Origin of the sequence: Peptoclostridium litorale DSM 5388 (genome assembly GCF_900141635.1) — a bacterium.
Taxonomy (GTDB): Bacteria; Bacillota; Clostridia; order Peptostreptococcales; family Peptostreptococcaceae; genus Peptoclostridium; species Peptoclostridium litorale.
Genome location: NZ_FSRH01000001.1, coordinates 230,686 through 288,356, shown reverse-complemented (window position 1 = coordinate 288,356; position 57,671 = coordinate 230,686). Strand labels below are relative to the sequence as shown.

Genomic DNA, 57,671 nt, shown 5'->3' with positions numbered 1-57,671 from the left:
GCGAACTAGCTAAAAATGCAAACAGTGCAGTTGAAAAGATGACAGCGGTGGGAAGTCTTATACAAAAGCAGTCACAGAGTGTGGATGAAACCGGCGGCAAATACAGGGAAATATCACAGGCCATAGGCTATGCGGCAGAGAGTATTGCCAAAATGAATGCATCAGTGGAGATTATGGATGACAAAAAAATGCACATACTGGGTATAGTAAAGTCATTGTCGCAAATAGCGGAGGAGAATGCGGCAGGAGCCCAGGAGGCATCTGCATCCACTGAAGAACAGTCGGCATCAATACAGGAAATAGCGGATGCAAGTGAAAGCCTGTCGAAGCTTTCGCAGGAGCTTCAGCAGGCTATATCAAAATTTAAAATATAATAGACATTGCAACAGTTATAAAAAAATCAATAATAAGAACATCGAATGGAGTAAAAGCTACATTAAAACTATAAATACCATACAGCCTGCCGCTTGGAAAGTATCCCATAAAACTTTAGAAAGCAAGCAAAATAAATATAGGAGTTGATATATCACCATGTTTTCTCAAACTGCAATAGTTTTGGCAATATTCATAGCAACGTATGTATTCATAATATCTGAAAAGATAGATAGGACAATAATATCCTTTTTTGGGGCTACAATGCTCATACTGCTTGGAATAATGTCGCAGGAGGAAGCTCTCCTCTTTATAGACTTCAATACAATAGGTCTTCTAATAGGAATGATGACAATAGTAAACATACTCAAGACAACGGGGGTATTCCAGTATATAGCCATAAAGACTGCCAAGTTGGCAAAGGGAGATCCGTGGAGGATAATAATGTTTCTCTGTATTGTAACAGCGGTGCTTTCGGCGTTTTTGGACAACGTTACGACAGTGCTTCTAATAGCGCCTGTGACACTTGTAATAACGGAGACTCTTGAGGTGAATCCCCTTCCGTTTCTTGTTCCACAGATAATATCTTCGAATATAGGTGGAACGGGAACCCTTGTGGGAGACCCTCCGAACATAATGATAGGAAGCATATCGGGGCTTGGATTTATGGATTTTATGCTGAATACAGGGCCTATAGCCCTTATAATACTTTTTTTTACGATAATAATATTTAAATTCATATACGGCAAAAAAGTGGAGGTGGACGAGGATTTAAAATCAAAGCTTTTGATGTTCGACGAGAAAAAGGCCATAAAAGAGAAAAGCCTGCTTGTAAAATCTCTTTCAATACTGTTTTTGACACTTGTAGGTTTTTCGATACACGAAACAATCGGGCTTGAATCGGCATCTGTAGCCCTTATAGGTGCGAGTACAATGCTTCTTGTGAGCGGGGCCAACATAGAGATTGTACTGCATGAAATAGAGTGGCCAACGATATTTTTCTTTGCATTTCTTTTCATACTTATAGGAGGATTGGAAAAAGTGGGCATTATAGACATGCTGGCTGAAAAGATAACAGAGACTGCGGAGACTAATTTTTTCCTCACCGCCATACTTATGCTTTGGGGATCTGCCATAATTTCATCATTTCTCGACAATATACCTTTTGTGGCAACAATGATTCCGCTTATAAGTAAAATGGCTGCAATGTCAACGCTTGACGTTACGCCTCTTTGGTGGGCGCTTTCACTCGGGGCATGCCTTGGAGGAAATGGAAGTCTTATAGGAGCTTCTGCGAATGTCATAGTGGCAGGCATACTTGAAAAGAGCAGTTACAAGCTCTCTTTCATAGATTACCTTAAAATAGGTTTTCCTATGATGATAATATCCATAATCATGGCAAGTTTTTATCTTGTGGCAATGTATCTATAAAATTATTAGATGGAATTGTATGCTGCATAAATTCACATTAAATCTGCATGAAAAGTTTCGAGCATGTTGATTCCGCTGAGGTGTAGTATATACGGATTTGAATGTTTAGTATAAATATTAACCATGTGATTTCTTGATTTAATTATGAAGATTTGAAAATTCTCAAAATTAAGAAAAGGCTTTAAATTGTATTGACATGAAAAATATTAAGATGTAAAATACAATCAAGAAATAAAGGAACGATGTTCTATCGAATAGAACGATCTACTTGGAAACAATATGATATTTTGAAACGATGTATGCTGTGTTGGATAGAATATCCATGCACAGTCTCCTATATGGGCAGTGGGAAAACGATTTTCGAAATGGAATTTTGAACAAGGCGGATTGTGACTTCATATTCGAATTCTGACAGTCAATTTGCAGGATATCTGAATATGAGCTTATCAATACAAAAACAACAATCGAAGGAAGGTGTGTCCATTGTTTAAAAATTTTGAAGATATACTGAGTGTTGCAAAGCAAAGAGGACCTTTCAAGGTGAGTGTGGCGGCGGCGCATGATCGTGAAGTCATAGAAGCTGTAAAGATGGCAAGCGACATAGGACTGATAACCCCTGTACTTGTGGGAAAAGAAGATGAGATAAGGGATTATATGAAGGAACTCGGAATGAATGATGTTCAAGTTGTGGATGCAGCTGACGAGGTGGAAGCTGCGAGAAAGGCAACTCTGCTTGTTAAAAATGGAGAGGCGAAAATACTCATGAAGGGTTTTGTAAATACAAGCGTGTTTATGAAGGCTGTCTTAAATAAAGAGGAAGGTCTTAGAAGTGGTCGTCTTTTGAGTCACATGGCGGCATATGAAATACCAGGCCAAAAGAAGATAACATTCTGCAGCGACAGTGGAATAAACGTTGCACCGACGCTTGAGCAGAAAAAGGACATACTTACTAATGCACTGCTTGCGATAAAGTCAATGGGAATTGAAAAGCCTAAAGTTGCAGCTTTGGCGGCAAATGAAATGGTAAACCCTAAAATCTTGGCAACGGCGGATGCAAGAGCTCTTGTGGAAATGCACGAAAGAGGAGAAATTCCAAGCTGCATAATAGAAGGACCTATAGCAATGGACGTTGCGTGCAGCAGTGAGGCAGCAAAGCACAAGGGAATAGACAGCCAGATTGCTGGAGACGTCGACCTGTTTTTCAGCCCTTTCATAGAGGTTGGAAATGTACTTGGCAAGGCATGGCTGCATTACTGCAATGCAACATGGGCGGGAATAGTACTTGGGGCTACAAATCCTATAATGATGGGTTCAAGAAGCGATACAGCTGAAATAAAGCTCAACTCTATTGCGATGGCATGCCTTAGCTGTGGAGAATAACTAGAGCACAACTTTTAAAAATACACTGAATATAGCAGCGCACTTATTGAACGGAACGGTGTTCTGAAAATAGCAATTAGTATTTATATGACTGTTTGGATATAAAAAATATCTTTGGAGGTGCAATGCAATGAAATTTGCTAACAGAATGAATGAGGTAAAGGCATCGGCAATTAGGTCTGTTGGAAAGATAATAGCTCAAAAGAAGGACGTAATATCTTTTGCGGCAGGGCTTCCAGACCCTTCGCTGTTCCCATTTGACGAAATATACGGAGTTACAGACAAGATATTAAAGGAAAATCCAGCCCAGGCGCTTCAGTACGGACCTACTCAGGGGCACGGACCTCTTATAGACAAAATAGTTGAACTGCTTCAAGAAAGAGACAACGTATCAGCAAGGCCGGAGAACATAATAGTTACTACTGGTTCTCAGCAGGGAATATCATTTTGCGCTATGATGATGATAGATCCGGGAGATGTCATAATCACTGAAAACCCAAGCTACCTTGGAGCTATAAATGCATTCAGGCCTTACCAGTGTAGTTTTGTAGGCGTTGACGTTGACGAAAACGGAATGATAATGGAAGAACTTGAAAAGGCGCTTAAGGAAAATCCTAAGGCAAAGATGATATACGTCATACCAAATTTCCAGAATCCTACGGGAAAAACATGGTCTGAGGAAAGATGCAGAAAGCTTGTAGAGCTTGCAAACAAATACAATGTAATGGTAATAGAAGACGATCCATACGGACAGCTTAGATTCAAGGGAGAAAAGGTTCCTACTCTAAAGTCAATGGATACAAAAGGAAAGGTTATATCGCTAGGATCCTTCTCAAAGGTGCTGTGTCCGGGGCTCAGGGTTGCGTGGATATGTGCAGACAAGGAGATAATCGAAAAGGTTGAACTTCTAAAACAGGGAGTTGATCTTCAGTCTAATCAGCTTGCGCAGATGCAGGTCTGCGAATTCCTTGAAAGCTATGACTTTGAAGGGCATATAGAGAAGATAAGAGCTGCATACGGAAGAAAATGCAATCTTATGATAGAAACAATGAAGAGGGAATTCCCTGAGGAAGCTAAATATGTTGAGCCTGAAGGCGGAATGTTTGTATGGGTTGAGCTTCCAGAGCATATAGATGCAAATGAGCTTTTCAATAAGGCAATAGAAAAGAACGTGGCATTTGTTCCAGGAGAGTCATTTTATCCCAACTCAGACTGCAAAAGTTCTTTCAGGCTGAATTTTACAACTACTCCTGAGGACAGGATTGAAGAAGGTGTCAAAATCCTTGCAGGTGTAATAAAAGACTGTCTTAATGATTGCTAGAATTACGGTCTTTTGTAAAATGCAAATATAAAGCAAAGTCTATTTCACGCCCACCTCCGGCTATGGTATAATTGTTTTTAGCAAAAAACAAATGAAAGGGGAACGTTTTTAATCATGAATTCAGACATTATAAACTCAGTCGACAGAGCGCTGGACATACTTATTCTCTTATACCGCGAGCAAAGGGAAATGGGCGTTACTGAAATATCAAAAGAGCTTGGAATATACAAAAGTACCATTTACAGAACACTTCACACACTTGAAAACAAGGGATTCATACAGCAAAATTCTGAAAATGGAAAGTACTGGCTCGGGATAAAGCTCTATGCGATAGGCATGAGCGTAGGTGAAAAAATGCCTCTCAATGAGGTAATACAGCCTTATGCAAAAGCACTTTCAGAAGAGTTTGGGGAGGTAGTGAACGTTTCTATTCTTGACACTACAACCTACAAACATCCAAAGACTATTCTTATAATAAAGGAAGAAAAGCAGGGCCAGATGCTGACTGTAAATCCGAAGCTTGGATCAATTAGTGAGAGTCACTATTCTGCCGTAGGAAAATGCCTTCTTGCATTTTCTGAGGACGAAGTGGTTGAGAAGATGAAGGATGTGGATTTTTCATCGAAAACGGAAAATGCCATAAAAAACTGGGACCAACTTTGCGAGGAACTTGAAATGGTCAGGAAGCAGGGATACGCGCTGGACAATGAAGAAGCGGAAGTCGGACTTACATGCGTAGCCGCTCCGATACTTGATAAGAACAACAGGGCGGCTGCAGCAATAAGTCTTTCAGGACCAACTTCAAGAATAAACATGCCTGGAAAATTCGAAACAATACTTGGAGCGGTTAAAAAGGCGGCAAAGGAGATATCCCTAAAATTGCGTTAAGTCATAAGTGAAGCGTATATTAGTGTAGATGCCGGAAAATCCGACGGGTTTTCTGCATCCAAGCGCAAAATTTCCCGAATCTTCAAAATATTCAAACGAAAAGGAGAAGGATTATGGAAAATGACACCAAAATAAAAATGCCCACTATTATATTCGCTCTTTTTACTGTGCTTCTTATAGTGACGACTCTTATGGGAGGTCTCCTGGCGTTTCATGCGGACATGCACATACTGCTTTTCATATGCATTGTAATAGCGGCAAGTGCATCAAAGCTTTTGGGACATTCATGGGAGTGTATAGAAAAGAGCATGATAAACGGAGTGTCAAGGGCAATGGGAGCATTATTTTTCTTTTTCCTTATAGGAATGGCAATTGGCGCTTGGGTACAAAGCGGTACGGTACCTGCGCTTATATACTATGGGCTTGACATAATGAGCTACAGGTTTTTTCTTCCCGCAGGACTAATAATATGTACGTTGTCATCAATGGCTATAGGAAGCTCGTGGAATACTGCCGGAACAGTGGGAGTGGCGCTTATGGGTGTTGGGGTGGGAATGGGAATACCGGCTCCGTTAGTTGCAGGAATGGTAATATCGGGTTCTTATTTTGGAGACAAGATGTCTCCGCTTTCAGAAACTACAAACCTCAGCCCTGCAATAGCTGGATCAAGTCTATATGAACACATAAGAGCAATGCTTTACACTTCAATTCCGGCATACATGTGCGCGCTTGCAGCATACGGCACAATGGGGCTGAAATATGCACATACAAGCCCCGATATGAAGCACATAGGCCAGATTCAATATGCAATAGGGAGTTCGTTCAATCTGCACGTGATTGTATTTTTACCACTTATTGTAGTTATGGGACTCAGCATAGCAAGATTTCCCGCGATACCAAGCCTTGTGACAGGCATAGTGGTGTCGCTTCCGATATCAATAGTAGTTCAAAAAAGAGGTGTGGTTGAATCACTCGGGGTGCTTAACTATGGTTTTTCTGCCCAAAGTGGAGTAGAGGTTGTAGATATACTTTTAAACAGAGGCGGCATACAGAGCATGATGTGGACGTTTTCACTTGCAATAATGGCGCTTAGCCTTGGAGGGATTCTTGCACAGAGCAATATAATGGATGTGATAATAGAAAAGGTGCTTCAAAAAGTTAAAAATCCTAAATATCTGCCTGGAATGACCATAATGACAGCAGTATTTATAAATGCTACAATGGGAGAGCAGTATATGGGAATAGTCCTTACCGGAGAGCTTTACAAGGAGGCATATCCAAAGGCGAATCTTCAGCCGAGAATGCTCTCAAGGGCGCTTGAAGAGGGAGCTACGCTTACATCAAGTCTTTTTCCGTGGACAACGGGAGGGGCTTTCATGAGCACTGCACTGGGAATTTCAGCGTTTCAGTACGCCCCCTATGCAATAGTCAACTGGCTCAATCCCATATTCGGGATACTATTTCCCGTACTGGGCTACAGCCTTTTGACAATGAACAGTAGTAAGGGAAAGATATCGATTAAAGAATATGCACAGCAAAATCATGCAAAAGCGGATGAAATATTGAAGTGAAATGCCTGATTTGCAATGTAAAAAGCCTGGAATTGTTCTATTTAAAAAGATACAATTCCAGGCTTTTTAATTTTAAGTATTGGAAATGGTCAAACTTGCAGGAATTAGATTAGAATACCTGCAAAGTATTGATAAATATATGAATATATGATATATTTATATGGCTAAGAGGGAGTAGCTGTGGCTTTGAGCCATAAATAGGGTCAACATACTGGAGAAATCCTGGTCCTATTTGCGCCTGAATTTTTCAGATGAAGCGAGACTTTTAGATCAGTGAGCATTTTTGCGCCTGCATGAATGTTTTTTGATCTAAGAATCTCGCTTTTTTTATGCAGCAAGAAAGCCAGATTCAATTATGCAAAAATAAAATACAATAGGGAGGATGCAATGTTTGGAGAATTTATAAAATCGCTGATACTTATAATTATGGCGGAGATGGGAGATAAGACTCAGATTCTAGCAATGGCCTTCGCCACAAAATACAATGTGAAAAAGGTGCTTATGGGGATTTTCATAGGATCATTCTTAAACCACGGGCTTGCCGTTATTTTCGGATCGTATGTTTCAAAATTCATGCCCATAGGCATTGTACAGACTATTGCTGGCATTTTATTCATAGGGTTTGCGCTTTGGACGCTAAGGGCGACGGAGGACGAAGAAGAGGAGGGTGCAAGTGAAAAGTACGGCCCCGTGGCCACTGTTGCAACGGCTTTTTTCATAGGGGAGCTTGGAGACAAGACCCAGCTTGCCGCTATAACCCTGGCCTCTGATGCGGTTTTTCCGATTTTCATTCTAATGGGAACTGTTACGGGAATGGTAATAACGGGAGGTTTTGGAATAATAATAGGAAGTAGGCTTGGGAAAAAGGTTCCAGAAACTACAATAAAGGTGGCTTCTGCATGCATATTCATGATATTTGGTATTGCAAAGCTGTATACTGCGGTTCCAAGGCAATATCTTACGGGAACAAATCTGGCTGCATTTATGGGAGCCTTGGCTATTCTGATATTTTGGGCTTCGAAGCCGCTTATTGCCATGAAGAAGGCAGGAAAGGTGTCGCTTTTCAGGGAAAAGTCCCAGGAGCTTTATAATTACTACCACAACATACATGAAAAGGTTGAAACCATATGCCTTGGCAGTGGGAGATGCGGAAAATGCGAAGGAGACAAATGCATAATAGGGTACACCAAGCTGCTTATAAAGAGCATAGACGACGAAAATGCCGAAAATCTTGTGGCCGATCTGGACGTGTTTGAAAAGAGTCTTGAAAAGGATTTCGACAGAGAAGAGGTGGAAAAGGCGCTTGATTTGACAGTTGATTTTCTGGAGAACAGCCCGCACGAAAAGGGCAATGGAAAAGAGTCCGAAGTTGAATCTGTAAACAGGATAAGAGAGGTTCTTGAAAAGCTTTTGAATAAAAAGAGTCTATAGAAAATACCCCGGGCGCAATACTGTATTGTGCCCGGGGTATTTATTTGTGAGGCTGTGTTTAAGAATAATGTTGATATAATGGAAATTTTAAGGGAATCTCTTTGAGATTCCCTTAATTCGTCTTTTGTTCCTATTGCGTAGTTTAAGAAGAATATATTGTAATTCAGACTGAAGATTATGCTCATCTTTTGAATCTACTACTGTTCAATCAAAACTCTGCATTTTAATCCTGTCATTTCTTCATCTTCTAGCCACATTGTATAAACAGTAAAATCAGCATCAACGATTTTGGCTAAGTTGCACAAATTTTCAATAACATAAATCTTACCTTGTTCACACAACCTGTCAGCTTCTTCATGTTCTAAGTGCTGTCGAATACCAGCACAATCCATTCCGATAAAGTGGATTTGTTTCTCTATCAATGCCTGTATCAGCTCTTTTGATAGTTGAGGGTGATCATTAAAATATTCCTTGGCTCTATAAGCATATTTTTCAATTTGACCTGTTCTGAATATTACAAAATCACCTTTGTTGATTTTGCTTATTTCAATATCATCAGTAAAAACTTCTGCTTTATCACGCACATCAAACAGTATGCCTTTGCTTTTAAAATATTCTAACGGTATATTGCTTTTTTCGTAAGTATCGAGATGTGTTCCAACATGTCCCATCGCTACATGCTGATTGTCCTGTGACTTTGCCCAGGCAATTAAAGGACTGTTATTTGGAACAACAGTTGTTATATCTATTAACATTGCGACCTTCTAATTATCCCATGTCTCCAAGATTAAACTGATTTATTATTTTTTAATTCCATAAGAATCTCAACTGAATTTTGACTGGTGTTTCTATGATAAATAAGCATTAAAGCAAGTCCCAAAATACTCATTGCACAACAGGTAGCAAATCCCATCTCAATAGAATAATCTGCAGCCTTTCCGATTATGACATTTCCCAGTGAAGATATCATTCCACTGCTCATTGAATATATAGAGAGTATTGTAGCCCTACTTGATACTCGTATATGCTTGTTTTTTATATCTGTCTCTATGGGCCCAATAAGCGCTGCACAAAGCGATATGAAAGTAACTGATATGATACTTAGAATCGCATTAGATGTAAAAATCAATATAACACAGCTAATCACCATAGTGGCATTCAATATTATTATGGCCCCTGTATTTCCAAATTTTTTACTCATGTTATCCGATTTTGCAGAAAACAACCTTATCATCTGTACACTTGCCAATATGGCTCCAAAATATCTTGGATCTATGCCACTTTTTAAATATTGGGATTGGTTTAAAAATACCGTTACAGCTTGGAATACTTCCATTACAAGTCCTATAGATATAATGAAAATAATTATGGATGTATCCTTAAATGCTTGCGTAAAGCTTTCACGGAATTTAGGACTCTCCTTTTTGAAGTCCTTAACTTCCTCCAAAAATAAACTTAAAATTGCCGCAAGCGCATACGGAAATATGGTAAATAGCGCCGTAAATTCAAGTGAAATTGGTATTATGAATGAACTACTAATACACGCCATAAAAAATCCAAGTGTTCCAAAAGCACTGTACCTTCCAAACACATTCTGTACTTCATTCTCTTTTATGGAAGAATATATTAGTGCTATATCACAACCTGAAAGTCCTGACATCACAACTGAAAGCAACACCCGTTCAAATAAAAACATCCCAAATGAATGCGACATGTAAAAAACTATTTTCGATACAAAGAATAAAATGTTAGCAAGCACAAGTGTTTTCTTGTATCCAAACCGATCCGAAAACCATCCCCATGGGACCTCCAAAATAATCATAAGCACCCAAGATATAGATTCTATAAAAAATATTTCAGACATAGAAAGACCCCTAGCCTGTCTGAACAGTGTAGCTACGGGACCATAAAAGACAAAACCCTGCAAAAACACAATGACATACATCAAATAGATATTTCTCATCTTATTCAATTTAAAACACCTCCAAAATTTCATAAAAAACACAACTAAATAAGCATAGGTAAATATGCTAAATTCTGTTTGCTTATATATTTTTTATAAATTGTAGGTGTTTTAAATTGGTCTATTCATTGCAGAGCTCCCCTATTAATTTAAATTCTTACTAGTTTCATGATATACGCTTATACGAATATAGTCAACATTGTCTAATTCAAGTATTTTGTCAGCTTGATGTATTTCAAAAATGACTATAGAGAAGGAGATCGTCATATAATAAATTCGCTATATTACGAGTCTATAAGAAAACAATGTATGTATTTTCGCCCTAGATAGTCGGTTTACTGATGTGCCATATATTACTATTGTGACTGTCCTCAATATTATCATAATAACAGGAGACAATTTAAATGCCATCACTTTATATGTATTAAGCATAGATAGGTCTTCTGTACTTGAAATCTGCTATTTTAGTGTCTGAATGGGCCGCACTGGAATGCACAATGAGGTTCTTGCTTTTAACAATGTCCTTTTCGCTCTTGAAAAACTGGAGCCATTTGAACCAATAGAGGTAGTTCACGAGATACTTTGTAGCAACACCTTTAAGCCCTCTAATCTAGTTCTTCAAAGTGCTGTGGAAAGCGTTAATGTGCTGTATATGGTATATGCCTTCTTTATGCTTACCAGACTTGATTCGCTGATGTTCTATGCAAAGGTTTTGTGTGAACTTTATGTAGCTCGGGTGCGAATCGGTGCAAAGTATTGAATTTTCTTCAATACTCTCGTTGAACATACTTTCAAGGTTGGAAGTCTTTACCCTACCCTTGCAAGCAAGTTCTGCAAATATGTTTCCCATTCTATCAATTGCACAAACAACACAAACCAGCTCATTAGAGATACCTCTAACAGTTGACTGTTTTCCACGCTTGCGTGACTTTCTTGGCATTTTAAAGTGGTTGCTTTTCTTATGATTACCCTTGAAGCTTTCTGCAAAGTAGGTTTCATCAACTTCGATGATGCCGCCAACTATGCCTTTTCCCATGAAAAGCCTTATGGCATCGAGAAGCTTATGTCTCCAGTAAAAAGCCGTAGGCAGGCTTATGTCAACATGCTCAACGCATTTTCGCAGAGACAGCCCACTAATCATGCACTTGGCGTAGATTAGCCACTTATTCAGGGAGTTCTTGCTTGAATACATTGGAGACCTTGTAAAGTCAGTAAAAGTTCTTTTGCAGTCAGGATTTTTGCATATGTACCTTTGCCTATATTCGGAAGAGCTTTTTGGTTTGTATTTGCCGTTTCTGGATACTTCGTGATGTCCGCAGTGTGGACAGACCTTTCCCTTTGAGAAGCGGTTCTCCTTGATTTCATCGGCTACGCCGTCGATATGAGTTCTAAAAGTGAGCACCTGTTCAAAAAAATTTATTAATTTCTCTTTATCCGATGGACTTAGTTTTTTGATGTCATCCATTACTGAATCATATGATAGCATAGCAAGAACCTCCTTCTGAAAACGAATATATGTTCTTATTATACCCTCATTTAGCAAAAACTTCAAAAATATTAAATTTCAACATTATTTTTAAACAGAGCCATTTGTGAAATCGACCTTGAAAATAAAATAACAATGTATTTTCTTTTATATATTGAAGTGGTAAAATGAAATGGTGTCAATTTATTAAACTTTCTGATGAATTTTGTATTTTTTTGACGAATAATAAGGACGGGTGACTGAAAGGGAGGCAAAAATTGGAAAATAAGGATATAATTTTCACATGCACTGACCTCTGTGTAGGCTGTAACAAATGCCTGGCCGTGTGTCCCACACACGAAGCAAATAAGGCGGAAGTGGACGAGCTTGGAAACAGCAAGATAAAAATTGAAAATGAAAAATGCATAAAGTGTGGCAGATGCATAGACATATGTGACCACAGCGCAAGGGATTATTATGACGATACGGCCAGATTGTTTGAAGATCTGAAAAAAGGCAAGAAAATAACAGTGATTGCAGCTCCTGCAATACGTGCAAATTTTGAAAATTATAAGAAGGTATTGGGCTTTTTAAAGGCTCTGGGGGTAAACCTGGTGTATGATGTATCGTTTGGCGCGGACATAACGACCTGGGCTCATTTGAAAGTTATAAATGAGGAAAATATACAGTCTGTAATAGCACAGCCATGTCCTGTGATAGTCAATTATATTGAAAAATATAGACCTGCGCTTATTGATTACCTCTCTCCTATACATAGCCCAATGATATGCACCGCGATTTATTTAAAAAAGTACCAAAAGACAACTGATGGTATTGCATTCATATCCCCATGCATTGCAAAGGTTGATGAGATAAGAGATGAAAACACTTCGGGACTTATTCAGTACAATGTTACTTTCAGCAAATTAATCGACTACATTGCAGAAAACAAGATTGACGTTTCAAGCTGCAGAGAGGTCGAATTTGACAATCCACCCTGCAGCATGGGATTTTTGTATTCAAGGCCCGGTGGACTAAAGGAAAACATAAGCCTCAAAATTGATAAGGCTTGGATACGACAGATAGAGGGTATCCACGCATATGAATATATTGATGAATACGCAAAGAGGAGAGAATCTAAGAGACAGACACCTCTCTTGGTTGACGTATTGAACTGTAGTTTTGGCTGCAATCTGGGAACGGGGACTTCTAAAGAGCTTTCGATTGATGATGTGGATTTTAAATTCAACAACATAAAAGACAAAAAGTCAAATGAGAAAAGCAAGTGGAAACTAAGAAGAAAAATAGACGAGCTGTACAAATTTTTCGACAAAAAATTGAGAATAAGTGACTTTAGGAGGGCTTACACGGACAAATCGCACAAGGGCATAAAAGATATCAGTGAGCCTTCAATAAATGACTACGACAATGTATATTCTATGATGCATAAAAATACTGATTTGGACAAGAACGTGAACTGTAATGCATGCGGATACAACAGCTGCAAGCTAATGGCAAGGGCTGTATTTAACGGATTGAATGATCCATCAAATTGCATAAGATATAACAAAGAAGAGTTGAATGTTGAAAAGAAAATGATAAATGACAAAAATGAAGAGCTAAATGGATTGTTAAATGAAATGGAAATTCTCAGCCAGGAAAGACTTGAAAGAATAGATATATTAAAAATGTCAGTTGAGGACATAACAAATACAATAAAAGCGCTATTTGAGGAAAGTGAAAAATCATCCCAAAATGTTGAAAATATTGTCCATGAAATTTCAGACATAAACGAAAGAGCAAGAAGACTAAGAGCCAGTATTGATGGAGCCAAGGAAAAGCTTGATAAATTTGCAACTGCTACAAATGAGATTGTTGAAATAGCAGAGAATACGAACCTTCTCTCGCTAAATGCATCTATAGAAGCTGCACGTGCCGGTGAAAGCGGCAGGGGATTTAACGTGGTAGCCGGGGAAATTAAAAATCTTTCAGAAAATACAAAGAATCTTGCTGTATCCACTAAAAATGATGAAGAAGCTATAATGGTCTATATGCAGCAGGTTATGAATGTTTCAAATGAACTTGAAAAAAGGGTGTCTGTAATAAATGAAAAAATATCAGACATATCAAGTGCAATAGATAAAGTTACATTAAAGGGACAGCACATAAGTGAGGTTGCGGTTGAACTTGTAAGGGATATGGAAGGTTGATTTGGACTATTAACTGGGTGAATAGACGCTTTTTTCTGAAAACATTGTGAAAAGGGCGGAATTACTATATAATAGTCAATAGATGGCAAAAAAACGAATAAATTAAAAGGAGTGAAAGAATGAAAAAGCTTATCGCGGTTTTTGTTTTCACGATGATGATTACGGCACTTAGTATGGTATCATTTGCCGAAGGTCAGTATGAAAACACGAAGGTAAACGAGGCACTTAAGTCTTTCATGTTGAGTAAGAATTCGAAGCTCACTGCGCAGGAAGCCGACAATGTAATGAGATCCATAGAAAACGCAAGCAACGCGTATGGGGTTGAAAAAGATCTAATAACAGCCATGATATGGAAAGAAAGTAATTTCAATTTACTTCTTGCATACAACAGGTGCATAGGGCCAATGCAGATCCACGAAAACACAGGAAAAAGAGGGGGACTTTCAAAAGAAGACCTTTACAATTCTGACAAGAACATACACTTTGGAACTCGCTATCTGGCCAACCACATAAGAAGCTACGGGGACGTGGGAAAGGCATTGAGCGCGTACAACCAGGGCTCCACAAGGGTCAACAGCGGAAGCTACTCGAAAAAATACGAGGAAAGCGTGCTTGCGAGGCAGGCCACGGTAAAGGCGTACATAAACAGCTACATATACAATTCGCAAAACTAGAGACATACCATAAACTGAATATAGTGTAGGATATTTGTCCATATAGAAGCGCCGGGAGTATTCCCGGCGCTTTGCTGTTGCCAGCCTCTCATTCAGGTTTCATTGATCGGTATGCTTTCAAATTCAAATATGCTTGGCACTATAAAGAGGTTCGCCTGTGAGTATATCACACCACGTCTATCCCGCCCTCTTCGAATGTTATCATGTCCCGGTTTATTGCAATTGCGCATTCCATTATGTTGAACATCATTGCGGCTCCCGAGCCTTCGCCAAGCCTAAGCTCCATGTTGAGCATAGGGCTTAATCCGAGATACCTGCTTGCCGCAGCGGCCCCCTTTTCAAAAGATGAATGCGAAGGAACCATGTAGCCCTTTACGAGAGGCTCTATCTCAGACGCGATTATGGCCGCCACCGTGGATATGTATCCGTCTATTATGACTGGAATTCTCTTGGCAGCGCATGCAAGCATTATGCCTGCCATTGCGGCTATATCAAGCCCCCCCACCTTTGAAAGCACATCTAGGGGGTCGTTTCTATCGGGCCTGTTGAGCTCGATGGCCTTTTTTATGGTATAGGCCTTTCCCTTTACCTTTTCAAGAGGGAGATTTGCTCCTATGCCGGTGATTTCATAGGGGTCTATTCCGGCCATTACTGAAAGCACTGCCGTTGACGTAGTGGTGTTTCCTATTCCCATTTCCCCGGTGGCTATTGCGCCTACCCCTTTGCCTATCTGGTCGTTGGCGGTTTCTATTCCTACTTCTATTGCTTTTATCGCCTGAGCCCTTGTCATGGCAGGCATTTTGGCCATGTTGCTTGTCCCATTCATTATGCTTTTGGAGAGGACCTTTGGATTCTTTGTTGGAACGGCCATTCCAACGTCGACCACGACCATTTCGGCTCCAGCCTGCTTTGCTATTGGGCCTACTCCTGTGATTCCATCTGCTATGTTGGATGCCTGGACCGTCGTGACTATCTGCGGCGCGCTTGCTACTCCCTCTTCGCACACCCCGTTGTCTGCAGCCATAACCAAAACGGCCTTCTTGCCCATTCCAGGGTGCATTTTGGATGTTATCCCGCAAAGCTGTACTGAAAGCTCCTCGAGCTTTCCAAGGCTGCCCTGGGGCTTTATGAGACTGTCTATCCTGTTTCTTGCTGCTTCCATAGCAGACTTGTCAAGCGGCCTTATTTCTCCTACAGTTTTTTTCAAAAGCTCCATAATAATCTCCTCCAGTCATTTTATGATGTTCTTGTTTAGCAATGTTTCTATACAAAAAAGCCCACACCAAAATATGGCGTGGACTTTCCATCATCCTCACAGTGGCTTGCCAAAGGGCTGGCTCAAAGTCTTTGGGCAGGTCTCCTGGCTGAAATTCATCGTCCGACGTCCGCCTTCCCTATCAGCTTTTGCTGAAGGTGGCATTATGGCGTGGACTCATTATCACAGTGGCGGGCCCGCTCGGGATTTTAACCCGATTCCCTATTCTCCCTGTTTGGGCACCCAAGACTGTATGTAGTTTTATCATTATGATTTTTATCATTCAATAAGGTCTAATACTTGATCTCTTCATAGCATATTCTTATTGAAAGCACCATTAACGCGGCTGCGAAAAACAATGTTGCAATAAGCGAGAAAGTGTCTATACCGTAGCCCAGAATAATCCTTCGCAGAAGCCTCGTGGTATGTGTCAGAGGAAGAAGCTCTATTATCCACCTGAAAAACCAGGGCATCTCGCTGAGAGAAAAGAATGTTCCGCAAAGGAATGACATGGGGGTTATGACTATGTTTGTGAAGTTGTTCATGTCGTAGTGGGTGTCTATGACCATTGCTGCAAAAAAACCAAGCTCCGCGAATATTATGGAGTTTAAGAATATTACAAGTATAAGCCATCCGCTTATGGGAAAATCCACTCCTGAAATCATGCCCATTATTATTACAAAGATGCCAGAATAAACTCCCCGAAGAGCCCCTGCCAGTATGTGTCCTATTGCAAGGCGCGAAATTCTTGTGGGAGAATATATGAATGTCTCAAAGCTTTTTTCATGAAGCCTTGTAACGCTCACTCTCATTGATATTGCGGAGTAGCTGTTTCTCATTGTAGTCATGGCCAAAAGGCCCGGTATGAGATAAAACATGTAGGGTTGGCCCTCCACGCTCAGGCGACCGCCCAGTCCGAATCCGAATGTGATGAGGTACAGAAGGGGGGTTATAAGCTGAGCCCGGGTTATTTTCCAGAAGCGGTGCTTGAAAAAAGTCCACTCACGCCATAATATAGTCTTTATTTCCATATGTGCACCTTCTTTTGGGTATAGCTGAAAAACACGTCTTCAAGAGAGGTGTCTGTTATATGGTATCCTTTGTCTATGCCAATAGCGATCTCCTTCGCCTGAGAGAGCGTTTCGTGAAAAGAAGACAGGCTGTGTCCATCGGCCTGGTATTCGAGCTTATAGCGGCCAATAGAGTTTATAAGTTCCATTGGAGAGCCGTCCTTGAATATTGTACCCTCGTTTATGAGCATCACATTGTCGCAAAGCCTTTGGGCTTCTTCTATATAGTGGGTTGTAAGCACTATTGTCTTGCCGGATTCGTGCTGGCTTTTTAAAAAGTCCCAAATTTCCTTTCTTGCGCTTGCATCCACTCCAGCAGTGGGCTCGTCCAGGAATATATACTGCGGGTCGTGCATTATAGCCCGCGCTATCATGAGCTTTCGCTTCATTCCCCCGGAAAGGTGTTTTGAGAGCCTTTTTCTGGCATTTTCAAGGTCCAAAAACGACAATAGCTCCTGCGTCCTGCGCCTGATTTCCTCTTTCGGTATATGGTAAAGAAGGCCGCTAAAATAGAGGTTTTCCTCTACAGAGAGCTCCTTGTCGAGGTTCATGTGCTGGCTTACTACGCCTATTTTGCGTTTTACAGATATTGCATCCTTTTGCATTTTCACCCCGTCAAAAACAACTTCTCCGCCGGTAGGCTCCAAAAGCCCTATCATCATACGTATCAGTGTGGTTTTCCCGGCGCCGTTGGGGCCTAAAAGGCCCCAAAATCCGCCGGCAGGTATACTAAAGCTTATTCCATCGACTGCGTTAAAATCGCCAAAGGATTTATAAAGATTATTACATGTTATCATTTAATATCACCTGCAGCGTCTCAAGAGCGGCAAATATCTCGTTTTTTGATACGGATTTTTCAGGAAGGAAATTTCCCGATTCAAGCTGTATGAGGCCGTTTGAGACCACCGATTTTGCGATTCTTGAATTTTTGACGTCTTCTAAATCGCTGATCTCTATGGAATTGTCGTTTTTGAGATTCCCTATGATATAGAGCATCTTGGCAAACTCTTCCCTTGTCACACTACTTTCAGGCTTGAAGAATTCGACATCGTCCTCTATGAATACTTCGAAATAGCCCCTTTGAAGGCAGGTTTCGGCTGCATCGAAATAAGAACTGTCACTGCCTAAGTCTTCAAGACGCCCATAGTAGTGGTCTTTGCCCGAGTCCTTGTAGTATGACGTCGAAGGCACGAATATGGGGCTGTGAGTGTATTTCAGGAGTATTTCAGCAAGCTCGTCCCTCGTGATCTCCTCGCCGTATGCATCCGGATCTATAGCATCGAAAAGGTCTGGGTAGAAAGAACGCATTAGCTCCTTTACACCCTTTGTGAACCTGAAAGTCGGACTAGATATTATCTTCTGGTTGATTTCGACAATCCTTCCGCTTTTCACGGCGCTAATGGAGTCAAATCCCGGACGTATTGATATGGAGTGGGTGTTTCCTCCTCCGCCCATTGCCCCTCTTTGAGTGACATATACGTCTATCTCTTTGCCCTTTTGGAGTATATTTTCAATGCCGTACGCAGCTATGGAACTGCCCTCTGTTATAGGCTCCACGTCGCCAGCTATGTTTATTCCTCCTGCAAGCTGCAAGGCGTATGAAGGCATTGAATCAACAGTTACAGTTGTGTAGTCTCTGTCTGAAGACTCGAAATACACCCCGACCTTATCTTCTATTCCGCTTGTGGTAGAGCCCATTGACTTGAGCTCATTGTGGAATTCATCCAGCTTCTTGGATGCAGTGCCTTCCTTTCCGGTCAAAGTGGCCAGCTTCATTATATAGTCGTCAAACTCGCTGAAACTTTCAGGGTAGAGTGACACTACGTTTATTCCAGACCTCCTGAGAGAATTTACGAAATCAGGACTGTTCCTTTCTATAAAGGGACGTATAAGCACAAGGTCTGGCTTTTGAGATATTATCTTTTCTGGATCGGACCTGTAGTCGAACACCTTCTTGTCAAGAGCGGCAGGAGGATATATGTCGGACGTGCCGACACCTATGATCTCCCTGTCGAGGCCCAGTGAAAACAGGTTTTCAGTGTGGGCTGAGTACAGCGAGATTATCCTGTCTGCAGGCTTTTCAAGTCGCACCCTGTATCCCGAATCGTCCACAATGTCTATTTCGTACTCTTTTGAACCGGCGGGAAGGATGTGGCTTGAGCCCTTTTCAATCCACGGCCTCGCAATGAAAAGGGTAACGAGAATCACTGCAAATATTTTGACCCATGTCTTAAACTTTATTTCCTTTAGCATACAATCACCTTTACCGTTTCTGACTTTTTACTCTGCGCCTTGTTCGCTGCCTGCGTTTTCAATTGCAGCTTCGGCATGCTCCATATATATGTCCCTTATTCCCTGGTTTTCTCCAAGGCCGTGAATATATGTATCCACTTCAAAGCCTTTTTCCTTAAGCATTGTCTTCCAAGAGTCCTCTTCGTCACCGGCCATGTCGTTGTTTGCGTGGTCTCCGGCAACAAGCATGAAAGGCATAAGAGTGACTTTGTTTATGTTGTTTTCCTCAAGACGCTCCACCACATCTTCAAAAGCAGGGTATCCTTCAACTGTTCCTACGAATACGTTATTAAGTCCTGCGTCGTGGAATGAGTATTCAAGAGCTGGATAAACAGCGTTTGCATGGTGGTGTGTTCCGTGTCCCATGAATACCACCGCTTCGCCTTCTGCCATTTCAGGAAGCTGGGCTTTCATGGCCTCTACTGTCTTCGTGTAGTCATCATGTGAAGTTAGTAGCGCCTTACCTATTGATATCTCTTTGAAGTCGTCCTTGAAAGGCTCAATCTGAGCCACAAACTCATCGTATTCAGCACCGTTCATTATAAGAAGGTTTTGTATTACGACTTTGGAATACTTCTGCTTTTTAAGCTCTTTCATAGCCTCTTTTACGTTATAAACCTGTATGTTGTCTCGCTCTTTTAGTATGTCTATTATTGTCTGCGAAGTAAATGCCCTGTATATGTCGTAGCTTGCAAATTTTTCCTTAAACTGCTCTTCAACCTTGTCTATTGTAAGAGCCCTTGTGTCTGCGTAGCTTGTTCCAAAGCTCACCACAAGCATTGCCTGCTTTTCCGAAGAATCGCCTGTACTTGTACTTGAAGCTTCCTCGGAAGAAGATTTAGAGCATCCTCCCATTACCCCCATAAGCATTGCAGCCGCAAGTGTAAAGCATAACATTTTTTTTCTTATTCTTTTCATAATCATAATAATCCTCCCTCTCTTATAAAAAATCCTCTGTCGTTTATTTTGTCCACTTGGATTCCATATACATCCCTTATAGAATCCGGAGTCAAGAGATCGCCTGCAGGCCCAGCGCTGTAGACTTTCCCTCGATCGAGCAGAACCACACAGTCGCTGCACTGCAGGGCCAGGTTTATGTCGTGCATAACGCATACGACAGTGGCGTTTTCGTCTCTGACTTTTTTTCTCAGTTCGCCCAGACAATGTATGCTGTAGAATATGTCCATTGCCGAAAAGGGCTCGTCAAGGAATATGTACTGAGTGTGCTGGGCAAGAGCTTTTGCAAATACGACCCTCTGGAGCTCGCCCCCGCTGAGCTCGTGAAGGTGATTGCCTGCAAAGTCAAGGACACGGGCTTTTTCCATTGCGCCCTGCGCCGCTGTAAAATCTTCGTCTGTGAAATCTTCAAAGCTGCTTTTATAGGGTCTTCTGCCAAGCAGCACGTAGTCCATGCAAAGGTAGGGAAATACATTCCCCTGGTGCTGCCTCACAAAAGTGAACTTTTTGGCCTTTTCAATATCACCAAGTCTGTGGACACTTTCTCCATCTATTGATATGCTGCCGAGTTTAGGAGACAGATGGCCCGATATGAGGTTTAAAAGGGTGGATTTCCCGCAGCCGTTGGGCCCCAGAAGGGATATGAATTGTCCCTTTTGCAGGTTTATATTCAGGTTTTCAAACAAGGCCTTCTTTCCATATGAGAAAGAAAGGTTTTTCACTGAAATCATAGTATGCCTCCCTTGGCCTTTTTGTCCATGAAAAGGTAAATGAAAAAAGGGCCCCCTATGAGAGTGGTTATTACTCCGACAGGTATCTCAACTGCAAACATCAGCCTCGATATATTGTCCGCAAGGCAAAGAAGTGTCCCTCCAAGCATTGCGCTCAGAGGAATCAGGTATCTGTGCTTTGCTGACACTCCAATTCTCAAAATATGGGGGACTACAAGCCCTACAAAGCCTATGACTCCGCTTACGGAAACGCACACTGCCGTCATCAGAGATGCTATAACAAGGTACATTCTCATCCTCTTGTTCGCGTCAACCCCGACGTTTTTAGCCTCTGATACTCCTAAAGTCAGTATGTCCAAATCGTCTGCGAAGCTGTGGGCTATTATGCAGCATATTGAAATTATGGGGAGCGCAATCAGAAACTGCGACCACGACTTTGCAAAAAGGCTGCCCATAATCCAAAACACTATAGCGCCTACGTCTTCACCGGCCATGCTCTTTATGAGGCTTATCCCGGAAGACAAAATCGCACTTACTATTATGCCGGCCAGCACAAGCCCAGACGAGTTCAATATCTGGTTGTGGCCTGCTATTTTTATTATTACAGTCAGTGTAAGGAGTGCAAATATGAATGCCGCCGGCATGACGGGCAAAACAGAGGCGCCAATGACAATGTTGGCATATATCGCCAAAACCGCCCCGAATGCAGCGCCAGTAGATACTCCTATTGTATATGGGTCGGCAAGAGGGTTTCTCAGTATGGACTGGAATATGCTCCCTGAAACGGCGAGTCCCACGCCTACTATCATTCCAGTAAGAATCCGGGGAAGCCTTACGTCCCAAACTATTGACGTATTCTGCGGACTTGCAGAATACATGAGTGAGTCTGCTGAAAAAAGCTTTCCTATTATTATCCCTGTAGTTTCAAACACGGATATCCTGGCATCGCCCATTGAAACCGAAACCAGCACTGTCAAAGCCATTGCGGCCGCTAGGACGGCCATTAGCTTTTTGTATTTGAGGCTCTCCCTTTTATGTATATCCTTAAGGGCTGTCACATCTACGGCTTTTTTAGAATATGAGCCATGGGAAGGTGAAGGCATTTTACAGTCCGCCCTTTTTAATTATCATAGTCGAAAGGTAGGGTAGCTTTGTGTTTTCAAGCTGTTCTATGTCGTCTATGAGCACCTCTTCGCCCGTACCTACCTTTGATATCAGCATGAAGTTTTTTTCAAGCCCGTTGTTTTTGAGCATCTGGACTATCTCATTCGGCTGGTTGCAAGGCTTCATGAGGACCAGATTGTCGCTGTGCGCTATTGACCTTTGTAGCTCTGCATTGTCCTTTTTCCTGACGGGCATTATAGTCAGGTTCTCCTCCCACTCCACAAGAGGGAGCTTCAGCTCGCTTGCAACTGCGCAAAAAGAGGTTATGCCCGGAACTATTTCAACTTCTATGCTTGTCTTGTCGACATGTGGAAGTGTGTACATGAAAGTGCTGTACACTGTAGGGTCTCCAAGAGTTATGAATGCTCCGCGCTTGTCTCCCTGAAGCATATCGCCTATTATGCCGGCGTTGTGCCTCCACATCTTTTCAAGGTCGTCTTCCTTGTAGTGCATAGGATATACGAGGTTTACGATTTTTACATTGTCGTTTTCGAGGTGCTCGTCTATTATCTCGAAAGCAAAGCTTCCCGCGCCTTCTTTTTTTTCAGGGCAAAAAAGAAAGTCCACCTCGTTTATTATTCTCTTCCCCTTTATAGTAAGCAGCTCCGGGTCTCCCGGTCCCACTCCTATTCCATACAATTTTCCCATATTACCACCCTTACTATAGTTATTTTTGAAAATAAAAAACTTCCGCGCAGAAATAGTGGCGGAAGAAACGGATTGAGACAAAGTGCAAGTATTTCAAGACTAAGGCTCTTAGGCAATCTCCGAATATGGAATGACGCCTTACTGCATCTTGAATATATGCTCAATGCCATCAGCTTCCCACCGAAGCATAGCATACGTCAAAGGCAGGTCTCCTGGCTCGTGTGTCATCCTCGTCTTTTCCTTCCCGGCGTAGAGCCAGTGGATGCAAAGAGTCGTCTTCACTTACAGTAGCGGGGGCTGCAGCGGATTTTCACCGCTTTCCCTATTAAACCTTTACAAGGTGCCTTAAACAATAGTTTTATGAAGCTTTCACGCTTAAATTATAGTATTAATAGTGATATATTACAAGCGAAAAAATAGAGAACAACTGAAATTCACCTTATCTTTTATGAATGAGTAAATCTTAATATATGAGCGGATTGTTAGAATTTCCAGCGATTTTATGACTATTTCGATTGCAGACAGCCTAATAGTGTGTGACTATTGTCACATTGAGAACTGTGCTTATAGATATATACAAATTATATGTATATATGATACACTGTTTTAAAATCAGGTACAAAGATATTAATTACGATTTGAAAATCAATAAATTGTCAGAGGGAAGTTTTATTAGAAAAATGAAAGACTATTTCAAATAGAGGATTAAAAGGCGATTCACTATAGAGATTATCAATTTGACAAGCTTTGCTACATTAAATTATAATTAAGGCAAATTGCGTAAATATAAAAAACTTTTCAGGGTTCTTTCGTTTTCAAATTTTTGTATGAAAGCTAAGAGGGAAAGAGGTTAGATTCCTCTACAGCCCCCGCTACTGTAAGCAATACGAAATCCCCAATATGCCACTGAGTTTTCGGGAAGGCGGGGAGATTAGGATGATTTGCAAGTCAGGATACCTGCCCTGGAGGATTTTATCTAAACAGCTTCGGAGGGAAGTGTATTGATACCATGGAATAGGCTTGCCTTGGCACACAATACTTCGGATGTGTGCTTTTTTTGTGTTTAAATTTATAATTAAAATAGATTGAATTTTTTGGAGAAGGTGAATATATGTCAAAGAGCATAATGTTTCAGGGAACGGGATCTACTGTTGGAAAGAGCATACTCACTGCGGCGCTGTGTAGGATACTCAGCCAGGACGGATACAGAGTGGCTCCGTTCAAGGCGCAGAACATGGCGCTTAATTCGTACATAACAAAAGATGGGGGAGAGATGGGACGGGCACAGGTTGTCCAGGCGGAAGCAGCGGGAATAGAGCCCCATGTAGACATGAATCCAGTGCTGCTAAAGCCTACAAGCACCATGGGAAGCCAGATAATAGTACATGGCAGGGTGCATTCGAACATGAAGGCGGGAGAGTACTACCAAAAGAAAACAGTCATGAAAACTGCGGTCATGGAGGCCTACAATAGGCTCTCTTCAAAATACGATGTAATAGTACTTGAAGGGGCAGGAAGCCCGGCTGAGATAAACCTGAGGAAAAACGACATAGTGAACATGGGTATGGCTGAAATGTCGGATTCACCTGTGATTCTCATAGGGGACATAGACAAGGGGGGCGTTTTTGCGCAGATATACGGAACTGTAATGCTGCTGGAGCCCCAGGAGAGAAAGAGGATACGCGGGTACATAATAAACAAGTTCAGGGGAGATGTAGAGCTTTTGAAGCCAGGAATAGAGATGTTTCGGGAAAGGCTCGACATCCCGTGCCTCGGGGTGATTAACCACATGGACATAAACATAGAGGACGAGGACAGCGTGAGCACGAGGATAAGAAGCGACGTACACGGCGACGTTGTAATAGGGGTTGTAAGACTTCCGTACATGTCGAATTTCACTGACTTCACGCCTTTTGAGGCGCAGGAAGGGGTCGCCGTGAGATACGCGTCAAAGCCCCATGAGCTTGAAGACGTAGATATGGTAATAATTCCGGGAAGCAAAAACACAATATCTGACATGAAATTCATATTCGAGTCGGGAATGGACAAGGCTATATACGCCCTTCACAGAAAGGGAGTTCCTGTAATAGGAATCTGCGGAGGATACCAGATGCTCGGAATGGAGATAAGGGACCCTCACAGGGTGGAGTCGGACATGGAGAGGATAAACGGGCTTTCGCTTCTCGACATATCCACAACAATGGCGGCTGAAAAGAGGACAAGCCAGATAGGCGCCAAGATAATAAGCGGAACTGGCATGCTTGGAGGCTCAATAGGGCAGGCTGCAGGCGGATACGAGATTCACATGGGTAGAAGCGACGCTCTTGAAGGGACGATAAGGCCCATAGAGCTTGAGGACGGAAGGCTGGAAGGCGCAGTCAGCCCGGATGGAAGCGTGTTTGGGACGTATATACACGGAATATTTGAAAACGACGGATTCAGAAGCTCTATTGTAGACCTTTTGAGGGAGAAAAAGGGAATGGGCAAAATGGAGGTCACTCTCTCTTACGCCCAGATGAAGGAGATGGAGTATGACAAGCTTGCAAAGGCCGTTAGGGAGAGTCTTGACATGGACAAAATAATGGACATAATAGGGGTATAGACAATGGATATTTTTGGAGAAGCGCAAAAAAGCTTCCTTACAATTATAATAGTTGCCGCGGCTATGGATTTCATTCTAGGGGACCCTCATTCTTGGCCCCATCCCATAATCTACATAGGCAGGATGATATCTGCTTATGAAAAGCTTGTGAGAAGGGTTTTTCCAAATAGGCTTAGGCTCGGTGGATTTTTACTTGCGGGCTTTTCAGTGGTTACCGTGGCAGCTGCAGTTTCACTTTTGCTGCATGCGGCAGGAATGCTTGGAAGCTGGGCGGTCGTGACTTTATTGACATACCTTCTATACACCTCGCTTGCGGCAAAATGTCTCAAAGACGAGGCTTTGAAGGTATACAGGTCGCTTCTGGAAGGCGACATTCAAAAGTCTAGAAAGCTCCTTTCGTATCTTGTGGGAAGGGACACGTCGAGCTTAAAGCCGCATGAGGTTACAAGGGCAGTTGTGGAGACCGTGGCTGAAAACACAATAGACGGTGTTTTGGCTCCCATGTTTTGGATCGTTGCAGGGGCTCTTGTTGGATACCCTGTTCAATTCGTGTTCATATACAAGACAGTGAATACTCTCGATTCCATGGTCGGATATATTCAGGAGCCTTACAGGGAGATAGGTTTTGCATCCGCAAAGCTTGATGACGTATTAAACTACATCCCTGCAAGGATAGGGAGCGTCCTCATGGTGGTTGCCGGAGGAATCGCCGGGTTTGACGCATCAAGCGGAATGAGAATAATGATAAGGGACCGTAAAAACCACAAGAGCCCAAACTGCGCATATCCCGAAGCGGCGGCGGCGGGCCTTATGAATATAAGGCTTGGAGGGACAAACACTTATTTCGGGGAGACTGTTTACAAGCCGACAATAGGCGATACGAAAACTGAAATAGTGCCAAATCACATAAGGGGGGCCTGCAGGATACTATACGCCTCACAGATAGGGGCGCTCATAATGGCGGCTATGATACTTGGCATGTGATGTATAAATCTGCCGGATGTCTTATGCTTTGGAGCCGTTTGGCATTTCATTTTGCAATATCGCCGGGAACCGTTTGAAACTCACTGCGCTCAAACAGTCAAAGGTTCCAATCGGCTCGCTTGCAAAATCTCAATGAACGGCTCTGCAAAGCTCCAGAAAGCCGGACAAATTCATACAATCACATGCCTTTTGCGGGAAACTATTTTTAGTTTGAATATATATGGCAATTGGCAAGCCGCTATCATCCATGCGTTAGCGTAAGTGGGAGACTTTTATAAGAGACTTATAACTATAGTGTATTTTGGAGATGATGAATTGAACAAGCACGGAGGATATTTTGGAAAAGACAGGGACAGCGCTGCAGACCTTAGCGCAAACATAAATCCGCTGGGTCCGCCAAAGGGAGTTGTAGAGCTCATAAAGAGTATGGCAGGCGGGATTTCAATGTATCCCGAAATAGACGGGATTAGCGCCAGAACAAGCCTTGAAAAGGCCCTTGGAACAGGCGATGGCAGCACTATACTTGGAAACGGGGCCGTAGAGCTCATATACCTATTTGCAAGGGCGATAAGGCCGAAAAACGTCCTGATAGTGCAGCCGACATTCAACGAGTACAAGAGAGCATTTGAGATGTACGGTTCCAATGTGGAGAGCTTTTTGTGCACGGAAGAGAACTGCTTTAGGCCGAACATGTACGCCCTGGCGAAGAGGGTTGAAAGCGGCTCGCATGAGGTAGTGGTGATTTGCAATCCCAACAACCCCACTGGTGTTTTCACGGAGGCTAAGGATTTCAAACCTTTGCTGGATGGACTGGCAAAAAATAGAGGGATTCTTTTTGCAGACGAGTCTTTCATAGACTATTCGCTTGGGGAAAGCCTCATTGGTAACATAGAAAATCACGATGTGTTCATACTCAGGTCAATGACAAAGTTCTATTCGCTTGCGGGGCTTCGCATAGGCTACGGCGTTGGGCACAGGAGCATAATAGAGAAGATGGAAAAGTTCAAGGAGCCTTGGACTGTGAACGCGTTTGCACTTGAGGCGCTGCCGCTTATGATGGCAGACGGCGAATACAGGAAAAAGACACTAGACTTTTACAAATATGAAAAGGAGTACATGCTCGAGAGTCTGTCAGGCGTAAAGGGGCTTGACCCTGTCGAAAGCAGGAGCAATTTCATACTCTGCAGAGTCGAAGGCAATAGGGCCAAAGGGCTCGATGAGCATCTTAAAAAGCGCGGGGTATATATAAGGACATGCGAGGACTTTTATGGCATTGGAGACGGCTACATAAGGGTTGCAGTCAAGAAAAGGGACTATACAGACAGGTTCATAAGCGCCGCAATTGAATATTTTGATCAGTGCTAAATGTGAAACTTTAAATCAGCAGGGAAGTGATTTCATGGGAAAAATCATAATGGTTACAGGTGGGGCGAGGAGCGGAAAGAGCAGGCTTGCGGAAAAAATAGCGGCGGATGCCGCGGGAGACGTAGCATACGTTGCAACCGCAATAGCGTTTGACGATGGAATGAAGGACAGGATAAAAAAGCACAGGAATTCAAGGCCTTCAAGCTGGAAGACATACGAGATATATAAAGGTTTTGAGAGCATAAAAGAAGACATTGAAAGAGGAGGAGCATCGACGGTGCTTCTCGACTGCATAACGGTAATGGTTACAAACATCATGCTTGAAACCGGAGTGGATTTTGACAGTTGCTCCATGGAAGAGGTGGACAATCTTGAGGCGGAGATATTCAAAGAGGTGAATTCTATGCTTGACGTTTTGTCTGCCGGAGAGAGGGATGCCGTAATAGTCACAAATGAGGTTGGAATGGGGCTTGTGCCTTCGTACAGGCTCGGAAGCATATTCAGGGACATAGCGGGCAGGGTGAACCAGCACATAGCTGCGATGGCTGACGAGGTTCACGTTTGCTTTTCTGGAATACCAATGAGGATAAAATAGAGAATCGCACAACTGATTAAACAAAGAGCAGAATATAGAGTAGAATAAAGGGTGAAGCAATATGAAGAGATTTTTACTTATGCTTACGTTTTTCACAAGGCTGCCCGTGCCATATCCGTTTGAATTCAAAAGCGAAGACTTTGAAAAAGGTGTCAAATACACTCCGTTTGTTGGAGTCGTAATTGGAATGCTGATGTGGGGATTCGCCTCATTGCTGTCTGGAATAGACAAGTCGGTATATTCGCTCTTGGTTCTTGCCTTTTACATTTGGATAAGCGGAGGCCTTCACATAGATGGTGTTGCAGACAGCGTTGACGGGATATTCAGCGGGAGAAACAGGGAAAGGGTCCTGGAGATAATGAAGGACAGCAACGTGGGTACATTTGGCTCGATAGCTATATTCATGCTGCTCCTTTCGAACCTGGTGATGTTTTACCACATGGAGCCCACATACCTTTTGACTATGGCGGTAGCGGGAAGAAGCTGCGTCATAATAGTGTGCTATTTCAACGAATATGCAAGGGAAGAGGGAATGGGCAAGAGCTTTGTGGACAATTCAAACGGGCTTGAACTTATTCTAGCCCTGACTGTATTCACAGGCACTGCGGCCTGGCTTCACGGACCGAAGTACGCAGTAGCGGCTATGCTTACAATAGCCGCAGCGCTTGGAGTGGCAAGGAAGGTTAAATCGGTGCTCGGAGGTATAACCGGGGATACGCATGGGCTTGTGATAGAGTTTTCGCAGACTATGTTTTTAGTCATTGCATACCTGACGGGCTTTTACGTGTAAGGATTTGAAGGGAATGAGCATATGAAGTTTATTATAGCAAGGCACACACAGACAGTGGCAAACACCGAAAAGAAGCTTTATGGAGTGACACAGTCAAGCCTGACTCAAAAGGGACTTTTGCAGGTGGAAAAGCTAAGCAGAGAGCTCGGCTCGCAAAAGGTTGACTTTATGTACTCCAGCCCTCTTGAAAGGGCGATTGCACTGGCGGACGCCATATCAAAAGGGCGTGGAATGGAATATGAAATAAGGGACGAGCTGAGGGAGCTTAACTTCGGGATGTTTGAAAACAAGACATACGGCCAGATAGAAGCGCAGCACCCCGAGGAGTGGAAGAGCTGGACAAGTGACTACAAGGGTTACACAATACCCGGAGGCGACAATTTCATGGACTGGAGAAATGCCACAACGTCATTTATAGACTCCATAAAGGAGAATGAGGGAACAGCGTTAATAGTGACCCATGGAGGAAACGCCCTGAACATAATAATTCACCTTCTGGGTATGGGAATAGACGACATGTGGCACTTCAAGATAGAGCCCGCGGCAAGGGTTTATATAGAGTATACAAACGGATACGGGATTCTAAGCGGAATAGTTCCGCTTGGAGAATAGTGTGGAGTTGATTTTATGGACAGGATAATGATAGCAGGAGCTACAAGCGGCTGCGGAAAGACTACGGTCAGCATAGGCATAATGGCCGCAATGGCTTCAGTGGGAAAAAAAGTTGCGCCCTTCAAGGTGGGGCCGGACTATATAGACCCACAGTTTCATGGCTTCGTGACCGGAAGGGAGTCCACAAACCTGGATAGCTTCCTTCTGGACGAAAACAGCGTTATGCAGATGCTGTTTGAAGGTTCACAAGGCAGCGACATATCAGTGATAGAAGGCGTAATGGGGCTTTATGACGGGCTTGGAGTAAAGTCTTGCATTGGAAGCTCCGCCCACGTTTCGAAAATTGCAAAATGCCCCGTGGTGCTAGTGCTCGACGGCAAGGGAGTTTCGGCAAGCATAGCGGCCCAGGTCATGGGATATGCGGGATTCGACCCAGGCGTTGATGTAAGGGGAGTAATAATAAACAGGGTCTCCGGGGAGCGCCACTACTCAATACTCAAAGAGGCAATAGAATGCCACACTGGAGTAAAATGCCTCGGATACCTGCCAAAGACTGAGGAAGTCGCGCTTGGCAGCAGGCATCTGGGACTGATACCGGCAGGAGAGGTTAAGGAGCTTTCAGAAAAGATAGATAGACTTTCACAGCTTGTCAAAAGCCACATAGACATAGAGGGGCTGATCAAAATCGCAAATGGAGCTTGCACTCTCGATCAACCGAGCGACCCCGCTAAAGACCTTCTGGACTATGCAAAGGGACTAAGGCTCGGCGTGGCCATGGACAAGGGATTCAACTTCTACTACGGTGCCAACATAAGGCTTTTTCGAAAGATGGGATTTGAAATAGAGTATTTCAGCCCCATAAGCGATAAAAGCCTTCCAAATGACATAGATGGACTTTATATAGGCGGAGGGTTCCCGGAGGTGTTTGCAAAGGAGATTGAAAAAAACAGCGAAATGAGAAGCCGTATGAGGAAGAGCCTTGAAAGTGGAATGTTTGCATATGCTGAGTGCGGAGGGCTGATGTACCTTACAGAAAAGGTAACGGGGCTTGACGGCAGCGAGTCTGAAATGGTTGGATTCTTCCCGGCAAAGGCTGCAATGACCAGAAGGCTCCAAAGGTTTGGATACGTTGAGTTTGAATGCGAGGGAATTACAGGCAGGACAAGGGCGCATGAATTCCACAGGTCCTATGTGGAGCTGAAAGAGGACATAGTCACCGCATACAATGTCTTTAAAAAGAGGGAGTCGGGCGAGGGAGACTCGTGGAGCTGCGGATTTTGCAAGAAAAACGTTATGGCGGGATACGCACATGTCCACTTTTACAGCAATATGGACTTTGCAAGGATGATAGCGGACAGGATAATGGGGAGCAGGATATGATAAGGGCTGTTTGCCCGGCGTCATGTGGAGAGCTCATTCAGGGATACATCTTCGGAGGCGAAAAGCTCATATCGTATGCGGTGGACATGTATTCGACCGTGAGTCTTTATGAGGGCAAAAGGCCGGATGATATGCCCATTGACATGGAAAAGGCGTACAGGGCTGTGGACGAGACTTTCAGACTCTGCGGCTATTCAAGCGAGGAATCAAAAGACATAGCCATTGATATAGACTCTCAAATATCAGCCGGGAAGGGGATGGCAAGCAGCACTGCGGACATTTGCGCCGCAATAGCTTGTGCATCGGAGTATATAGGGAGGAAGCTTTCTAAAGAGGAAGTGGCTGGAATATGCACGGGCATAGAGCCCACAGACAGCACCATATTCAACACGCTCACTCTTTTTGATCACGTAGGAGGCGATATATGCAGGGACTACGGCAAAAACATAGAGTCGGGCGTGATATTGATAGAGGGAAGGGAGATCATAGACACGGTTTCATTCCACAAAAAGGGGCTGCATGGCCTCATAAGATCGGGCGAACGTCAGATGAAAAGGGCCCTTGAGCTGTTTGAAGAGGGACTTTGCGAACAAGACATGGGAAAGATAGGACAGGCCGCGATAATAAGCGGGCTTGAAAGGCAGAACGTTCTCCCAAAGCGCGGGCTTGAAGCGCTCATAGAAAAGAGCATGGAGCTTGGGGCGTACGGTGTCAACGTGGCTCACAGCGGAAGTACTGTCGGAGTGCTATACCCGCAGGATAAAGTGGATATGGGAAAGCTCATATACGAGATAGGAAAGCTTGAAATAGTCAAGGCGGCCAAGAGCGTTGAAAGCTGCACAATAGTCCAGGGTGGAGCAAAACTGCAGTATATGTAAAAGACTTATAAAATACATTTCAGGAGGAGTTTATGGATTATATAAAGGTTCCAGGCGAGATAGAAAAGGGAAGCTTCGAGATAATATCAAAAGAGCTTGGAGACAAAGACATAACAGGGCTTGAAGGAGCTGTTGTAAAGAGGATAATACACACGACTGCCGACTTTGAATACAGGGACATAACCCTTGTGCATCCAGATGCCATACATGCGGGAATAAGAGCCATAAAGGCCGGAGGAAGCATATACGCCGACACTTCAATGATAATGGCGGGAGTGAACAAAAAAAGGCTTTCGTCGTTGGGAGGGGAGATACTAAACCACGTACATGACGAAGACGTAGCAAAGAAGGCCAAAGAGCTAGGAATAACAAGATCTATGGTTGCTCTTGAAAAGGCGTGCACAAACTCTGACATAAAAATATTCGCGATAGGAAACGCGCCCACTGCACTTTTTATGCTCAAAAAGCTAATAGAAGAGGGCAAGGTAAAACCCGATCTCATAATAGGGGTTCCAGTGGGATTTGTAGGTGCGGCCGAGTCCAAAGACGAGATAGCAAAGCTTGACGTCCCTTACATAATAACAAAGGGAAGAAAAGGCGGAAGCCCCGTCGCAGCGGCCATAATAAACGCGCTTTTGTATAACGCATAGGGCACGTGGGGTATGAATCTGCCGGACGGATTCATACCCCACGTGCCAACGATATGATAAATGGTTAATTGATATGAAATGCACGATATTTTGTGGGATGTGATGTTTTGGAAAGGTATATTGTAAAGGGAGGAAAGCGCCTGCGATACGGATATACTACAGGCTCCTGCGCGACCGCGGCGGCAAAGGCGGCAGCATTGATGCTAATAAGCGGGAAGATTGTAGACAGCATAAGCATAGACACCCCAAAGGGATGGAAGCTTGAGATAGACGTATACGGCGGCTCCATAAAAGACGGCGGGGCAAGCTGCTTTGTAGTGAAGGACGGAGGGGACGATCCCGACGTAACAAACGGAATGAAGATATACGCGGATGTAGCTTTAAAAGACGAAATGGGAATCGAAATACGCGGGGGCGAAGGAGTGGGCAGGGTGACCCGAAAGGGGATAGGGATAGATATAGGAAAGCCCGCCATAAACAAGACCCCCCTTAAGACAATAGAAGAAGAGGTAAGGGGCGTAATAGGAGAAGGCAGGGGGGCGATTGTCACAATATCTGCACCTGAAGGCGTTGACATTGCAAAGAGGACATTCAACCCCAGGCTTGGAATAGAGGGCGGGATATCCATAATAGGTACGAGCGGAATAGTGGAGCCCATGAGCGAGGACGCAATAAAGGAGTCAATGCTGCTGGAGCTGGGCATGCTCAAGGAAGCGGGAGCGAAAGCGGCAGTGCTTGCGCCGGGCAACTATGGCAGGGACTTTTGCATCCAAAACGGAATAGACGAAAATATAATAGTAAAGACTAGCAACTATGCGGGGTTCATGATAGAGTCTGCGGCGCAAAAGGGATTTGAAAAGATACTGTGGGTGGGCCACATAGGAAAGCTTGTAAAGATTGCAGGCGGGGTGTTCAACACTCACAGCAGGGTCGCGGACGCCAGGATGGAGACCATTTCGGCTCTTTGTGGCATGAGGGGCGCCGGTGCAGATGTCATAAAATCCATAATGGAGAGCATAACAACCGAAGAGGCCGTGGACATAATAATCGAAAACAATCTTTCGGGCGTGTTTGAAGACATAGCCGATAGGGTCAGCAAAAAGTCTAGGATGTATTCCTACGACCAGATAGAGGTTGCAAGCGCGATATTTTCTCAAAAGCACGGGCTCCTGGCGATGTGCCCGGGCGCGAAGGATATGCTTTTAGAGCTGCAGGCGCAGCGCATTGACGTGGACAGACAGGAATGAAAAGGGCAATAGCGGAGGTGGCGGATGAAAAAGATGATAAATGTAGTGGGAATAGGGCCGGGAAGCGAGGACTACATGATCCCGGCAGCTGTAAGAACCATAAAGGATTCTGACATAATAGTGGGCGGAAGGCGAAACATACAGGAAGTGGACACAGAGGGAAAAGAGACATTTGTCATCACATCAAAACTTTCGGATGCCGTGGACTATATAAGAAAAAACATGAGAGACAAGGTGATATCGGTTGTGGTATCGGGAGATACGGGATTTTACAGCATGCTTTCATACCTTTCAAAGCATTTTGACAGGGAGAGCATAAACGTGGTGCCGGGAGTGAGCTCTATGCAGTACATGTTCGCAAGAATCGGGGATACATGGCACGACGCCTATATATCGAGCCTCCATGCAAGGGAGGACGACATAATAGAGCCTCTTAGAAAAAGGGGCAAGGTAGGTCTACTTACAGACAAGAAGTGGAATCCTTCAAGCATAGCAATCCACTTATGTGAAAACGGGATGGGCGACGCAACCATATACATAGGAGAGAACCTGTCGTATGAAAACGAGAGGATAACGGTGAAAAAAGCAAGCGACATAGACCCTCATTCTGAATATGAGATGTGCGTGGTGGTGATACGTTATGAAAATCAGTAGCGATTTTTATGGCATGGGAATAGCCGACGAGAATTTTGAAAGAGGCAAAGTTCCCATGACAAAATGCGAGGTCAGAGTGCTCTCGCTTTCAAAGCTGAGGCTCCAAAATGGCAGCAGGGTAATCGACATAGGAGCCGGCACGGGCTCCATATCCATAGAGGCGGCGCTCATTGCCAGCGCGGGCAAGGTATACTCCGTGGAGGTGAACAAAGAGGCCGTGGAGCTTATTAAAAATAACGCCGAAAAATTCGGGGCCTTAAACATGGATATAGTGCAGGGATACGCCCCTGAAGCCATGTCGGAAATAACTGGAATAGACAGGGTGTTCATTGGCGGAAGCAAGGGCCGAATGGACAAGATATTCGACTGGATGGAAAAGGGCACACTGCCAGGAACCATAGTTGTTGCAAATGCCATAACTATAGAGAGCGCCTCGAGTATAATAAAGCTTTTCGAGGAGCGGGGCTATGAGGACATGGACATATCGCTCGTACAGGTTTCAAAGGGGAGAAGGGTGTCGGGGCTTACAATGATGAGCGCCAACAACCCCATATACATAATATCCGCCAAAAGGAGAGGTTAAAAATGGGCAAAGTTTATTTCATAGGAGCGGGTCCAGGGGATCCGGATCTTTTAACTATAAAGGGAAAGAGCATAATAGACAGGGCAGACGTTATAGTGTATGCGGGATCTCTTGTGAATCCGCAGGTGCTTCAGGGAAGAAAAGAAAGCGCAATAGTGCATGACAGCGCGGGGATGACCCTTGACGAGGTCGTACAGGTAATAGGCGATGCAGTCAAAAGAGGAGAGACTGCGGCGAGGGTTCACACAGGGGACCCCAGCATATACGGTGCCATAAGGGAGCAGATGGACAGATTTGAAGCGATGGGAATAGAATTTGAAGTGGTGCCGGGAGTGAGTTCTTTTGTGGCTTCTGCCGCAGCTCTTAAAAAGGAGTTTACACTTCCGGACGTATCGCAGACTGTGATATGCACAAGGCTTGAAGGCAGAACTCCTGTGCCAGAGGCTGAAAGCCTTGAGAGCCTTGCAAAGCACAGGGCTTCAATGGCAATATTTCTTTCTGTGCACATGATAGACGAGGTTGCAAAAAGGCTGACGCCTTCATACGGGGAGGACACTCCTGTTGCGGTGGTTCAAAGGGCCAGCTGGGAGGACCAGAAGGTTGTTACAGGAAAGCTTTCGGACATAGCCGAAAAGGTCAAAGAGGCAGGAATAACAAAGACTGCGCAGATACTAGTTGGAGACTTTTTAGGCAACGAGTATTCGCTTTCAAAGCTTTACGACAAGAGCTTTTCACACGAATACAGAGCGGCAAAGATATGAGATGGGCGGTAGTGGCGGTTACAAACGGAGCTCTTGACACCGCGCTGCGCTTGAAAGAAAACATATGCAAAAAAGAGCAAGGCTGGACACTGGACATATACTCCGGAAAGAGGCTTCAGCCGAATGGTTCAGTAAAAATAGAGGGGGGATTTTACGACTTCATAGCAGGCATATTCAATCGATACGACATAATTGTGTTCGTAGGGGCCTGCGGAATAGCTGTAAGATCGATAGCCCCGAATCTTTCCCACAAGTCAAAGGACCCAGGGGTCCTTGTTATAGATGAAAAGGCAAGGTTTGTGATAAGCCTTATATCAGGACACATAGGAGGGGCGAATGAGGCCTCAGTACTTGCAGCTTGGGCACTTGGTGCCCAAGAAGTTATAACCACGGCTTCGGACGTGTGCGAGAGCATTGCCGTGGACACACTAGCAAAGAGAATAGGCTGCGATATAGACAGCTTTGAAGACGCAAAGACTGTGACTGCATTTGCAGTCGAAGGCAGGGCGGTTGCAATAGTTTCGGACGTTGACCTTGAAATGGACTTTCCGCTCAACGTGAAGAGGGCGGATGAGATAGATCCCAAAGTGCACGATGCGGCAATACTCATAAGGTATAAAAAGATGGAAATGAAAAATATGGACATTCCGACGTCGCTCATAATACCCAAAAGGATAGTAGTCGGCATAGGGTGCAGAAGGGGAACGAGAGCAAAGAGCATAATCGGCTTTGTGCAGGAGACTCTCGAGTGCGCCAAAATAGACTGCAGGGCGGTTGAAAAATTCGCCAGTATAAGCATAAAAAGCGACGAAGAGGGGATACACGAAGCCGCAGATCACTTCAAGGCGGACACTGTATTTTTTAGGCCCGAGGATATAGCAAGACATGAAAACATGTTTGAAACATCCGAGTTTGTAAGAAAGACTACCGGGGCAGGGGCGGTGTGCGAGCCGTGCGGCTACATGGCGTCAAACAAGGGGAAATGCCTTGTCAAAAAGAACATTAAACATGGAATTACAGTTTCCATATGGGAGAGGATAAATTGAAAGCTTACGGAAAAGTATACATAGTTGGAATAGGCCCTGGAGGAATGGACCATATGACTCCGGCAGCGTCAAAGGCGATAGGAGATAGCAGCTGCATAGTCGGATACAAGACGTACATCGATATGCTCGGGAATATCGGCGAGGGCAAGGAAGTACTGTCGTCTGGAATGAAAAAAGAAGTAGACAGATGCCAAAAGGTAATAGAGCTTGCAATGGAGGGTAATACCGTATCGCTTGTAAGCAGCGGCGACTGCGGAGTATACGGAATGGCCGGAATAATGATACAGCTTATACAGGAGAGCGGCGAGGACATAGAGTTCGAGGTTGTGCCGGGAGTGACTGCGGCAAACTCCGCCGCCGCGTGTCTTGGGGCTCCCATAATGCACGACTACGTGACAATAAGCCTGAGCGACCTTCTTACGGACTGGGAGCTAATCAAAAAGAGGATTCACTGCGCCGGCATGGGAGATTTCGTGACTTGCATATACAATCCAAAGAGCAAGGGAAGGCAGACTCAGATAGAAGAGGCAAGGGACATACTTCTCCAGTACAAGAGCACAGGAACCCCTGTGGGAATAGTGAGAAACGCCAAAAGGGACGGCCAGCAGACCGTGGTCACTACTCTTGAAGAGATGCTTGAGCACGATATAGACATGATGAGCACCGTGATAGTAGGGAATTCAACTTCATACATAAAAGATGGAGTAATAGTCACCCCTAGGGGATACAGGATATGATACTCCTCTTTGGAGGCACGTCTGATTCAGTAGAGATAGCAAAGGAAATGGCACAAAGAGGGATAAGGGTAACAATAAGCACGGCTACCGAGTACGGAATGGACATAGCCCTTGCGCTGGACAGGCCTGAAATAGAAGTGATATGCTCAAGGCTTGATGCAATTGGCATGAAAAAGCTTGCAAGGGACATAGGGGCAGACTGCATAATAGACGCCACCCACCCCTTTGCCGTCGAGGTTTCCAAAAACGCAATCATTTGCGCAAGCGACATGAAGTTGCCCTATGCGAGGTACGAAAGGGAAAAGACGAGTGACACGGAGGGTGCCATATGCTTTTGCTCATTTGAGGAAGCCGCTGGATTTCTAAAGGATACAAAGGGAAATGTGCTGCTTGCCATAGGCAGCAACAACATGGATATATTCGCAAATAGCATTGAAATGGAAAGGCTGTACGTTAGGGTTCTGCCCACTTCGGATGCCGTTTTAAAATGCGAGGGGCTTGGTTTTTCTCCGAGGAACATAATAGGGATGCAGGGTCCCTTTTCAAAAGAGATGAACAGGCTTATAATAAGGGAAAGCTCTATAAAATACATGGTAACAAAGGACAGCGGGAAGCGGGGCGGAACCGCGGAAAAGATAGAGGCCGCCAGAATGGAAGGCGCACAGACTATAATCATAAAGAGAAAAGACATGGACTACCCGCTTGTATTTGAAAGCATAAACGATACTGTTGAATTTGCACTAGGTATTGGAAAGATTGGTGAATAAGTATGAATATTGGAGTTGTAGGACTTAGCTATAAGACGGCAAAATACGAAATCAGGGAAAATGCCTTTTTCACCGCGAGAAGGAAAAGGGATATGGCAAACAGCCTGATGGAGCTTGGAGCCAAGGGCGTAGTCATACTTTCCACGTGCAACAGAAGCGAAATATATTTTTCATTTGACGAAAACATTACCCGTATTGACGACGTGGTATCACTCTACTGTAAAAAGCTGGATATACAGGATGAAAAATATGTCTATTCTCGCAGCTCAAAAGACGCAGCAAGACACCTTTTCATGGTAGCATCTGGGCTTGATTCGCTTGTAATAGGCGAAGACCAGATACTCTGCCAGGTCAGGGAGGCTCTTGACTTTTCACTTGAAGCGGGATACGGAGAAAAAGCTATGAACAGGCTGTTCATGGAGGCAATAGCGTGTGCAAGGCATGTAAAAAGGGAGCTGAAAATTTCAGAGCACCCCATTTCGACTGCGTACGTGGGGGTTAAATTCATAAAAAACGAAACAGGCGGAATAAATGGCAAAAACGCAATGGTCATAGGTCTTGGCAATATAGGAAAGCTTTGCATAGACTACCTTGTAGAAGAAGGCGCAAAAGAGGTATTTGCAGTGGGAAGAAGGGGAAAAGACTACGCCGTAGGCAGGTACGGCAATGTCCATATGACAGACTACGAGCACAGATATGAAAGGCTCAAGGACTGCGAAGTTCTCATATGCGCAACTTCGGCGCCACACGCGATCATAACTAAAGAGGCCGTTTTAAAGACTGAAAAGGAGCTTTTCATACTCGACATGGCAGTGCCAAGGGACGTAGAGGCGCAGGTTGGAGAAATTGAAAATGTAAGGCTTAGGCTGATAGACGACATAGAAAAGATACTCGAACACAACGAGCAAAGGAGGGAGAGGCTTTCGATAAGGGCATTTGAAATTGTAAACGAAAGGCTCAGCGAGTTCACGCGCTGGCTTGAGCTTTCGAAGTTCGATCCCATAATATCCGCGCTAAACCAAAAGTGCGAGGAAGTTAAAAATGAGGCGCTATCAAGCATACGAAGCAAAATGGACCTTAGCCCAAAGCAGTATGAAATGCTGGAGAGGACTGTCAAATCATCCCTTAAGAAGATTTTGAAAGAACCAATTTCAAATCTAAAGAGCAAGGAGGAGGGCTTCGACGCCAAAGGCTATGCGCTTGTGCTCGAGGACATATTCCTCAAGAGGGCGGCAGACTAGTGATGATGCCAATAAACATAGATGTTGCGAATAAAAAAGTCGCAGTAATAGGCGGAGGGGGCATAGCTCTAAGGAAGGTAAAAAGGCTTTTGGAATTTTCGGCCCATGTGGTTGTGATAAGCCCAGAGCTTTGCGAAGGCTTCACGCCCATAATTGAAAACATAAAGCACATAAAGGGAGTGTACTCAAAAGAGCATATAATAGGCTGCTTCATGGCCATAGCGGCTTCAAGCTCAAAAGACGTGAACGAAAAGGCATGTAATGACTGTCGGGAGATGGGCATACTTTGCTCAAGGAGCGATATATCGGATGAAGGCGATTTTACAATGCCTGCTGTGCTTAAAAGGGAGAGCCTTGTGATAGGCGTTTCGACATGCGGATGCAGCCCTGCCCTTAGCGCCAGGATAATACGAGAGCTTAAGGAGAAGTATACTAAGGAGTATGGAGAGCATGTGGCGCTTCTTGGAAGGGCCAGAAAAGCACTGCTGCAAACAATGGAAGACAATGCTCAGAGGAAAAAGCTTCTTAGGGATATTATAGATATGGAAAAAGAAGAGATAATGGAGGTGATTTCAAAATATGAGTAGAAAGACTATAGTGGTCGGGACACGCGGCAGCGCTCTTGCACTCACGCAGACGGATTGGGTGATAGCGAGGATGAAGGAAAAGGCTCCTGATTTGGATTTTGAGGTCAAGGTCATAAAGACAAAGGGAGACAAGATACTCGATGTGGCACTCGACAAGATAGGCGACAAGGGACTGTTTGTAAAGGAGATAGAAAAGGAGCTGCTTTCCGGAGAAATAGACATGGCAGTTCACAGCATGAAGGATATGCCGTCAGAGCAGCCTGAGGGACTTGTAATAGCGCCTCCACCTGAAAGGGAGGATCCGAGAGACGTCATGATATTTCGAGAAGGCATAAGCTGCATAGACGAGATACCACAGGGAGGAAAGGTCGGAACGGGAAGCAAGAGGAGAAAATACCAGCTTCTTTCCAAAAGAGAGGACATAGAGGCGGTTCCCATAAGGGGAAACATACAGACCAGGATCAAAAAGATAGAGGAGCTTGGACTTGACGCAGTAATACTTGCGGCTGCTGGAATAAAGAGGATGAAAATGGAAGGACTCAATATCCAGCATCTGGAGCCGGAGGAATTCGTGCCTGCGCCTGCACAGGGAATGCTCGCCATAGAGATAAGAAGAGACGACGAGCTCATAATGAATATTGCAAAGAGGATGTCCGACGGGACCGCTACGATTCAGGCAAGGGCGGAAAGAGCGTTTTTAAGAGAGTCAGGCGGAGGATGTCACATGCCGACGGGGGCATACTGCAGCGTATTGGAAGACGGCATGCAGATGACAGCGTTGATGGGAGATGAAGACGGAAGCTCTCTTGTCAAAAAGAGCATAAGCGGCAAGTTTGGGGAAGAGGAAATAATGGCCAAAAGGCTTGCAACGCAGATGAAAAAAGAGCTGTAAAGAAGGAGCTGAAAACATATGAATGGCAGAGTATACCTTGTTGGAGCGGGTCCGGGAGACTACGGGCTCATAACGGTAAAAGGGCTTGAGCTTTTGAAAAATGCCGACGTTTTGGTTTACGACAGGCTTGCAAACAGCGAGTATATAGGCGAGACAAAGCCAGGATGCGAGCTGATATACGTAGGCAAGGCGTCTGCAGACCATACGATGAGCCAGGAAGATATAAACAGGACGCTAGAGAAGAAGGCCAAAGAGGGGAAAATGGTCGTAAGGCTCAAGGGAGGAGACCCATATGTGTTCGGAAGAGGGGGAGAAGAGGGCATTCACCTCAGGGGAAATGGAATAGAGTTCGAAGTAGTTCCGGGAGTCACATCTGCAATAGGCGGGCTTGCATACGCTGGAATTCCAATAACCCATAGGGGAATAGCCACGTCGCTTCACGTGATAACTGGCCATAAAAAGGAAGGGGACCTGGATCTGGAGTGGGACGCTCTGGCAAACGTAAGGGGAACCCTTGTATTTTTGATGGGGGTCAAAAACCTGGAGAGGATATGCAAAAACCTGATAGCATGCGGCAAAGAGCCTTCCACTCCAGCTGCAATAGTGAGCAAGGCGAGCACAAGCCTTCAAAGCACAATAACGGGGACTCTGGAGGACATATGCGAAAAGGCAGTCCAAAACGACGTGCGCCCTCCAAGTCTCATAGTAATAGGCGAGGTTGTGAGCCTTCGGGAGGAACTTTCATTTTTTGAGGAAAGGCCGCTGTTTGGAAAGAACATAGTGATAACCAGGGCAAGAAGCCAGGCGTCGGCGCTTTGCAAAAGGCTCCAGGAGCTTGGGGCAAGCGTTATCCAAATGCCTGCAATAGAGATACAAAAGATAATGCCTGATGCAGGGCTTTCAAGGGCTGTAGACGAGATATCGAAATACACTTGCCTTGTGTTCACAAGCACAAACGGAGTAGAGGTGTTCTTTGAAAAGCTCTACGAAAAGGGACTCGATTCAAGAAGCCTTCATGGCGCAAAGATTGCGGCGATAGGTGATGCAACGCAGAGGGAGATTTTAAAGCACGGAATAAGGGCGGATATAGTGCCTGAAAGATTCGTGAGCGAATCGCTTGCTGAGGAGCTTTCAAAAGTCCTTAATGAAGATGACAGGGTGCTCCTGGCAAGGGCCAGGGGAGCGAGAGCGCTTCTCAAGGAAGAACTGGACAAGATATGTAAAGTGGACGAGGTCGCGACATACGAGGCTGTTATTCCTAAAGAGCAAAGCGACGCAAACAGGCAGATTATGCAGAGTAAAGAGTTCGACTATATAACATTCACAAGCTCTTCGACCGTGACGAATTTCATATCGATGATAGGCAGCGACAACATGCATGTCTTGGATGGCATGAAAAAGATCTCGATAGGACCTGTGACGTCAAAAACTGCAAAGAGCGAGGGAATAGACATAGACATAGAGGCAGATGAATACAACATAGACGGAATAGTGAAAGCCATACTTGAAGACGCAGGGAGGAATTAAAGTGTTTCCAGCAAGAAGACAGAGAAGACTTAGAGAAAATGAGCTCATAAGAAGCCTTGTCAGAGAGACAAGGGTAAATATAGATGACCTTGTATATCCGCTTTTCGTGGTGGAAGGAGAGGGGATCAAAAAGGAGATAGGGGCGCTTCCGGAAAACTACCATTTTTCGGTGGACATGCTTGAAGAAGAGATAAATGAGCTTGAGAGGCTTGGAATAAGGCACGTACTGCTTTTCGGAGTTCCAGGACGCAAAGACTCTGTGGGAAGTGAGGCGTACAGTGAAAACGGAATAGTCCAAAGGGCTGTAAGGAAGATAAAAAGCCTCAAAAGGGAAATATTCGTGATGACTGACATATGCATGTGCCAGTACACAGACCACGGCCACTGTGGCATACTTTCGGAGTCCGGCTATGTCAAAAACGACGAGACTTTGGTATATCTTTCAAAGATAGCACTAAGCCACGCACGTGCAGGAGCAGACATGGTTGCGCCTTCGGACATGATGGACGGAAGGGTTCAGGCGATAAGAGGGGCTCTTGACGGCGAAGGCTTTGAAAGGGTATCCATAATGTCATATTCCGCCAAGTATTCATCGGCGTTTTACGGCCCTTTCAGGGATGCAGCAGGATCAGCTCCGTCATTTGGAGACAGGAAGTCATACCAGATGGACCCTGCAAACACAAACGAGGCTCTCATAGAGGCCGAGATGGACCTTAATGAGGGTGCGGACATAATAATGGTAAAACCTGCGCTTTCATACCTGGACGTGATAAGAAGGATGAGGGACAATTTCAACGCTCCAATAGCCGCATACAATGTGAGCGGAGAGTACACTATGCTTAAAATGGCAGTTGAGAGCGGCGTGCTTGGGCAGGATGCAATAATGGAGTCGGTGCTTTCCATAAAGAGGGCAGGCGCGGACATAATAATAACCTATTTTGCCAAGGACATAGCTAAAATGCTCAAGGGGGAGATGTAATGGACAACAAGATTTCAAAGGGACTTTACGAAGAGGCTAAAAAATATATACCCGGCGGAGTGAACAGCCCAGTCAGAGCTTTCAAATCCGTAGGACTTGACCCGATATTCATAGAAAGGGCAAAGGGAAGCAGGATATACGACGTTGACGGAAACTCATACATCGACTACGTATGCTCCTGGGGGCCCCTTATACTGGGACATGCTAACGACGACGTTATAGGCGGAATAGAGGAAGTTGTAAGGCGGGGAACAAGCTACGGTGTGCCATCTCCTGTGGAGGTCGACATGGCAAAGCTAATAGTAGAGGCTTTCCCGTCTGTTGACATGGTAAGGATGGTAAACTCGGGAACAGAGGCGACAATGAGCGCACTTAGGCTTGCGAGGGCATACACAAGCAGGAAAAAGATTATAAAGTTCGAAGGCTGCTACCACGGCCACTCCGACTCGCTTCTTGTAAAGGCGGGCTCCGGGGCAATGACATTCGGTGTTCCTACGAGCCCTGGAGTTCCTGAGGACATAGTCAAAAACACAATAGTTTGCACATATAACGACATGGACTCCGTAAAAAAGGCTTTCGAGGACAACAAGGGCGATGTTGCCGCTGTAATATTCGAGCCTGTTGCAGGAAACATGGGTGTTGTAATTCCGGAAGCCGGATTCATAAAGGGACTTAGAGAGATTACAAGGGAAGAAGGCGCACTTTTAATATCCGACGAGGTAATAACGGGCTTCAGGCTTTCATACGGAGGCGCTCAGGAAGTTTTCGGATTTGAAGCCGACATAACTTGCTTTGGAAAGATAATAGGTGCAGGGCTTCCAGTAGGTGCCTACGGAGGCAGAAGGGATATAATGGAGAATCTTTCTCCAATTGGGCCTGTATACCAGGCCGGAACTCTTTCTGGAAACCCTCTTGCAATGCACATGGGATGCAAGAATCTGAATATGCTAAAGAACAACCCTGGCATATACGAGGGCATAGAAAAGATGGCAATCCAGATCGAAGAAGGTCTTAACGCCATAATCGATGAGCTTAGGATAGACGCATGCGTGAACAGGATAAAGGGTATGCTTTGTCTTTTCTTTGCTAAGGGTCCAGTAAAGACTTACGACGACGTCATGAGATGTGACACCGAGAAGTACTCCGTGTTTTTCAGGGAGATGCTGAATGCCGGAATACTCATGCCTCCAGCCCAGTTTGAGGGATGGTTCCTTTCAAGTGCGCACAGCGACGAGGACATCGAGTATACTCTTGTAGAGTGTAAAAAGGCGCTTAAAAAGGCTTTTGGGAAGTAAAAGACTGAAATAGAAAGACATTCAAGATATAAAAATTAGACCTCTGGAGGGATGAACGTCTGTAAGTCTTGCGTTTTGAGTCTTCTACGTATCTGATTCGGCAGCATCGCCGGGAATCGTTTGAAACCCGCTTTGCTCAAACAGTCAAATGTTCCTTTGGTTTCATCGCCGCATTTCGAGTTAGAAGATTTGCAAAACAGCGGGTAATATCCTTCATGGATATTACCGCTGTTTTTTATTGGAAACTAATTTGAATATACCGGAAGCTGGATGGCATGAAATGCAAAAAAAATGGTAGGTGCAAGACTGAAAAAGCCGAAAGAGACTCTTCTGAATATAGGCAAAGGTAAATATGTAAGACCCCTGACTGTAAAAGAACTTTCAGTGACTTTACAAGATCTCCATAAAAAGTCAATTAATGTGGGGATACCAACTTCAATCCTGCTATTCCTGCTATTATAAATCCGATACAGATTAACTGGATAGTATCCATTGGTTCTTTGAAAAATACTATTCCAAAAATTATAGTGCCTACCGTTCCAATTCCTGTCCAAATTGCGTATGCAGTCCCTAATGGAAGATTTTTTAGAGCCAATGATAGAAAATAAAAACTTGCTATCATGCCTAATATTGTAAATATACTAGGTACAAGGTTTGTAAATCCTTTCGAATACTTCAAACCTATAGCCCAGCACACCTCAAAAAGTCCTGCTATAACTAAAAATAACCATTGCATAATCATCACTCCTTTTTTAATATATGAAAAATAAAAAAAGCCGAGTATGATATTATAAAATATCTCCCAGGCTTTTATCCTTCCGTGTACACAGCAAAACTATGCGTTTTATCTTGGACCAGACCAGTTATTTAAACTACGGAACCCTATAAAACTTTAACATGTATATATTTTGTTTGTTTTTTAAATGATAGCAAAAGGCATTAAGATAGTCAATATCCACTCTTAGTTTTGTAATATATTAACGGTCTGCTCCATCATTCTGATCAAGGCAGCTAGTACTGCAGCTGCGATTATCAAGCAAAACTTCGCAGTTATAAAATGATTCAGAGCATGAGACGTAAAGGCAATTATGCCCCTGCAGAAAGTTTATTTAGTGCGCCAAAATCCGAAAGAGTTGGCCTGCGAGAAAAGGTCAAAAAAGATATAGCCAAAGCAAGGACCTTATTGTACATTCTAGTTCAGCTCGCTCAGATACCACAGTAGCAGATATTAAGCACAGACGACATACCTAGGCTTAATACATTTGAAGCGCATTAAAATTATTGTATAATATATAACGGGAAGTTGTGTTATAGAGTATTCATTAAATTGGAATCAATGTTATAGCTAAGGCTTATAGCAGAACGAGGGAGGTGATTAGTATATGAACTTAGAACATGTCAAAGGAACTCCATTTGATTATAGTGATGATAAAATAACTGTTTACTTTGAAGTAGCGGATAAACAAAGTGCGCAAGATGTTGTGAAAAATATATCTTTTATAGATGGTGCTACAGATTTAGACTATGGATTTGAAGTGGTATGATGTAAATATATTTACTAAATTCTCGATGAATTATCATTCATAAGATCAGTTGCAATTTATTACAGGGTTTTGGTATGTGGGTAATATATAGAATTATCTGTCTATTTGCCCGAGAGGGAAGAAAGCGCTTGCTATTAAAATAAAACGTGCAAGGTGGGATTGCTTATGAGGGCTAAACATCTGTATTGGAAGCTTACATTGTAAAAGAATATATTGACCATGCGGGAGAGGCAAGCAAAAGCGGCATTGCCGTAATTGAAGACCTGAAGTTCAAATTCAAGGACAATGTAGAGATCACAAAGGACATTGTGGAGAATGTCTGCGGCTTGTCAAAGCAGTCCCTGCTCATTGATGAAATATCAATACAATAACTGAAATAGCCAGCAAGACAAACCTGCTGGCGCTGAACGCAAGCATACAGAAGATGAACGACGAAAAGACAAAAATGATGAAGTCAATAGAGAGCATATCGGATATAACCCATGAGTCGGTGGCTTCCACTGAGGAGGTAAGTGCAAGTGCCCAGCAGCAATTGGCGGGAATAAACAAGGTGTCTGTAATGGCAAATGAATTGAAAGCGTCTGCAAAGACTCTAAAGGATGAGGTTGTGAAATTTAAGATTTGAAAATATGTCAAACTGAAAAATGTATTGTGAGAAAAGGCGCATAAAATCCAGTTTCTTATCATGGATTTTATGCGCCTTTTTTTATAATGAGATTTTAACAGGCATCAACGGAGGCTTAGAATCGATTTAGAGACTCACTTTGGCAAATTGCTGTCTTTTTCTGTTGAGAGAATATTTGAAGTCAACGGCTTGTATAGGCGGATTTGTCGCAGCCAATGAAAAATATTGTTCGCTGCTGAAGTGGTCCGACCCATACGTTTTCCAAGCATGTATTACCCCGGCAGATGCTTCGGTTGTACTTTCATGCCTTGAAGAAATCGAGCAGAACCCGTGGATGTTAAGAGAGCTTCACGAAAAAAAGCAATATATGAGGGAATTGCTCCCAAATGTATTCATGATTATCCCACTTCCTATAAAAGAACTATTTATGACAATAGTCAAAAAACGTTGTCTTATGTAATGACAAAATATAAAATGCATATAGAAGTTAAGAAAACGATTGTATTACTAGGGAGGTAGGACATGAGCAATAAAACAAAAATTGTGCTTCTTGGCGCAGGGGATGGGGGCTTATTGACAGCAAAAAAGCTGGCGAACAAATTTAAAAATGACAATCAAGTGGAGATTAGCCTTATTGACAAAAAACCGTACCATACAATGCGTACAGAGCTTCATGAGGTAGTGGCCGAGAGAGTTTCGGAAGATTCTATCAGAATCAATTTAAAGAAAGTATTTGCTGGAAGAAAGGTAAACGTTGTACTCGATAAAATAAATGACATCGACTTCAATGGCAAGGTGTTAAAATCGGAAAAAATGAATATGAATACGACTACTTGGTAATAGGCACGGGATCTCAGCCAACTTCCTTTGGAATTCCAGGGGCAGAGGAACATGCCCACAAGCTATGGGATTTTGATGATGCCGTAAATCTGAAAGAACATATTCTCCATATGTTCAGGGAGGCAGTAAAAGATAAAGAAAAAAGAAAAAAATGCTGACTTTTGTTGTAGTAGGCGGAGGCTTTACGGGCATAGAGATGATTGGCGAACTGGCGGAATGGAAAGACAGATTGTGCGAGGACTTTTATGTGGATAGGGAAGAGGTAACACTGTATGTTGCAGATGCAATGCCTAAGATTTTGCCAATACTGCCTGACAATCTAATAAAAAAAGCTGAAAACTATCTTCGTAAATTGGGAGTCAAAATTATAACGGGAGCGGGAATTACAGAGGTTTCCAAGGACGCAGTCATACTAGGGGAAAAGGGCAGAATTGAAACCCATACAGTAATTTGGGCAGCTGGAGTTGAAGGCTCTGAAATTCTTGACGACATGGATATTAAACAACAGGGAAGGAAAAGAATAGTCACTAATGACAAACTTCAAGCAATAGATCATGAAAATGTCTATGCTGTCGGTGACAATATATTCTATATTCCAGATGGGCAAGAAAGACCTGTTCCCCAAATGGTTGAAAATGCAGAGCACTCTGCACCGCTAATTGCCCATAACATATATGCTGACATAAAGAGCAGGCAGAAGAAATCATATAAGCCAACTTTCCACGGATGCATGGTATGTATTGGCGGAAGATATGGGGTTGCCAATCTTGGATCACCAGGAAAATTTGTTGGGATATCTGGCTTCTTGGCGTTATTTATGAAGCACTTTCTACAACGGTTATAAAGACATTCAGGCCGATACAAATGAAGAATTCTTACTAAAACTACTTCAGGCCGAGGTTGTGAATCGTGAAATAATAAGGAAAAAGAGACTTTTAAAAAACGCAGAATTTGATGTGATTAAAACATTCCAAGACTACAGTTTTGACAACATTGAAATTCCAAAATCAATTAGCATTGAAACAATTCAAAAGGCTAGCTTTATAGGAAATAAGGAAAATCTTATTCTATATGGAGCTGTAGGCACTGGAAAGACTCATATGGCGACAGCCATCGGAGTACAGGCTTGTAATCAAGGAAAAGAAGTGAAATTTATTCGAACGGCATCATTAGTAAATCAGCTTTCGGAAGCAAAAGCTTCCGGAAGTTTAAAGAAATACATCAAAAAAATCCAAAATTGCGAGCTTCTTATATTTGATGAATGGGGGTATGTTCCCTTTGAAAAAGAAGGCGCGCAACTGCTGTTGCAAATTATTTCAGAGTGCTATGAAAAGCGAAGTGTTATAATAACAACAAATTTGCAGTTTAGCCAGTGGAATGGAATATTTTATGATGAGAAAATGACCAGCGCTATCATAGACAGATTGATACATCATAGTCATTTACTTATATTTGACGGACCCAGCTATCGCTTAAAACACTCTACTATTAATTGTTAAATTTGGAAACCGGGGTGCTATAAAAATAAACTTCCGGAATGCTACAAAACTTACTTGCCAAAAACAAGATTTAGATGCTGTGAAAAATTCAATTATATACGACTACAATAATGGACTTGCAGAAGGAAGTGTAAACAAGTTAAAAGTAATTAAAAGAATAATGTATGGGCGTAATAATTTCGAAATGCTAAGAGCGAAAGTTTTAAAACTTGAACAAAGAAAATGATTCAACTAACTTTGGAAAGAACCAAAAAACAGGTATTAATCCAGACGGGTTAAAGGAAACTATGGAAAGCTACAATTTAGCTTGTCAATCCCAAGATAAAGAATTTAATAAGAGCCGTAAGTATTTAAAATCAATTAATGGGCCACGCTATTATGCATTAAAATTCGCTCCGAGTGCCTATGGAAGCTTAGGTGGCATAAAAATCAATCATAAAACTGAAGTAGTAGATATTCAAGGTAATGTTATTGAAGGACTATATGCAGCTGGATCAGATGCAAATTCTATTTGCGACCCAGATTATGTATTTGTGCTACCGGGCAATACCCTTGGATTTGCAGTTAATAGCGGACGCATGGCTGGAAAGAATGCCGTAGAATTCATAAAGACTGCATTTGTTGAAGAGTAAAAGTGCTTATTAAATAAAAGTGACGTAAGTTAATAAGATTGTATAATAAACGGCATATTCTAGAGTTTGAAATTGAAAAAAGGGGCTGATTTGAAAAAATCAGCCCCTTTTTTTGGCTAGCTCAAGCATGTCTTCATATTCGGCATAGGTATGCTCCTTTATATATTCAAACAGATACCTGCTGAGAGACGCCAGGCTGCCAATGTCCATTGATTCAGGGAGAACATGTCTTTTGTAGTAGTGGACTATGCCATCGTATAAAACCTGCTGTCTCATGTTTTCCTCCAAAGCAGAATTGTACATGCTATCCTCTTGGAGATCATAATCGCTGCAGATTGCATACCTTGCTGAATCCTGAGCCTCCCTTGTCAATGTGAAAAAGATTTTGCTCAATGAGTCTGTCACTGAATGAGCCCTGTAGAAGAGAGAGTCATTTTCGTAGGTTTTTTCGTACTCGATCAGAAGCTTTATCACTTCAGGGAGTTCTGTCCTAAGATTAAAATCAGCTATTGTCTCAAGCTTATCCAGTCTGCTGATGATTTCCTCGTCAGTTAAAACACCATACATAGTCATCACACTCCTTTGATAGCCTGAACTTAGAAAATTTAATTCCATATATATAAGTATATACCCCGATTAATGCGCTCATAGACTATATGATTCCATAATTGTATGGAGGGTAATAATAATCAAGAAGGGGGTGGCATACCATGAAGATTCTCGTTGTGAACGTAGGAAGCTCTTCTATAAAATATAGATTGTTCAATATGGAAGATGAAACTATAATTTGCAAGGGCTTGCTGGACAGGATAGGCATACCCGGCACTGTACTTGAATACAAAATGACTGGCAGGGACCGGGTTAATATAAAAAAAGACATTGAAGATCATGCCACGGGCATGAAAATGATATTAGAAAGCCTGACCCATACTGAGAGCGGATGCATTTCAAGTTTGGATGAAATCGAGGCAATAGGTCACAGGGTGGTGCATGGAGGTGAGCATTTTACAGAATCAGTAGTGATTAGCGATGAAGTAATAAGAGTTATAAGCGGCTGTTGTGATATCGCGCCCCTACATAATCCGCCCAATGTAGTGGGAATAAATGTATGCCAAGAGCTGATGCCTGGAATTGAACATGTAGCAGTTTTTGACACGGCATTTCACCAAACTATGAGCCCGGAGCATTATATTTATGCACTCCCTTATGAGGTCTATGAAGAGTTCAAGGTGAGGAGATATGGATTCCATGGCATTTCTCACGATTATGTTTCTCACAGGGCGGCCGAGCTGCTTGGAAAAACTTATGAACAGTGTAAAATAATTTCTATCCACCTGGGCAACGGGGCCAGCATGGCAGCTATCAAGAACGGTAAGACAATTGACACATCAATGGGATTCACCCCGCTCGAAGGTCTGGTCATGGGCACCCGTTGTGGAGATATTGACCCGGCAATTGTCTATTTTATTATGGACAAACTGAATCTTGACGCTAAAGAGGCGGACAATTACTTTAACAAACAGACGGGCCTGTTGGGATTGTCAGGCATATCTAGTGATATGCGAGATGTCATGGATGCCGCAAATTCAGGTGATGAAAGAGCCCGGTTGGCACTTGATATTTACTGCCTCAGGGTGAAGGGTTATATAGGCAACTATATGGCTAAATTGAACGGCTGCGACTGTCTGGTATTTACAGCTGGAGTAGGTGAAAATGGGTGTGAGATACGCGAAAAAATATGCCAAGACCTGGATGGATTGGGGATTGAGATTGATGTTGAACAGAACAGGGTTAGGGGCATGGAGGCTGACATATCTGCTGTAGATTCCAATATTAAAATACTAGTGATTCCGACGAATGAAGAATTGGTTATTGCACGCGAAACATTTAGATTGCTTAAGCAGTCTTTATAAACAGCTTTAAGAGGTGGGGAGAATGGACAAAAATAAAAGTAAAAATACTGACTTGGAATCAGTTCCAGGAGTAGGCAAAAACATAGCCCAGGATTTAAGGGACATGGGCATCAATCGGGTTGATGAACTCAAGGGCCAGGATCCGGAGGATATGTATGCAAGACTTACTATATTGAGGGGACGGCACATAGACCGCTGCATGCTTTATGTATTCAGGTGTGCGGTTTATTATGCTTCGAATGACAAACACGATCCGGAGCTTCTTAAATGGTGGAATTGGAAGGACATATAGTGAAATTCAGTTTTGAAATGCAAAAAAGAGTGTTGAAGTTGCCCTATGGCAAGCTCACCGCTCTTTTTTGTTTTGTTTGGAACTGTACAAAAGGCATTGAACAAAATGGCCCTTTGAAATCGCTTCGTTAGATAACCCCATTTCCAGCCGGTTTGAAATTTATCATATATGCTTAATGTTATATCAATGATACATGCGGGTATGTGCTATAATCTTTTCATAATAGATATAGGGTTCATAATACAAGACGTTGCGCGCATGCACACTTTTAAGGACAAGAGGGAGACAATTAATGGAATGCAAGGAGTTTACGTTTCAATCGATAGATGGAACTACAATTCATGCCAGAAAGTGGCTGCCTGAAGGAGATTTAAAGCAAAGGGCGGCGGTCCAGATCTCCCATGGCATGGCCGAGCATTCGGGCAGGTATGAAGGCTTTGCCAAGTTCCTCACAAAGCAGGGGCTTGCAGTGTATGCAAATGACCATAGGGGGCATGGCAAAACAGCTGGGGAGCTTGAGCAAATAGGGTATCTGGCGGACGAGAATGGCTGGGGATTGGCGGTCGAGGATATGCATGGGCTTACAGATATAATAAAAAAAGAGTGTCCGGGCACGCCTGTAATACTTTTAGGACATAGCATGGGCTCTCTGCTTTCGAGGGCATATGCCCAAGAATACGGCGGGGATATTGACGGGCTCATGCTTAGCGGCACGTCGGGCGACCGTAGGCTGCTTATTGATTTGGGGATTCTGGCGTCGAATATGGAAATCATAAGAATAGGAAGGCGCGGCAGGAGCAAGCTTATGGACAGGCTCCTGTTTGGAAGTTTTAACAGGCGCTTCAAGCCAAACAGGACAAGATTCGACTGGCTGAGCAGGGATGATGATAAGGTAGACGAGTATGTGGAAGACAAATTTTGCGGTGAGGTCTTTACGGCCGGGTTTTACTGTGACTTTCTAAAGGGGATAAAAAAGCTCAGCCGTGTGGAGAATATGAAAAAAACGCCAACGGGCCTGCCTATATATATCTTTTCAGGCGAGAAAGATCCCGTTGGAAGGAACACAAAGGGGGTTTTACGGATTTGCAGCGACTATAAAAAAATCGGCATTGAAGACGTGAGCTGCAGGATTTACGAGGGGGCAAGGCATGAGATGCTGAATGAAACCAACAGGGAAGAGGTGTACGGGGGGATAATTGACTGGATAAAAGCAGAGGGGTTTTGCGGGTCGCAGTAGATACAAATACTTTCAAATCCCAATGATCTGGATTTGAGCCCGTGGTATTATCTTGTCGCACAAGGAAGCATAAAGACTCCGGAGTGGATATTCCTTAAGTATATCATACGGGCTTGTCAGAGTATTTGGATTGGAAGGCTTTTTGAAGAGATTTTAAGAATGCTGCATTGATGCAATCTGGGCAGGTGAGAATTAAAAGCGTTATTCAATGACAAAAACTTTAAAAGAGGAGAAATTACATGGACATAATGAAAGTGGCTGGAAATACATTTTGTATTGATACGGGAATGACATACATACCTTTTTATAAGATTAACGACAGAGAAATTGTAATGCTGGATACGGGATGGGGAGACGGAGAAAGAGCGGGAATAGATGCACTTTTGGAAAAAAACGACTTCAGAGTGGTTGGCATAATATGCAGCCATGCCCATATAGATCATATAGGGAATGTTTCATATCTAAAAAACAAATATGGCTGCACAGTTGCAATGTCGGCGTATGAGGCCCTTATTTGCGCTTCTACGGTCAACCTTAAGGTTTATTACAGCAGTTTGACGCTGTCAGATGTGGCTGAGCATTTTGGAGATATGGTCTGTGAAACTGACGTGATGATTTTGGACAGACAGGACAGCATAAGTGTGAAGGGCTTTGAATTTGAAATTATCCATACGCCGGGGCACAGCCCGGGCCATATATGCATTGTCACTCCCGACAATGTGGCCTATTTGGGAGATGCACTAATAAGCTATGAAGTCATGGAAGGGGCAAAAATGCCATATGCATTCATACTAGAAGAGGATTTGAAAAGCAAAAAAAAGCTGTATGAGTTAATGTGCGGCAAATACATAGTGGCTCACAAAGGCATATATGATGATATTACACAGATTATAGCCGACAACATGGATTTCTATGAAAACAGGGCGGCAAGAGTTTACGATGTAATAGAGGGAGCAATGACAATGGAAGACATTATGAAGTCAGTTATTAAGAAGTGGAGGATCAGTGTAAACAGCACATACAAATATGCAGTAATAGAAAAAATGCTAAGGTCATATGTTGAATATTTGAATGAAACGCGAATGATTGAACTGGTAATGGAAAATGGATTTCTTAAATACACAAAGGATACTGATAAAAAGGGCAATTAGAGGCTGATTAAGGCCCAACTACAAAAAAGATTAATTCGGAACTGGAGTGCACAAGTATGGAAAAGGCTATTTCGCCTGGGGAAGATTATATAAAAAGATTAATATCATTTTTGAAAAGAGATGCGGTTTTGGTAACAGCTTCAGCTCTTGCAGCTGTTTCGTCTACCGCATATGAGCCAAGGTTAGAATACATAGACTTTAGAGTTCTTGCATTGCTTTTTAATCTGATGGCGATTGTTGCGGCTCTAAAGAAGTTTAAGGCGCTTGACTGGGCGGCTATTTTTTTGATTGGCAGGTGCAAAAGCAGCAGGGGAGTTTTTATTGCACTGCTGTCAATCACTTTTTTTTCGTCAATGCTTATCACAAACGACGTTGCGCTTATAACGTTTGTGCCGATATCTCTCATAATCGGGAAGAAGGCGAATATAAACACCCTGTCTCTTGTGATATACCAGACTTTGGCGGCCAACTTGGGAAGTGCGCTGACTCCTATGGGAAATCCTCAAAACCTGTACATGTATTCTTTTTATAACGTGGGATCCGCTGAATTTTTCATGATGACGGCGCCTATAGCCATGCTGTCAGTAGCGTTTTTGGCTGGAATTGTATTTGTAAAATGCGAGAAAGAGGCGCTGAGGCTGGGCATTTCACAAGTGGATGTGTCGGACAAAAAGCCTGTGTACTGGCTGTGCGCGGCATTTGCAGCAGTGATACTGTCTGTTTTTCACGTTATAGATTACAGGGTCGCACTGATAGTAACGCTATTAACAATATTGGCTATAGACAAAAGGCTGCTTTTGCAAGTTGACTACTCACTACTTCTTACGTTTGTGGCTTTTTTTGTTTTCGTTGGAAACCTGTCTTCAGGGTATGCTGCAAGGAGTTTCCTGTCAGAGTCACTGAGGGGCCACGGCAGGACATATTTTTGCGCCATACTGGCCAGCCAGCTTATAAGCAACGTGCCTGCGTCAATATTGATATCGAGATTCACAGACAACTACAAGGAACTCATACTGGGGGTCAACATAGGAGGCATGGGGACAATGATAGCTTCAATGGCCAGCCTGATTTCATACAAGCTGTATATGAACGAGAACCCTCTTGAAAACAGAAAATACATGGGAATGTTCGCATTGTACAACATTCTGGGGCTTTTATTGTTTACTCCAATTATATATTTGCTTATGGTAGACAAGTAAATGGGGATATAAAAAACGAAATGAGGCTTTGAGAATGTAAATGAGAGAGGCAGCATTCTCTACGGGCATGTAAAGTATGATGGGAATTATACTGATTCATCAAAAATCCCCCCGATTCAATCCCCTGAGGGGATTGAATCGGGGGGATTTCATAATCAATAACACATGATGTGATTTAGTGATCCAACATGAATTCGTCCTGGTCGCTGTATGGGACAGCTTTTTTTCCAAACATGCTTATTATAAAACCGGAAGCCCTTCCGCAGACAAACGCCACTATCAGGGTAACTACTATCCCGCCAAGTTGGACAGTAGTGTTTCCAGAAACAAATATGGCGGTAAGCCCTCCCAAAATTCCCGGCATGCCGTGCAGGTTGTTGATCCCGCATGTATCTGTTCCTTTTATAAGGGATTCAAGCTTTGGAGCTATTATGCTGTAGCCTATCGTGCTGAGTGCTCCGGCGCCAATGCCTATGAGCATTGCATATCCTGGAGATGTAATGTCGCATAGAGATCCTATTGCAACTCCGCCAGCCAAAGCTGCATTTGCAATATCTTCAATTTCAACCTTACCTCTTAGGAGTGTTGAAAATATATATGTAGCCAAAGTAGAGCCGCAGAGTGCAAATATAGTGTTTATCGCTGTAAGAACAACCCTGTCAGGAGAGACTATTGCACTTGTAAATGAAGGCCAGAAAAGCCAAAGAATCATGCTTCCCAAAAGGCAGAACTGATTGCTCGTGGAATCGTTTTCACAAGCCGGATCATTTTTGAAGCTGCTGAATGTATTCGCGACCACCCCAAGCCCGAAATATGCTCCGAATGCATGGATTACCACAGAACCGCCAGTGTCAATAAACCCGTGGAAATAGCCGCTTTCAAGTATGAGCCATTCATTGAATATGTATGCGGGGATGAAGAGAAGGGCCATTAAAATGTACTGGTCCATTCTGAGTCTTCCAAGCGGCGCGCCTATGGAGATTAGAAGGCTGGCTGCAGCAAATTCTGCAAAGAGAAAAGTCTTTATGTCTATTGTAGACATTGCAAAATGTTCGCCTCCAAAGCTTTTAATGAGCATATACATAGGTATTGCAACGCTGACAACCAGGAATGTAGCTGTAATAGAACTGTAGCCATGCTTTCTTATAAAGGCCATTAAAAATCCAAAACCTACAAGCAACATTGCAAGAATGTGTATGGAGCGTCCGTATTGAAGGGTGTCGAGTATTGTTCCGTACTGCGAGACCGTATCGGACGAGCTGGCGGCATTGGCATTAAAGCCTTCCATTCCCTGAGCAACATTTGAATTGAGGGATGGGGCAAATAAAATTGCAACGGCAACTGCAAAGACTAAAAAAGAAATGAGAATGCCTTTGCTTGGAGCGTTTTTTTGACCCATATGTTCAGTAGTTTTATTTTTTGATTTAAGTGCTTGAGACATATGATTTCCTCCTCTGCGCTTCAATAAAGCGCCGTTTATTATTCCGAATAAAACAGAGTCCATTACATTTTGCTTATATGCTGCTTTCAAATGTAAGCATATAAGTGTGTATTGGATATTGCAGATACAAAACGCATTGTTATATTTTTAACCTGAAAAAACGTTTTCACCTCCTCGGAGTTTATTTGAAATCATTTAAAGAAAAAGCATTCAACAAAGAAAAACTGGCTCATAAAAAATAAAAAAGGTGATTTTTTTCACACAAACATATAGTAACACTATTTTCCTCAAAATGAAATAAAA

57 protein-coding genes, 2 pseudogenes and 4 riboswitches (1 of these 63 running past the window's edge) are annotated in these 57,671 nt (G+C 43.3%); of the genes and pseudogenes, 45 read left to right on the top strand and 14 right to left on the bottom strand.

What is annotated here, in order from left to right:
• From BUQ87_RS01315 to BUQ87_RS01285, 7 genes are all read left to right on the top strand, one after another.
• Window positions 1–374, top strand: the end of a protein-coding gene (locus BUQ87_RS01315) for a methyl-accepting chemotaxis protein (protein WP_159434248.1). Its footprint begins 703 nt before the window's first position; the window shows 374 of its 1,077 coding nt (coding positions 704–1,077); its start codon lies off the left edge, out of view; the stop codon is at window positions 372–374.
• Window positions 375–531: 157 nt separating this feature from the next.
• Entirely contained in the window at window positions 532–1,803 is a 1,272-nt protein-coding gene (locus BUQ87_RS01310) for an ArsB/NhaD family transporter (RefSeq protein WP_038260924.1), read from the top strand.
• A gap of 483 nt (window positions 1,804–2,286) precedes the next feature.
• Window positions 2,287–3,183, top strand: coding sequence for a bifunctional enoyl-CoA hydratase/phosphate acetyltransferase (locus BUQ87_RS01305; RefSeq protein WP_038260927.1), 897 nt, complete (start codon window positions 2,287–2,289; stop codon window positions 3,181–3,183).
• A gap of 130 nt (window positions 3,184–3,313) precedes the next feature.
• Entirely contained in the window at window positions 3,314–4,504 is a 1,191-nt protein-coding gene (locus BUQ87_RS01300; RefSeq protein WP_038260928.1) for an aminotransferase-like domain-containing protein, read from the top strand.
• Between the two features lie 114 nt (window positions 4,505–4,618).
• Window positions 4,619–5,392, top strand: a complete 774-nt coding sequence (locus BUQ87_RS01295; protein WP_038260931.1) for an IclR family transcriptional regulator — start codon at window positions 4,619–4,621, stop codon at window positions 5,390–5,392.
• Window positions 5,393–5,505: 113 nt separating this feature from the next.
• Window positions 5,506–6,963 (top strand): Na+/H+ antiporter NhaC, encoded by a 1,458-nt coding sequence (gene nhaC / locus BUQ87_RS01290; RefSeq protein WP_038260933.1) that lies wholly within the window; start codon window positions 5,506–5,508, stop codon window positions 6,961–6,963.
• Window positions 6,964–7,350: 387 nt separating this feature from the next.
• The gene (locus BUQ87_RS01285) at window positions 7,351–8,394 is read left to right on the top strand and encodes a TMEM165/GDT1 family protein (protein ID WP_052635833.1); all 1,044 of its coding nucleotides are present in this window, start codon (window positions 7,351–7,353) and stop codon (window positions 8,392–8,394) included.
• Between the two features lie 197 nt (window positions 8,395–8,591).
• Here the strand turns inward: BUQ87_RS01285 and BUQ87_RS01280 are convergent, their stop codons facing one another.
• The 3 genes and pseudogenes from BUQ87_RS01280 to BUQ87_RS14915 all read right to left on the bottom strand — a co-directional run bounded on the left by BUQ87_RS01280 (window position 8,592) and on the right by BUQ87_RS14915 (window position 11,843).
• Window positions 8,592–9,149 (bottom strand): cyclase family protein, encoded by a 558-nt coding sequence (locus tag BUQ87_RS01280; RefSeq protein ID WP_038260935.1) that lies wholly within the window; start codon window positions 9,147–9,149, stop codon window positions 8,592–8,594.
• 32 nt (window positions 9,150–9,181) lie between these two features.
• The gene (locus BUQ87_RS01275) at window positions 9,182–10,357 is read right to left on the bottom strand and encodes an MFS transporter (RefSeq protein WP_242943759.1); all 1,176 of its coding nucleotides are present in this window, start codon (window positions 10,355–10,357) and stop codon (window positions 9,182–9,184) included.
• A gap of 424 nt (window positions 10,358–10,781) precedes the next feature.
• A pseudogene (locus BUQ87_RS14915) lies at window positions 10,782–11,843 on the bottom strand (IS1595 family transposase).
• 257 nt (window positions 11,844–12,100) lie between these two features.
• Here BUQ87_RS14915 and BUQ87_RS01265 point away from each other — a divergent pair.
• The gene (locus tag BUQ87_RS01265; RefSeq protein ID WP_038260938.1) at window positions 12,101–14,032 is read left to right on the top strand and encodes a [Fe-Fe] hydrogenase large subunit C-terminal domain-containing protein; all 1,932 of its coding nucleotides are present in this window, start codon (window positions 12,101–12,103) and stop codon (window positions 14,030–14,032) included.
• A gap of 119 nt (window positions 14,033–14,151) precedes the next feature.
• Window positions 14,152–14,706 carry a transglycosylase SLT domain-containing protein gene (locus tag BUQ87_RS01260; RefSeq protein WP_052635835.1) on the top strand — a complete coding sequence of 185 codons (555 nt, stop codon included), beginning with the start codon at window positions 14,152–14,154 and terminating at the stop codon, window positions 14,704–14,706.
• A gap of 166 nt (window positions 14,707–14,872) precedes the next feature.
• Here BUQ87_RS01260 and cobT read toward each other — a convergent pair whose 3' ends face one another.
• The 8 genes from cobT to cobI all read right to left on the bottom strand — a co-directional run bounded on the left by cobT (window position 14,873) and on the right by cobI (window position 22,823).
• Complete coding sequence (gene cobT / locus BUQ87_RS01255) at window positions 14,873–15,922, bottom strand: nicotinate-nucleotide--dimethylbenzimidazole phosphoribosyltransferase (RefSeq protein WP_038260940.1); 1,050 nt, start codon at window positions 15,920–15,922, stop codon at window positions 14,873–14,875.
• A 117-nt stretch (window positions 15,923–16,039) separates the two neighbouring features.
• Window positions 16,040–16,223: riboswitch (cobalamin riboswitch) on the bottom strand.
• Between the two features lie 31 nt (window positions 16,224–16,254).
• Window positions 16,255–16,992, bottom strand: coding sequence for an ABC transporter permease (locus BUQ87_RS01250; RefSeq protein ID WP_038260944.1), 738 nt, complete (start codon window positions 16,990–16,992; stop codon window positions 16,255–16,257).
• Window positions 16,983–17,828, bottom strand: coding sequence for an ABC transporter ATP-binding protein (locus BUQ87_RS01245; RefSeq protein WP_038260948.1), 846 nt, complete (start codon window positions 17,826–17,828; stop codon window positions 16,983–16,985). Before BUQ87_RS01245 ends, BUQ87_RS01250 begins: the two co-directional genes overlap by 10 nt.
• Window positions 17,815–19,284: an ABC transporter substrate-binding protein gene (locus BUQ87_RS01240; protein ID WP_052635836.1), complete on the bottom strand. Its 1,470-nt coding sequence runs from the start codon at window positions 19,282–19,284 to the stop codon at window positions 17,815–17,817. The genes BUQ87_RS01245 and BUQ87_RS01240 overlap by 14 nt, the downstream gene beginning before the upstream one ends.
• Window positions 19,285–19,311: 27 nt before the next feature.
• Window positions 19,312–20,247 carry a sirohydrochlorin cobaltochelatase gene (locus BUQ87_RS01235; RefSeq protein ID WP_242943753.1) on the bottom strand — a complete coding sequence of 312 codons (936 nt, stop codon included), beginning with the start codon at window positions 20,245–20,247 and terminating at the stop codon, window positions 19,312–19,314.
• On the bottom strand, window positions 20,244–21,011 hold the full coding sequence (locus BUQ87_RS01230) for an ABC transporter ATP-binding protein (protein ID WP_052635837.1): 768 nt from the start codon (window positions 21,009–21,011) through the stop codon (window positions 20,244–20,246). The genes BUQ87_RS01235 and BUQ87_RS01230 overlap by 4 nt, the downstream gene beginning before the upstream one ends.
• Complete coding sequence (locus BUQ87_RS01225; protein ID WP_052635838.1) at window positions 21,008–22,114, bottom strand: FecCD family ABC transporter permease; 1,107 nt, start codon at window positions 22,112–22,114, stop codon at window positions 21,008–21,010. The genes BUQ87_RS01230 and BUQ87_RS01225 overlap by 4 nt, the downstream gene beginning before the upstream one ends.
• 1 nt (window position 22,115) lies before the next feature.
• The gene (gene cobI, locus BUQ87_RS01220; protein ID WP_038260950.1) at window positions 22,116–22,823 is read right to left on the bottom strand and encodes a precorrin-2 C(20)-methyltransferase; all 708 of its coding nucleotides are present in this window, start codon (window positions 22,821–22,823) and stop codon (window positions 22,116–22,118) included.
• A 185-nt stretch (window positions 22,824–23,008) separates the two neighbouring features.
• Window positions 23,009–23,186: riboswitch (cobalamin riboswitch) on the bottom strand.
• A gap of 421 nt (window positions 23,187–23,607) precedes the next feature.
• Window positions 23,608–23,802: riboswitch (cobalamin riboswitch) on the top strand.
• A gap of 132 nt (window positions 23,803–23,934) precedes the next feature.
• On the opposite strand from cobI, the gene BUQ87_RS01215 reads away from it, so the two are divergent.
• The 22 genes from BUQ87_RS01215 (at window position 23,935) to hemL (ending at window position 44,995) form a co-directional block, all read left to right on the top strand.
• The gene (locus tag BUQ87_RS01215) at window positions 23,935–25,425 is read left to right on the top strand and encodes a cobyric acid synthase (RefSeq protein WP_038260953.1); all 1,491 of its coding nucleotides are present in this window, start codon (window positions 23,935–23,937) and stop codon (window positions 25,423–25,425) included.
• Window positions 25,426–25,428: 3 nt separating this feature from the next.
• Entirely contained in the window at window positions 25,429–26,409 is a 981-nt protein-coding gene (cbiB, locus tag BUQ87_RS01210) for an adenosylcobinamide-phosphate synthase CbiB (RefSeq protein WP_038260955.1), read from the top strand.
• A gap of 261 nt (window positions 26,410–26,670) precedes the next feature.
• Complete coding sequence (locus BUQ87_RS01205; protein WP_077216412.1) at window positions 26,671–27,774, top strand: pyridoxal phosphate-dependent aminotransferase; 1,104 nt, start codon at window positions 26,671–26,673, stop codon at window positions 27,772–27,774.
• 34 nt (window positions 27,775–27,808) lie between these two features.
• Complete coding sequence (cobU, locus tag BUQ87_RS01200) at window positions 27,809–28,369, top strand: bifunctional adenosylcobinamide kinase/adenosylcobinamide-phosphate guanylyltransferase (protein WP_038260960.1); 561 nt, start codon at window positions 27,809–27,811, stop codon at window positions 28,367–28,369.
• Between the two features lie 61 nt (window positions 28,370–28,430).
• Window positions 28,431–29,159: an adenosylcobinamide-GDP ribazoletransferase gene (cobS, locus tag BUQ87_RS01195; protein WP_038260962.1), complete on the top strand. Its 729-nt coding sequence runs from the start codon at window positions 28,431–28,433 to the stop codon at window positions 29,157–29,159.
• 21 nt (window positions 29,160–29,180) lie between these two features.
• Window positions 29,181–29,771, top strand: coding sequence for a histidine phosphatase family protein (locus BUQ87_RS01190; RefSeq protein ID WP_038260964.1), 591 nt, complete (start codon window positions 29,181–29,183; stop codon window positions 29,769–29,771).
• A 15-nt stretch (window positions 29,772–29,786) separates the two neighbouring features.
• A complete protein-coding gene (locus tag BUQ87_RS01185; protein ID WP_038260967.1) occupies window positions 29,787–31,151 on the top strand; it encodes a cobyrinic acid a,c-diamide synthase CobB in 1,365 nt (454 codons plus the stop codon).
• Window positions 31,148–32,029 (top strand): GHMP family kinase ATP-binding protein, encoded by an 882-nt coding sequence (locus tag BUQ87_RS01180; RefSeq protein ID WP_038260969.1) that lies wholly within the window; start codon window positions 31,148–31,150, stop codon window positions 32,027–32,029. Before BUQ87_RS01185 ends, BUQ87_RS01180 begins: the two co-directional genes overlap by 4 nt.
• Before the next feature lie 32 nt (window positions 32,030–32,061).
• Window positions 32,062–32,679 carry a precorrin-8X methylmutase gene (locus BUQ87_RS01175; RefSeq protein ID WP_038260971.1) on the top strand — a complete coding sequence of 206 codons (618 nt, stop codon included), beginning with the start codon at window positions 32,062–32,064 and terminating at the stop codon, window positions 32,677–32,679.
• Window positions 32,680–32,786: 107 nt separating this feature from the next.
• Complete coding sequence (gene cbiD, locus BUQ87_RS01170; protein WP_038260973.1) at window positions 32,787–33,926, top strand: cobalt-precorrin-5B (C(1))-methyltransferase CbiD; 1,140 nt, start codon at window positions 32,787–32,789, stop codon at window positions 33,924–33,926.
• Between the two features lie 24 nt (window positions 33,927–33,950).
• Complete coding sequence (gene cbiE, locus BUQ87_RS01165) at window positions 33,951–34,580, top strand: precorrin-6y C5,15-methyltransferase (decarboxylating) subunit CbiE (protein ID WP_038260975.1); 630 nt, start codon at window positions 33,951–33,953, stop codon at window positions 34,578–34,580.
• Window positions 34,567–35,163: a precorrin-6Y C5,15-methyltransferase (decarboxylating) subunit CbiT gene (gene cbiT, locus BUQ87_RS01160; protein WP_038260978.1), complete on the top strand. Its 597-nt coding sequence runs from the start codon at window positions 34,567–34,569 to the stop codon at window positions 35,161–35,163. The genes cbiE and cbiT overlap by 14 nt, the downstream gene beginning before the upstream one ends.
• Before the next feature lie 2 nt (window positions 35,164–35,165).
• Window positions 35,166–35,924 (top strand): precorrin-4 C(11)-methyltransferase, encoded by a 759-nt coding sequence (gene cobM / locus BUQ87_RS01155; RefSeq protein WP_038260981.1) that lies wholly within the window; start codon window positions 35,166–35,168, stop codon window positions 35,922–35,924.
• Window positions 35,921–36,970 (top strand): cobalt-precorrin 5A hydrolase, encoded by a 1,050-nt coding sequence (locus BUQ87_RS01150; protein ID WP_038260985.1) that lies wholly within the window; start codon window positions 35,921–35,923, stop codon window positions 36,968–36,970. The genes cobM and BUQ87_RS01150 overlap by 4 nt, the downstream gene beginning before the upstream one ends.
• Entirely contained in the window at window positions 36,967–37,707 is a 741-nt protein-coding gene (gene cobJ / locus BUQ87_RS01145) for a precorrin-3B C(17)-methyltransferase (protein ID WP_143182365.1), read from the top strand. The genes BUQ87_RS01150 and cobJ overlap by 4 nt, the downstream gene beginning before the upstream one ends.
• Entirely contained in the window at window positions 37,704–38,474 is a 771-nt protein-coding gene (gene cobK, locus BUQ87_RS01140; protein WP_038260992.1) for a precorrin-6A reductase, read from the top strand. Before cobJ ends, cobK begins: the two co-directional genes overlap by 4 nt.
• 2 nt (window positions 38,475–38,476) lie before the next feature.
• Complete coding sequence (hemA, locus tag BUQ87_RS01135) at window positions 38,477–39,715, top strand: glutamyl-tRNA reductase (protein WP_038260995.1); 1,239 nt, start codon at window positions 38,477–38,479, stop codon at window positions 39,713–39,715.
• A gap of 2 nt (window positions 39,716–39,717) precedes the next feature.
• Complete coding sequence (locus tag BUQ87_RS01130; protein WP_038260998.1) at window positions 39,718–40,302, top strand: precorrin-2 dehydrogenase/sirohydrochlorin ferrochelatase family protein; 585 nt, start codon at window positions 39,718–39,720, stop codon at window positions 40,300–40,302.
• Window positions 40,295–41,194, top strand: a complete 900-nt coding sequence (gene hemC / locus BUQ87_RS15505) for a hydroxymethylbilane synthase (RefSeq protein ID WP_038261001.1) — start codon at window positions 40,295–40,297, stop codon at window positions 41,192–41,194. Before BUQ87_RS01130 ends, hemC begins: the two co-directional genes overlap by 8 nt.
• 18 nt (window positions 41,195–41,212) lie before the next feature.
• Window positions 41,213–42,721 carry a uroporphyrinogen-III C-methyltransferase gene (gene cobA / locus BUQ87_RS15500; RefSeq protein ID WP_038261003.1) on the top strand — a complete coding sequence of 503 codons (1,509 nt, stop codon included), beginning with the start codon at window positions 41,213–41,215 and terminating at the stop codon, window positions 42,719–42,721.
• A gap of 1 nt (window position 42,722) precedes the next feature.
• Window positions 42,723–43,700, top strand: coding sequence for a porphobilinogen synthase (hemB, locus tag BUQ87_RS01115; protein ID WP_038261006.1), 978 nt, complete (start codon window positions 42,723–42,725; stop codon window positions 43,698–43,700).
• Window positions 43,700–44,995, top strand: a complete 1,296-nt coding sequence (gene hemL / locus BUQ87_RS01110; protein ID WP_038261009.1) for a glutamate-1-semialdehyde 2,1-aminomutase — start codon at window positions 43,700–43,702, stop codon at window positions 44,993–44,995. The genes hemB and hemL overlap by 1 nt, the downstream gene beginning before the upstream one ends.
• A 415-nt stretch (window positions 44,996–45,410) precedes the next feature.
• Here the strand turns inward: hemL and sugE are convergent, their stop codons facing one another.
• Window positions 45,411–45,731 (bottom strand): quaternary ammonium compound efflux SMR transporter SugE, encoded by a 321-nt coding sequence (sugE, locus tag BUQ87_RS01105; protein ID WP_038261013.1) that lies wholly within the window; start codon window positions 45,729–45,731, stop codon window positions 45,411–45,413.
• Between the two features lie 61 nt (window positions 45,732–45,792).
• Window positions 45,793–45,892, bottom strand: a riboswitch (guanidine-I (ykkC/yxkD leader).
• A 485-nt stretch (window positions 45,893–46,377) separates the two neighbouring features.
• Here sugE and BUQ87_RS15100 point away from each other — a divergent pair.
• From BUQ87_RS15100 to BUQ87_RS01060, 9 genes and pseudogenes are all read left to right on the top strand, one after another.
• On the top strand, window positions 46,378–46,539 hold the full coding sequence (locus BUQ87_RS15100) for a hypothetical protein (RefSeq protein ID WP_159434247.1): 162 nt from the start codon (window positions 46,378–46,380) through the stop codon (window positions 46,537–46,539).
• A gap of 185 nt (window positions 46,540–46,724) precedes the next feature.
• On the top strand, window positions 46,725–46,910 hold the full coding sequence (locus BUQ87_RS01100; protein WP_038261016.1) for a hypothetical protein: 186 nt from the start codon (window positions 46,725–46,727) through the stop codon (window positions 46,908–46,910).
• Between the two features lie 53 nt (window positions 46,911–46,963).
• Window positions 46,964–47,164 carry a hypothetical protein gene (locus BUQ87_RS01095; protein ID WP_038261019.1) on the top strand — a complete coding sequence of 67 codons (201 nt, stop codon included), beginning with the start codon at window positions 46,964–46,966 and terminating at the stop codon, window positions 47,162–47,164.
• 522 nt (window positions 47,165–47,686) lie between these two features.
• Window positions 47,687–48,004 (top strand): hypothetical protein, encoded by a 318-nt coding sequence (locus BUQ87_RS15380; RefSeq protein ID WP_052635839.1) that lies wholly within the window; start codon window positions 47,687–47,689, stop codon window positions 48,002–48,004.
• Window positions 47,998–48,162: a hypothetical protein gene (locus BUQ87_RS15640; RefSeq protein WP_200774431.1), complete on the top strand. Its 165-nt coding sequence runs from the start codon at window positions 47,998–48,000 to the stop codon at window positions 48,160–48,162. Before BUQ87_RS15380 ends, BUQ87_RS15640 begins: the two co-directional genes overlap by 7 nt.
• Entirely contained in the window at window positions 48,156–48,848 is a 693-nt protein-coding gene (locus tag BUQ87_RS15370) for an NAD(P)/FAD-dependent oxidoreductase (RefSeq protein WP_052635840.1), read from the top strand. Before BUQ87_RS15640 ends, BUQ87_RS15370 begins: the two co-directional genes overlap by 7 nt.
• A gap of 4 nt (window positions 48,849–48,852) precedes the next feature.
• Entirely contained in the window at window positions 48,853–49,503 is a 651-nt protein-coding gene (gene istB, locus BUQ87_RS01070) for an IS21-like element helper ATPase IstB (protein WP_077216413.1), read from the top strand.
• 61 nt (window positions 49,504–49,564) lie between these two features.
• A pseudogene (locus BUQ87_RS14990) lies at window positions 49,565–49,729 on the top strand (transposase); the annotation flags it as partial.
• Window positions 49,713–50,135, top strand: coding sequence for an FAD-binding protein (locus tag BUQ87_RS01060; RefSeq protein WP_038261026.1), 423 nt, complete (start codon window positions 49,713–49,715; stop codon window positions 50,133–50,135). The pseudogene BUQ87_RS14990 and the gene BUQ87_RS01060, both read left to right, overlap by 17 nt.
• A gap of 99 nt (window positions 50,136–50,234) precedes the next feature.
• Here the strand turns inward: BUQ87_RS01060 and BUQ87_RS01055 are convergent, their stop codons facing one another.
• Window positions 50,235–50,702 (bottom strand): hypothetical protein, encoded by a 468-nt coding sequence (locus BUQ87_RS01055; protein WP_038261029.1) that lies wholly within the window; start codon window positions 50,700–50,702, stop codon window positions 50,235–50,237.
• A 143-nt stretch (window positions 50,703–50,845) separates the two neighbouring features.
• On the opposite strand from BUQ87_RS01055, the gene BUQ87_RS01050 reads away from it, so the two are divergent.
• From BUQ87_RS01050 to BUQ87_RS01030, 5 genes are all read left to right on the top strand, one after another.
• Window positions 50,846–52,048 carry an acetate/propionate family kinase gene (locus BUQ87_RS01050; RefSeq protein WP_038261033.1) on the top strand — a complete coding sequence of 401 codons (1,203 nt, stop codon included), beginning with the start codon at window positions 50,846–50,848 and terminating at the stop codon, window positions 52,046–52,048.
• Window positions 52,049–52,070: 22 nt separating this feature from the next.
• The gene (locus tag BUQ87_RS01045) at window positions 52,071–52,340 is read left to right on the top strand and encodes a helix-hairpin-helix domain-containing protein (RefSeq protein ID WP_038261037.1); all 270 of its coding nucleotides are present in this window, start codon (window positions 52,071–52,073) and stop codon (window positions 52,338–52,340) included.
• Window positions 52,341–52,632: 292 nt separating this feature from the next.
• Window positions 52,633–53,577: an alpha/beta hydrolase gene (locus BUQ87_RS01040; protein ID WP_038261039.1), complete on the top strand. Its 945-nt coding sequence runs from the start codon at window positions 52,633–52,635 to the stop codon at window positions 53,575–53,577.
• Window positions 53,578–53,816: 239 nt separating this feature from the next.
• Window positions 53,817–54,728 (top strand): MBL fold metallo-hydrolase, encoded by a 912-nt coding sequence (locus BUQ87_RS01035; RefSeq protein ID WP_038261041.1) that lies wholly within the window; start codon window positions 53,817–53,819, stop codon window positions 54,726–54,728.
• A 56-nt stretch (window positions 54,729–54,784) separates the two neighbouring features.
• Window positions 54,785–55,927: an SLC13 family permease gene (locus BUQ87_RS01030; RefSeq protein ID WP_038261043.1), complete on the top strand. Its 1,143-nt coding sequence runs from the start codon at window positions 54,785–54,787 to the stop codon at window positions 55,925–55,927.
• 175 nt (window positions 55,928–56,102) lie between these two features.
• On the opposite strand, the gene BUQ87_RS01025 is transcribed toward BUQ87_RS01030, so the two are convergent.
• Complete coding sequence (locus tag BUQ87_RS01025) at window positions 56,103–57,368, bottom strand: ammonium transporter (protein WP_242943752.1); 1,266 nt, start codon at window positions 57,366–57,368, stop codon at window positions 56,103–56,105.
• Between the last annotated feature and the right edge of the window lie 303 nt (window positions 57,369–57,671).

Coding starts and splice junctions, on each gene's coding strand:
- BUQ87_RS01025 (WP_242943752.1), bottom strand. CDS start 57,368: ATGTCTCAAGCACTTAAATCAAAAAATAAAACTACTGAACATATGGGT.
- cobK (WP_038260992.1), top strand. CDS start 37,704: ATGATACTCCTCTTTGGAGGCACGTCTGATTCAGTAGAGATAGCAAAG.
- BUQ87_RS01055 (WP_038261029.1), bottom strand. CDS start 50,702: ATGTATGGTGTTTTAACTGACGAGGAAATCATCAGCAGACTGGATAAG.
- BUQ87_RS01190 (WP_038260964.1), top strand. CDS start 29,181: ATGAAGTTTATTATAGCAAGGCACACACAGACAGTGGCAAACACCGAA.
- BUQ87_RS01275 (WP_242943759.1), bottom strand. CDS start 10,357: ATGAGAAATATCTATTTGATGTATGTCATTGTGTTTTTGCAGGGTTTT.
- sugE (WP_038261013.1), bottom strand. CDS start 45,731: ATGCAATGGTTATTTTTAGTTATAGCAGGACTTTTTGAGGTGTGCTGG.
- cbiB (WP_038260955.1), top strand. CDS start 25,429: ATGGATATTTTTGGAGAAGCGCAAAAAAGCTTCCTTACAATTATAATA.
- BUQ87_RS01310 (WP_038260924.1), top strand. CDS start 532: ATGTTTTCTCAAACTGCAATAGTTTTGGCAATATTCATAGCAACGTAT.
- cobU (WP_038260960.1), top strand. CDS start 27,809: ATGGGAAAAATCATAATGGTTACAGGTGGGGCGAGGAGCGGAAAGAGC.
- hemL (WP_038261009.1), top strand. CDS start 43,700: ATGGACAACAAGATTTCAAAGGGACTTTACGAAGAGGCTAAAAAATAT.
- BUQ87_RS01235 (WP_242943753.1), bottom strand. CDS start 20,247: ATGATTATGAAAAGAATAAGAAAAAAAATGTTATGCTTTACACTTGCG.
- cobM (WP_038260981.1), top strand. CDS start 35,166: ATGGGCAAAGTTTATTTCATAGGAGCGGGTCCAGGGGATCCGGATCTT.
- BUQ87_RS01095 (WP_038261019.1), top strand. CDS start 46,964: ATGAACGACGAAAAGACAAAAATGATGAAGTCAATAGAGAGCATATCG.
- BUQ87_RS01300 (WP_038260928.1), top strand. CDS start 3,314: ATGAAATTTGCTAACAGAATGAATGAGGTAAAGGCATCGGCAATTAGG.
- cobS (WP_038260962.1), top strand. CDS start 28,431: ATGAAGAGATTTTTACTTATGCTTACGTTTTTCACAAGGCTGCCCGTG.
- BUQ87_RS15370 (WP_052635840.1), top strand. CDS start 48,156: ATGCTGACTTTTGTTGTAGTAGGCGGAGGCTTTACGGGCATAGAGATG.
- BUQ87_RS01180 (WP_038260969.1), top strand. CDS start 31,148: ATGATAAGGGCTGTTTGCCCGGCGTCATGTGGAGAGCTCATTCAGGGA.
- BUQ87_RS01150 (WP_038260985.1), top strand. CDS start 35,921: ATGAGATGGGCGGTAGTGGCGGTTACAAACGGAGCTCTTGACACCGCG.
- BUQ87_RS01050 (WP_038261033.1), top strand. CDS start 50,846: ATGAAGATTCTCGTTGTGAACGTAGGAAGCTCTTCTATAAAATATAGA.
- BUQ87_RS01280 (WP_038260935.1), bottom strand. CDS start 9,149: ATGTTAATAGATATAACAACTGTTGTTCCAAATAACAGTCCTTTAATT.
- BUQ87_RS01215 (WP_038260953.1), top strand. CDS start 23,935: ATGTCAAAGAGCATAATGTTTCAGGGAACGGGATCTACTGTTGGAAAG.
- BUQ87_RS15380 (WP_052635839.1), top strand. CDS start 47,687: ATGAGCAATAAAACAAAAATTGTGCTTCTTGGCGCAGGGGATGGGGGC.
- BUQ87_RS01240 (WP_052635836.1), bottom strand. CDS start 19,284: ATGCTAAAGGAAATAAAGTTTAAGACATGGGTCAAAATATTTGCAGTG.
- BUQ87_RS01185 (WP_038260967.1), top strand. CDS start 29,787: ATGGACAGGATAATGATAGCAGGAGCTACAAGCGGCTGCGGAAAGACT.
- BUQ87_RS01175 (WP_038260971.1), top strand. CDS start 32,062: ATGGATTATATAAAGGTTCCAGGCGAGATAGAAAAGGGAAGCTTCGAG.
- cbiT (WP_038260978.1), top strand. CDS start 34,567: ATGAAAATCAGTAGCGATTTTTATGGCATGGGAATAGCCGACGAGAAT.
- BUQ87_RS01225 (WP_052635838.1), bottom strand. CDS start 22,114: ATGCCTTCACCTTCCCATGGCTCATATTCTAAAAAAGCCGTAGATGTG.
- BUQ87_RS01250 (WP_038260944.1), bottom strand. CDS start 16,992: ATGGAAATAAAGACTATATTATGGCGTGAGTGGACTTTTTTCAAGCAC.
- BUQ87_RS01130 (WP_038260998.1), top strand. CDS start 39,718: ATGATGCCAATAAACATAGATGTTGCGAATAAAAAAGTCGCAGTAATA.
- BUQ87_RS01230 (WP_052635837.1), bottom strand. CDS start 21,011: ATGATTTCAGTGAAAAACCTTTCTTTCTCATATGGAAAGAAGGCCTTG.
- cobT (WP_038260940.1), bottom strand. CDS start 15,922: ATGGAGCTTTTGAAAAAAACTGTAGGAGAAATAAGGCCGCTTGACAAG.
- nhaC (WP_038260933.1), top strand. CDS start 5,506: ATGGAAAATGACACCAAAATAAAAATGCCCACTATTATATTCGCTCTT.
- cobI (WP_038260950.1), bottom strand. CDS start 22,823: ATGGGAAAATTGTATGGAATAGGAGTGGGACCGGGAGACCCGGAGCTG.
- BUQ87_RS15100 (WP_159434247.1), top strand. CDS start 46,378: ATGAACTTAGAACATGTCAAAGGAACTCCATTTGATTATAGTGATGAT.
- BUQ87_RS01260 (WP_052635835.1), top strand. CDS start 14,152: ATGAAAAAGCTTATCGCGGTTTTTGTTTTCACGATGATGATTACGGCA.
- cbiE (WP_038260975.1), top strand. CDS start 33,951: ATGAAAAAGATGATAAATGTAGTGGGAATAGGGCCGGGAAGCGAGGAC.
- BUQ87_RS01035 (WP_038261041.1), top strand. CDS start 53,817: ATGGACATAATGAAAGTGGCTGGAAATACATTTTGTATTGATACGGGA.
- BUQ87_RS01285 (WP_052635833.1), top strand. CDS start 7,351: ATGTTTGGAGAATTTATAAAATCGCTGATACTTATAATTATGGCGGAG.
- BUQ87_RS01295 (WP_038260931.1), top strand. CDS start 4,619: ATGAATTCAGACATTATAAACTCAGTCGACAGAGCGCTGGACATACTT.
- hemA (WP_038260995.1), top strand. CDS start 38,477: ATGAATATTGGAGTTGTAGGACTTAGCTATAAGACGGCAAAATACGAA.
- hemC (WP_038261001.1), top strand. CDS start 40,295: ATGAGTAGAAAGACTATAGTGGTCGGGACACGCGGCAGCGCTCTTGCA.
- BUQ87_RS01030 (WP_038261043.1), top strand. CDS start 54,785: ATGGAAAAGGCTATTTCGCCTGGGGAAGATTATATAAAAAGATTAATA.
- cobA (WP_038261003.1), top strand. CDS start 41,213: ATGAATGGCAGAGTATACCTTGTTGGAGCGGGTCCGGGAGACTACGGG.
- BUQ87_RS01245 (WP_038260948.1), bottom strand. CDS start 17,828: ATGATAACATGTAATAATCTTTATAAATCCTTTGGCGATTTTAACGCA.
- BUQ87_RS01045 (WP_038261037.1), top strand. CDS start 52,071: ATGGACAAAAATAAAAGTAAAAATACTGACTTGGAATCAGTTCCAGGA.
- BUQ87_RS01040 (WP_038261039.1), top strand. CDS start 52,633: ATGGAATGCAAGGAGTTTACGTTTCAATCGATAGATGGAACTACAATT.